Below are 56,695 nucleotides of genomic sequence, written 5' to 3' on the forward strand. Positions count from 1 at the left end.
CACCGGACTGACGCGGGTGCGAAAGGCGCTGCCCATCGCTATCGAAGTGCAGCGGCGGCTGTTCGGTGAAGAAGGGATGCCCGAAGGCGATCTGCTCAAGACCTTCTCGACGCTGCTTCATCGCATCGAACAAGAGACGGATGAACCGTAGCCGTGCGCGCTAATGCCACCCGCCGCCCAGCGCCCGATACGTCGCCACCGCCGCGCGCAGTCGCGCGAGATGCAATTGCACACGCTCATCCTCGGCGCTGTACAGCGTGCGTTGCGCATCGAGCACGGTGAGCGCCGTTTCAGCGCCCGCGCGATAGCGGCTCTGCGCCAGTTCCAGCGTATGCCGCGCCTCGTTCAACTCGTCGTCCTGGGCGCGCGTCTGGGCATCGGCGCCGGCGCTGGCGTTCAGCGCGCGCTCGACATCCGCGAACCCGCTCACGATGGCCTTACGGTAAGCCGCAAGCAATTCCTCCTGCTGCGCCTGCGCGAGATCGCGTCCGGCGGCGAGCGCGCCGGCATCGAAGATCGGCGCGGTCAGGCCCGCCGCGACGCTATAGAGCGGATTGTCGAAGATGCGCTGCGCGCGGTCGCTGCCGGTGCCAAGGTAAGCGCTCAGCGTGATGCTCGGGAACATCGCGGCGCGCGCGGCGGCCACGTCGGCGTGAGCGGCGGCGAGTTGCGCTTCCGCATACGCGATATCAGGACGGCGCGTCAGCAAGGACGCGGGCACGCCCGCATCGACACCCGGTGCACTCACCGCGTTCAGCGTGCGCGTCGTCACGGTGAAACCGCTGGCCGGCACGCCGAGCAGCGTGGCGAGCAGCGCTTCGCTGTCGTTGCCCTGCTGATGCAGCGCTGCCGCCGCACGCTGCTGCGACGCCACCAGCGTGCGCTGTTGCGCGGCATCGAGGGCGGTCACATAACCCGCGCGATATTGCGATTCGACGTTGCGCAGGATCGCGCGCGCCGTCTCAAGATTGCGCTGCGCGATCTGCTCCCGTTCGCGCAGCGCGACGGTTTGCAGCCAGCTGTCGGCGACGTCGGCGGTCAGCGTCATCTGCACGGTCGCCTGGTCGAAAGCGGAGGCGCGTACGCGCTCCACGGCGGCGTCGCGCGTGGCCTGGTTCTTTCCCCAGAAATCGAGCTCGTAAGTCGCCGACACACCCAGGTCGAACGCACTGCCGCTCGGTAACTGGTTGTTCACCATGAGGCCGCCCTGGCGGCTGGCATCGGCGAAACCGCTTATCGCGGGCAGCAGCGCAGCGCCCGCGATGGTCGCGTTGGCGCGCGCCTGTTTCACCCGCGCGACGGCGGCGGCCAGATCGTCGTTCTGCGCCGTCGCCTGCGTGACGAGGCGGTCGAGTTCGTTGCTGTCGAAGCGGCGCCACCAGTCGGCGGTGACCGCGTCTTCCGGTCCGCCTGCGATGGCATAGCGGTAGGTCGCGGGCGTCGCGACATCGGCGGACGGGATGGGCGGCCGGCTCAGGCAACCGGCCAGCAGCATGCAGACAATGACGGATGTGAAGAAGAGGATGCGTCTCATAGCGTCCTCATTCGCTGGCCAGCGCCACGACCGGATCGAGCCGCGCGGCCTTGCGCGCGGGCATGAAGCCGAACACGAGGCCAGTGAGCAGCGCACACGCGAACGCACCGATGATCGCGCGCACCGAAAAGATGGCCGGCACGCTCGCCGCAATCAGTCCCGCGCCGATCAGCACGCCCGCCAGCACGCCGAGCGCGCCGCCGATGCCCGAGACGAGCGTCGCTTCGGTGAGAAACTGCCGCAGGATGTCGCGTTGCCGTGCGCCCGTCGCAATGCGAATGCCGATCTCGCGCGTGCGTTCCTTCACGGTCATCAGCATGATGTTCATCACGCCGATGCCGCCCACCAGCAGCGAAATGCCCGCGATCAGCCCGAGCATCAGCGTCAGCGTGTCCTGTGTCTCCGACTGCGCCTTCACCGAAGCGGCGCGGTTATAAACGTGGAAGTCGCGCAGATGATGCGCCCCTTCGAGCACCCGCCCGATGTCGGTGGCGGTCTGCTCCGACTGCGCGATGTGATCCACCAGCACGGAGATCCACGACAGATGCGTGGTGCCGAGCACGCGGCGGCTGCCAGTCGAGAAGGGGATGAGCAGGACGTCGTCGTCATCGGCGTCGCCCGAGGTCGCGCCTTTCTCTTCCAGTTCGCCGATCACGAGAAACGGCGTGTTGTTCACCAGCACGTACTTGCCGACCGGATCGGCCGGGCCGAACAGCTTTTCGCGCAGGCGCTTGCCGAGCAGCGCGACCGTCGCGAGCCGGCGCTCGTCTTCCGCATTGAAGAAGACGCCGCGCGCGGGCTTCCAGTTCAGCACGCGCGAGCCTTCGGGGCCGACCGCCCACAGCGACGTGCGCGTGTCCGCGTTGCCGTAGCGCAGCGTGACGCCGCCGGTGAGGAAGGGCATCGCGTATTCGACGTTCGGCACGTGCGAAACGAGATCGACGTCCGCCACGGACAGCGTGCCGCCCGGCGCGTGCGCGGACGGGCCGTCGGGCGTCACGTACATGCGGTTGGTGCCGAAGCTCGCCATCTTCGCGATCACTTCGCGCTCCGTGCCGGTGCCGATCGCCAGCATCACGATCACCGACGCCACGCCGATGATGATGCCGAGCAAGGTCAGCAGCGTGCGGAAGCGGTTGATCCACACGACGCGCCAGGCGGCGCGCATGGCCTCGTGCGCGTCGGTGAGGAACGACGCGGTGTGCGCGGAACCGCTCGACATCGAGCGCAGCAGCGACGCGCCATCCAGCGCAGCCGGGTTCGGCGCGGGCTTGTCGTCATTGGCTTCGAGCGAATCGGCGACGATGCGCCCGTCGCGAATCTCGATCGACCGATGCGCCCGCGCAGCCACTTGCCGGTCGTGCGTGATGAGGATGATCGTGTGACCCGCCGCCGAAAGCTCCGCGAGCAACGCCATCACTTCCGTGCCGCTTTTTGAATCGAGCGCGCCGGTGGGTTCGTCGGCGAGCAGGATGTGGCCGCCGTTCATCAGCGCGCGGCCAATCGACACGCGTTGCTGCTGTCCGCCGGACAACTGGTTCGGCCGATGATCGAGCCGCTGTTCGAGCCCGAGGCGCTCGAGCAGTTCGGTGGCGCGCACACGACGTTGTTCCGGCCGCACGCCCGAATACACGGCGGGCACTTCCACGTTCTCGCGCGCGGATTCGGTCGCGATCAGGTGATAGCCCTGGAACACGAAGCCGAACGCCTCGCGACGCAGCCACGCGAGTTCGTCGGCGGACAGCGTCGTGACATCGCGCCCGGCGAAGCGGTAGCTGCCCGACGAAGGCCGGTCCAGGCAGCCGAGGATATGCATCAGCGTGGACTTGCCCGAACCGGACGCGCCGACGATCGCGACGAACTCGCCCGCCGCAATCGACAGCGACACGCCGCGCAGCACCTGCACCGGCGGCTCGGTGCCGTCGCCGCCATAGGACTTGCAGACGTCGCGCAGTTCGATCAGCGGCGTGCCGTCCTGCGGCAGCGAGGATGCCGGCGTCACCATTCGAACTTCCCGTCGGCGCCGCGCACCCGGCGTATGCCGGTGACGAGGCGTTCGCCCGGCGCAAGGCCCGAACGGATCTCCGCATTGAGCCGGTCATGTACGCCGACGCGCACGTCGCGCGTGACGACCCGGCCGTCCGCCAGCACCCGCGCCCGGTAGCGCTCGCTCGAACCGGCCACCGGCACGAGCGCCGACAAGGGCGCGAGCGGCACGTCATGCGCTTCCCTCGCGACGAAGAACACTTGCGCGCTCATCTGCGGCAGCAACTGGTTGTTCTGGTTCTTCACGTCGAACAAGACCGTGTAGGACACGACCTTGCCGGTGTTGATCGCGTTGGCGTTCGGCGCGGCCTGCTGGTCGCCGCCGCTCGGCGGGGCCGTGTTCGGCGGTGCGGGCAGCACCTGCCGCACCGTGCCGTTCCAGCGCGTATCGGCGCCGAGCGTCGTGAACCAGACCGGCATGCCGGGCTTCACCTTCAGCACATCGGCTTCGGAGACTTGCGTCCAGACCGTCATCGTCGAAAGATCGGCGATGCGCAGGATGATCGGCGTCTGGTACGTGGCGTTGAGCGTCTGGCCTTCGCGCGCATCCAGCGTGACGATGGTGCCGGACATCGGCGCGTAGATCTTCGTGTAGCCGAGCTGGGCTTCGTCGCCCTGCAAGGTGGCGCGCGCGCCGTCGATTTCCGCCGTCAGGTCGCCCACCGTCGAACGCGCGCTCTGCCACGCCGACAACGCGCTTTGCAGGTCTTCATCGCGCGTCGAGCCTTCCGACATCATGCGGCGCTGGCGTTCGTACTGATGTTGCGCGTACACGAGTTTCGCCTGTTCGCCTTCGAGGCGCGCGCGCAGGCTCTTGAGCGCGGAGGCATCGACGTCATAGCGGGCCTGCTGCACGCTCGGATCGATCTCGACCAGCAATTGGCCTTTCTTCACGGTATCGCCCGGCTGCACCGTGATGCGGCGGATTTCGCCGGAAGCCTGCGCGCCGATATCGACGTAACTGTGCGGCTGCAAGGTCCCGAGCGCAGTGACGCTCAATTGAATGTCGCCGCGCGCGATGGCGACGGTATCGACGTGCTCGACCGTCCTGAACAGCAGCGCCCACAACGTGAGCAGCACGAGCAGCGCGACGGCGAGCAGAGCGAGGACCCGTGGGGAGGCTTTGATGGCGTGTCTCATCGATACAGTTTCGAGCCGGCGGCGTGCGTTCTGCTGGCAGAACGCCGCCCGACACTGATTCTCTTAGGAAGCTGCCGCTGCAGGGTTGCCGCGTATCAGGACGCGGCAGCGGGCACGGTCAGTTCGCGCACGAACTCCGCGCGCTCGGGGCGCGCCGCTGGCCGTTCGGACAAGCGCTTCGGCGTGCCGACGAACAGGAAGCCCAGCAAGCGCTCCGACGCGCCGAAGCCGAGCGCCGCGTGCATCGCGGGTTCGTAGGTATCGTCGCCGGTGGCCCAGAAGCCGCCGTAGCCGAGCGCATGGATGGCGTTCAACAGGTTCATCGTCGCCGCGCCGACCGACATCAGCTGCTCGATTTCCGGCACGTGCGAAGTTTCGTCGATGGCCGCGCCCAGCGCGATCACCACCGGCGCCGCGAATGCCTTCTGCCGCCGGTGCGCATGCGCCGAGCGCGGCGCTTCCGGCATGCGGGCGCAGGCGAGGTCCACCAGCACGTCGCCGAGCGCGCCGCGCGCCTCGCCACGCACCAGCACGAAGCGCCACGGACGCAGTTGCGCATGGTCCGGCGCGCGCAACGCGGCATCGAAGATCTGCGCCAGTTCGGCATCGTCCGGACCCGGTTCGGCGAGCGGCCAATGCGACTGGCGCGACAGCAGCGAAGCAAGCACGGCCTGCGCGCGATCGGGTTGTCCTGCGGTAAGTGCAGCGTTCGGAATAGGCGAGTTCATCGCGAGTACGGGCTGGTTTCGACCGCCGTCATCATGGCCGAACTCGTCATCAAACGCAAACGATTCGCATTTGGTGAAGGTCCGGAATTGCGCCGGAATACCGATGTTTTACGGACCGCTTACAAGGCTTTCGCGTGTTTTGGCGAACGGCGCGTCAACTTGACAAAGACCGGCGCAACGCTCAGAGTAGCGCTTCTAAACAGCAATGATTCTCATTTATGACGATGCGGGCCGAGGTGCGCCGAGCGTCGCGAATGCTGGCTGTCCAGTGTCGCCGTCCCCGTCATCGCTGCATCGTCTTGCGATTCGTTGATCGCGAAAATGGGTTTCGTTGTGTCTTTCACGCATGGCAGCCGCTCGGCTGCGGATCCATTGGAGCGATCAATGAGCTGGGGCGACGAAGACACGCATTTCCACGTGGTCATCAACGACGAAGAGCAGTATTCCATCTGGCCGGATTACAAGGCGATTCCCGCGGGCTGGCGGCAGGCCGGCAAGTCGGGCAAGAAGGCCGAGTGCCTGGCCTACATCGATGAAGTCTGGACCGACATGCGCCCCTTGAGCCTGCGCCGCGCGATGGAGGCGGATGCCGCTCGCGCGTCAACGGCACAAGCCGATCCGGCCGCCTGACGCATGACATTCGCCGTCGCACCCGGTGTGACATCCGGCGTCGTGCCGCGCGTGCAGTTGTTCTGTCTCGCGCATGCAGGCGGGACGGCTGCGGTGTATCGGCGCTGGTCGCAGCGGCTATCGGCGGACGTGCAGGTCGTGCCGCTGGAGTTGCCGGGACACGGCGCGCGCCGCGATCAAACCGTGCACGTTCACTGGCCCGCGTTGATCGACGGCCTGTGCGCGGACTGGCGCGCGGCGCGCAATCCCGCGTTGCCGTTCGCCGTGTTCGGACACAGCATGGGCGCGCTCGTCGGACTGGAGCTGTTGCATGCGCTGCGCGGGCGCGGCTGGGGCGAGGCGGTGTGGCTGGGCGCGTCGGCGTCGGTGGGTCCGGCCTGCCGGTGAACGAGGCGGACCGCGAGCGTTATCGACAGCATTTTTCGGTGGTGTTCAATGGCTTCTTCCTGTTCGACGAACTGCATGGCTTCGCCATCGACGGGCTCGACGCACAGGCGCAAGAGCTGCTCGAACTGCTGCATCTGGAGCGCAAGGTGACGATCCGCGACGGCCGGTTCTCGACCACGGATCTTTCGCAGGGGCAGCGCAAGCGTCTTGCGTTGCTGGTGGCCTATCTGGAAGACCGTCCGTTCTACGTGTTCGACGAATGGGCCGCGGATCAGGACCCGGCCTTCAAGGACGTGTTTTACCGGCGGCTGTTGCCCGACCTGAAGGCGCGCGGCAAGACCGTGCTGGTCATCACGCACGACGACCGCTATTTCTCGCTGGCGGATCGCTATATCAAGCTGGATTACGGGCAGATCGCGGCGACGGGCGACGGACACGAGCTCGCGCAGCATTCTCTCGACGCGGCCGCCTGAGCGGCCTTCTTCTCCACAGTGCTTCAAGAACAACCTGACACGAACATGTCTGTCTTGAGTATTTCGAAGACCGCCCGCAAGCTGGCGGCGCTGTGTGGCGGCGCCGTGCTGCTGGCGATGCTGTCGGGGTGTCAAATGCCTGCTGGACAAGCGAACGGCACGGCCTATGACGTGACGATCAAGCGGACCCCGGACGGCGTCCCGCATATCGATGCCGCCGACTGGGGCAGCCTCGGCTATGGCGTCGGTTACGCGCAGGCGCAGGATGCGCTGTGCACGCTGTCGGATGCGTTTGTCACCTGGCGCGGCGAGCGTTCGGCGAACTTCGGTGCGGAAGCGCATCCGCCGGGGCCATCGACGTTCGGCCAGCCCGCCAATCTCGATGCCGATTTTTTCTTTCGCTCGGTGATCGATCATGACGCCGTGACGCGCTTCCGCGATGCCCAGCCAACGCAAGAACGCGCGCTCGTCGCGGGCTATGCGGACGGCTATAACCGCTACATCGACGAGCTTCGCGCGGGACGCTTTCCCGGCGCGCATGCAAGCTGCGCCAGCGCAGGCTGGGTGCGTCACATCGATGCCGACGATCTGTATCGACGCTTCATCGCCGCGAATCTGGCGGGCGGCACGATGCCGTTCCTGCACGGCGTCGCGCGGGCGCAGCCGCCGGGTGTGCCGGCCGCAGCGGCGTCGGCGGGCGGCGAGGCCGCGACGCTCGCCAGCGCCAACGGACTGGCAACAGGCGGGCAGGCTGGCATCGGCAGCAATGCGCTGGCGTTCGGCGCGGCCAGCACGCAAGACGGCCGGAGTCTGCTGTTCGGCAACCCGCACTGGTTCTGGCAAGGTCCGGACCGGCTCTATCAGATGCAACTGCGTATTCCGCAGCAGGTGGACGTGGCGGGCGCGTCGTTTCTCGGCGTGCCGATGGTGATGATCGGCTTCAACGAGAATATTGCATGGACGCATACGGTGTCGAGCGCGCGGCGCTTCGGCATCTTTCAGCTGTCGCTCGTGCCGGGCGCGCCGACGCACTATCGCTACGAAGGCCGCGATGAAGCGATGCGCGCCGTGCCCGTCACCGTGCAGGTGCGCGACATGAAGACCGGTGCGCTCGCGCCCGTCACGCGCACGCTGTACCGGACGCGCTTCGGGCCGGTGGCGGATCTGTCGTCGCTGTCGCCGGCGCTGACGTGGAACGGCGAGCATGCGTTCGCGCTCGCCGACGTCAACGCCGACAACCCCGGCACCTTCACCAACTTCCTGCAATGGAACCAGGCGACCTCGCTCGACGATTTCATCGCGATCCAGAAGCGCGATGCATCGATGCCGTGGGTGAATACGTTCGCCATCGGGCGCGGTGACGCCGATGTCTGGTTCGCGGACATCGGCGCCGTGCCGGGCGTGCCGGATGCACTCGCGAGCGCTTGCACGACGCCTGCGGGCCGTGCCGTGGATGCGCGCCTGCCTGGCGTGCCGTTCCTCGACGGTTCGCGCGCGGCGTGCGACTGGACCGCGCAGAAGCTGCCCGGCGCGGTGCGCACGGGTCGCATGCCGGTGGCGTCGATGCCTGAACTGCGGCGCACGGACTATGTCGGCAACTTCAACGGCAGCTACTGGCTGACGAATCCGCAGGCGCCGCTGACGGGCTACGCGCAGGTGCTGGGACAAACGGGCACGGTGCAATCCTTGCGCACGCGCCTGGGTCACCGTATCGGCGCGCAGGCGATGGCCGCGCCCGGCGGAGTCGACCGCGCGGCGCTGGAGCGGACGGTGCTGGCGAGTACGTCGATGTCCGCGCAGTTGTTCCTGAAGCCCGTGACCGATGCGGTCTGCAAGACGGCGATCGTGCGCGTGACGGCGGACCCGGCGAAGCCGGATCAGACGCAAGAGGTGGACATCCGGTCGGCCTGCGCGGCGCTGCGGCAATGGGATGGCACCGCGAACGTGAATGCGCGCGGCGCGAACCTGTGGGATGGGTTCTGGCAGCGCGCGTCGGCGATGCCTGCGCTCCAGCACTACACGACGCCCTTCGATGCCGCGCATCCGCTCACCACGCCCGATGGCCTGGACACGTCGAATCCGGCGACGGTGCAGGCGCTCGGCGACGCGCTCGGTGGAGCGGTGCTGGCCTTGCGCGCCAACGGCTTTGCCGTCGATGCGACGCGCGGCGAGATGCATTACATCACCGACGGGACCCGACGCATTCCGCTCTACGGCGGCTGCGATCTGGAGGGCTATTTCACGGTGGTGTGCGCGATGCAGCCGCTCGACAAGAGCGGCGAGTCGCTGGACCGCGATGCCCATGGCAACAGCTATATGCAGGTCGTGAGCTTCGGCGCGGAGGGTCCGCAGGCGGACACCATGCTGACAACGGGTGTGTCCGAGGATCCGGCGTCGCCGTGGTATCGCGCCAGCACGCGCACTTATGCGCACAAGACCTGGACGCGCTTTGCATTCAGCCAGCAAGCGCTGGACGCGATTCCCGATGTGACGAAGACGGTGCTGACGGGGACGCGGTCGGTGGTTCGTTGACGCATTGGGGCCTGCACGTGCCCCATCGACGCGAGCCGTTGAAGTCGTTGGCCGATGCTGCCCGAGTGGAACGCGACGCCGGGATCAACGGCGTCCACTTTCAGGGCATGCGAGGCATCGCGAACGTCGGCGAGCAGAACGTGCCGATGCGACCGTCGGTTCGGGGTCATTCGCGGCAGGGATGGAGCGCGGATGCGCGAGGCGTCACCACGCGACCGTCTTGCCGTTGCGATCCAGATAGCGCAGCCCCGGCTTGCCCTGCGCGTCGATGACCACGCCGACGACCTTCGGAATGGTTTCAGCCATCGTGAACGGTGCATCCGGGCCGCCCAGGTCCGTGCGAATCCAGCCTGGCGCCATGAGAAGCAGTGACCGTTCGCTGTTCGCGTGCCGGGCGGCATAGCTGCGCATGAACATGTTCAGTGCGGCCTTCGAACCCCGGTAAAGCTCGCGTCCGCCTTTTTCATTGCCCGCCACGCTGCCCTGTCCCGACGACATGACGCCGATCACACCGCGTTCCTCGACGAGCGGCGCGAGGGTTTCAACGGCGCGCATGGGACTGAGCGCGTTCGTGACCATGACCCTGATGAACTCTTCCGTCGAGATCTCGGCAATCGTGTCTTCGTGCCGGTCGTTCGCGGTGCCCGCATTCACGAAGAGCACGTCGAAACGTCGCGGGGCCAGCCGGTCGCGCAGCGCGTTCAATTGGTCCGGGTCCGTGATGTCCACGGATTCGATGGTCACCGTGTCCGGGTGATCATCCGCGAGTGCGTGCAGAGCGGTTCTGGCATTGCCGCGCACCGTGCCGACCACGTTCCAGCCGCGGTTCGCGAAGTCCTCGGCCATGGCATGGCCCAGGCCGCGCGAGGCGCCGATCAGCAGGATCGAAGGCCGTGAAGATCTTGCATCGTTCATGAGTGTTTCCGGTGATGAGAGTGCGTCCAGTATGTGCGCCGCATGCGTCGTGATCCAGACGCGTGGCGTGCACAATGGTGTTGCATGCCGCGCTACGTCGGTCGTGCAACCCACTGAACGCAGTCATGACCTATATCGATCTGAACCTTCTTCCGGCGCTCGATGCCTTGCTCGACGAATGCAGCGTGACGGGCGCGGCCCGGCGACTCGGCCTGAGTGCTTCCGCCATGAGCCGCACGCTGGCCCGCCTCCGGTCGATGACAGGGGATCCCTTGCTGGTGCGCGCAGGCAGCGGCCTGGTGCCGACGCCACGCGCCATGGCGATGCGCGACCGGGTGCGCGACGTCGCCCGCGACGCCCGGACACTGCTCGGCCCGCAGGCAAGCGAAGTCGATCCCGCCACGCTTGCGCGGACCTTTGTCGTGCGGGCGAACGAAGGCTTCATCGCATTGCTCGCAGCGGCGCTGGTCACGGCGGTCGCGCGGGAAGCGCCGTGCGTCCGGCTCCGCTTCGTTCCTCGTGTGGTGAAGGACGCGGTGTCGCTGCGCGAAGGGCAGGTCGATCTCGAGATCGGCGTCCTGGGACAATCCGCACCCGAAGTCCGGACGCGGTCGATCTTTCGGGATCGCTTTGTCGGCGTGGCGCGCAAGGGGCATCCGTTGCTCGACAATCCTGTGACGCCTGCGACTTACGCTGCGTGTCAGCATGTCGTTGCTTCGCGCAAGACCGACTTCGAAGGCCCCATCGACCGGGCACTGGCGGAACTCGGGCTCGGGCGGACCATCGTGGCGGTCGTGCCCGGCTTTCCCGATGCATTGCGTATCGCCCGTGATTCCGATGTGCTCGCGCAAGTGCCACGGAGCCTGATGCGCGGACGCGTGCCCGGCGCGGCCGCACTTGCAGAGGGCCTCGTCGCTTTCGAACTGCCCGTGCTCGTGCCTGAAATCGTGGTCTCCGCCATGTGGCACCCCAGGATGGACCGGGAACCCGCGCACAAGTGGCTGCGCGACATCTTCGTTTCCGTGTGCCGGGACGCGCTCGAAGGGTGATCGCGAAGCCGGTTGTGAGAACAGGTTCAGCCCGTCACGCGGTTGCCGCTTCCGATATGCAGTCAATGCCATCAGTTTTGTTTATCGGAAGATGCCGGTTTGGGCATCGCGCCAGGTCTCGGCGCGATGCCGGAAATCCCCGTTCAAGCCTTTGAACAGCGCCACGCTCCTCCGCACCGGGCTGCCGATGCACGCCGTCACCATGGGTATACCCTAGCCTCCCTCCAGTCCATAAGCTCGCTAACGTGCGCCGTTTGCAAGCAAGCATGTGCGTGGCCGTCCGCCGCTCACATGCAACAGGTCAACAGATCAAGAGGGAAGCATGCGTCTGGGTTGGTACTCAAGCCTCAAGCCGGTGGAGCGGCGAACGTTCTGGGCGTGTTTCGCCGGGTTCGGTCTCGATTCGATGGATTCGAGCATTTTCTCGCTGGTCATTCCCGCGCTCATCGCCACCCTTGGGCTTACGCATCCTCAAGTGGGCTATCTGGCCACGGCGGCGCTGATCGGCACCGCGATCGGCGGCTGGGGCGCCGGCATTCTTGCCGACAAGATCGGACGCGTGCGCATCCTCCAGTTCACCATCGTGTGGGTGGCCATCACCACCATCGCTGCCGCGTTCGCCAGCACGTTTCCGGTGCTGTTCGGCATCCGCTTCCTGCAAGGCCTGGGCTATGGCGGCGAAGCGGCGGTCGGCGGCGTGCTCATCAGCGAGGTGATCCGCCCCGTGCTGCGCGGCCGGGTCGCCGCCGCCGTGCAGAGCGGCTATGCGCTGGGTTATGCGTTGTCGGTGGCGTTGCTGCCGATCATCGCGTCGCTTTTTCCCGAGCAGTTCGGCTGGCGCGTGTTCTTCGCGCTCGGCGTGGTGCCCGCCGCCCTCGTGTTCTTCATTCGCCGGCTGGTGCCCGAATCGGGCGTCTATGCGGAAGCGAAAGTGGCCCGCGCCAACGGCGTGGCAGCCAGCCCGTTCTGGGAAATTTTCGCGACCCGCCATCTGCGCCGCACGCTGGCGGCCGTCATCATGGCGACCGGGATCTTCGGCGGCGCGTATGTGATGATTACCTGGCTACCCACGTATCTGCGCACCCAGCTGCATCTGTCGGTCGGATCGAGCGCGGGGTATCTGGCGTGCAATATCCTGGGGTCGCTGGTCGGTCCGCTGCTGTATGGGCTGCTCTCGGACCGGCTGGGCCGCCGGCCCGCGTTCATGACCTTCCTCGTCTTGCAGGCCGTCAACGTGGCCATCTATCTGCTCGCGCCGATCGACGCCAGCGTGACCGTCATTCTCAGTTTCTTCCTCGGTGCGTTCCAGGGCGCGCTGGCGTCGGGCATGCTGCCTACCTTCGCCGAACTGTTCCCGACCACGATCCGCGCGAGCGGTCAGGGATTCTGTCTGGGCGGCGGGCGGGGGTTCGGATCGGTCGTGCCGGCCACGGTCGGGCTGCTGGCCGCGAACCTGCCGCTGGGTACTGCAATGGGGACTTGCGCACTGTGTGCCTACGGTGTCGCGTTCATCGCGGCCGTGTTCCTTCCGGAAACGAGTGGCAGCAACCTGCATGAGGCGTCGAGCGGGCGCGTTGCATCGGTCGAGACTCGTGCGCCCGAAGCGCGTCTGGATCGCGAGCAGGCATGAAGCCGGACGGCGCACCATCCGGCTTCGCTCTCACAGGTGGTAGAAGCCGTCGCGTCCCGAGTTCTGTAGCGAGCCGTCGACGTACACGGCCACCGGTTCGCCGTCCGGGCTGATCAGGATCGGATCCTTGGTCGGCTGTCCGGGCAGCTTCATGCGGCCGCCGTGGATGTGCTTCATTCGCTGGCTGTCCAGATCGACGGCGACGGGAATGTCGCTGATGGTCAATAGGTTCATGTTGCGCTCCTGGCAAGGTTGAGAAAGTGAACGAATGGGCGGCCGGACGCTTGCAGGAGCCGATGCATTTGTTATGCCATTGGCGTCGGGCCGTTCTCTCGGTGCATGAAGCACGCGATCAGGTGGGCCGGCACCCACCATTCGCCGCCTTACGGTCAGCCGCGTCCCAACAGTGCGGTGTTTTCAGTCGAGCGGAATGGCGAGGTGATCGAGTACCGCGTCGAGGCTCCGGATGGAACCGGCGCGTGGGCTGGCGCCACGGTCGAGATGCAGCGCCGCAAGACCGCTGCGGGTCGCGCCAAGAGTGTCGTCCGCATAGGTGTCGCCGATCATCAGCGCCTCGTCCGGACGCACGCCAAGGGTTCGGCACACGAACTCGAACAGGCGCGGGTCGGGCTTGACATGGCCAACTTCGAACGACCATGCATAGGCGTCGAGGGGGAAGGGCAGCAGCGCCTGGAGCGGTGCCGCATAAGGGAGCGCAAGATTCGACGCGACGGCCAGCGCATAGCCATGCGCGCGCAAGGCCCGCAGCACGCGCGGCACTTCGGGATAGAGACGAATGCTCGCGAGTTCCGCTTGCAGGTCGCGCTCCAGCGCATCGATATCGTCGAGCCCGACATTCAGTGCTGTCGCTGCATCACGCAGCGACAACGGGGCGCTCATCAGCTGCGCGCTTGTGCCGAGTCTGCCAGGCCTGTCTCGTCGAGCGCGCGCAAGACGGGCATAAGGCCGCCGCTTGTCGCCGATTTCGCACAGCGTGCCGAACGCATCGAAGACGACGGCCTTGATGGTCATGGCCGCGTTATTCCTGCGTCGCCTGAGCCTCGCGACGGCGGCGCTTGCGTTCACGCTTGTCCTCGTACATGGCGGTATCGGCGAGTGCGATGGCCTGATCCGCGCTGACGAAGCGCACCGCGACCACGCCGACGCTGACCCCGAAAGCGTGATCCGCATACTGCCCCGGCAAGCGCGTGCCGCTGCCCGCTTCGGTGATGCGCGCGCGAATCTCCCCGGCAATGCGATGCGCTTCGTCCGCATCGTGAGCGCCCGGACCGACGAAGGCGAACTCGTCGCCGCCAATGCGCGCGAGCATGTCGGTGTCGCGCGTGACGCCGGACACCCGACTGGCGCAGTGCTTCAGATGGCTGTCGCCGGCGGCGTGGCCGAATTCGTCGTTGATCTTCTTGAAGTCGTCGAGGTCGATCATGCCGACGAGCACATACGACCCATCGCGCGCCGCGCGCGCGAGCAGCCGCCCGAGTTCGTCCTGCATGGCGCGGCGATTGGGCAGTCCGGTGAGCGAGTCCGTCAGCGCGAAGCGGGTCAGATACTCGTTGGAGCGACGCAATTCGCCCATCAGGCGTTCGCGTTCCACGTGCTGCGCGATGATCTTCGAAAACAGGTTGAGCGCACTGCGCGCGCGCGGACCGATGGCCTTGCTGCGCCGGCTCGCGGCGCACAGCGTGCCGATGACCGCGCCATTACTGCCGCAGACCGGCGCGCTGGCGTAGGTCTCGATGCCGAGCGCCTTCGCTGCCTGGGAGTCGCCCCAGATCTCGCTCACATTGGACGTGAAGCGGCGGCCTTCGTCGATGCACCGCCGGCACAGCGTGTCCGACCACGGCACTTCGAGGCCTTCGCTGATGTCGAGATCGCCGGAGTTGCGTGCGAAGTCGACGGTCTGGATGCCGGCGGCCTCATCGATGGACGTCAGGTAGACAGACTCCAGGCCGGTGACGATCTCGAGCATTTCGAGGAGTGGCCGGGTGAGTTGTTCGAGACTTTCTGCCGAGGCCACCGTCTCCGACAGCCGCTCAAGCATCAATTCCATGGATCCTTTCCGCATGTCTTGGGGAAGCACGATTGTAAGCGGTAAAGAATGGGGCTTGCAGGGCGGGGCTGCTTTGCAGGCCCTTGAAGACCATTAATCGACCAGGCCGAGCGCGGCTGCGGCGAGTCTTCCCACGTCGAGCGTGCTGCCCGGGTGGCCGCCGTCTTCAAGTATCCAGGCCGTCGACAGACCGGTCCATGCGAGCACCCATTGCAGCAGACGTCGTCGTTCGAGATTGGCCGCATCGGCGACTTGATCGATGCGCTGCGCAAAGATGCCCGGCGTCAGCGCGCTCTCAGCGTCCGGATTGCAGAAGAGATTGGCGTAATCGAATGCGCGTTCGCCGTACAGTCCTTTCGGGTCGATCGCGAGCCAGCCGAGCGGCCCGAAGTCGAGCACGTTGCCGTGATGAATATCGCCGTGCAGGACTGTGATATTGCGTGGCGCGCGCAGTAGTTCATCGGCGGTACGCGCACAGTGCTCGAACAGGCGGCCGTGAGTGCTGGCTCCGGATAGCAAGGCATTGAACCATTGCTTCAATGGCACCAACGAAGGAAGCGGCTCTGAACGAGGGGCATGCAGGCGTGAAGCGACCGCACACAGGATGCGGGTCGCCTCATCATCGCGGCCTTCTTTGGCCATCTCGGTCAGCGAGGTTGAGCCTTGCGCACGCACCATCAGCAACGCTTCGCCGTCGTGAGCCAGCACGGGCGCTGCGCCGTCGCCGCGCCACCACGCCATGACTGCGCTCCCTGCCTGTTCTTCGGGCTCGGAAGAGATCTTGAGAATGGCAGGTGCATCACGGTGGCGTACCGGAACAAGACAGGCATTCCGGGAGGCGAAGGGTTCGCCGTCTATCGTGAGCTCCCATCGTTTGAGGTATGGCTCGAACATGCTGGAGTGTCCTTCAGGGTGTGCCAGGAGTGGATCGTTTCAGGATGCGAGTGCGAGATCTCAATTAATACCCTTCCCATTCTGCGCTTCACTCAAAAGCTGATTGAAAAGTTATGTCGGCACCTTGTAATTTACGAATCGTGAACTAACGTTTCCGATAGGATGCCGATTCAACCCGGTAGGCCGCATTCTTCCACGACCGATTCGAACGGCTCAAGCGGACGGGTCGATGTGTGCCCATCGCCCCGTCATGTCCCGTGGGACCGAGCCTGACGACGGAGGTTGAAATGCGAGCAAAACCCACTCTGCTGAGTGCGTGTGTGTTGATGGCGTTTTCAAGCGAAGTGCTGGCGGAAAGCGTCAGCATCTCCAATAACAACTCCACGCTGAAGGTCACGCGCGATGACCCCATCTATAACCTCGCGCTACCCAGCGATCCCGTGCAGTTGTTGAGAACCCTCGAATGGACCGTCGATGGCCGGCGCATCCTGGTCTACCCATCGGGGCCGTCGAGTTTTCTCGACATCGGACATATGCACTCCAATGCGCACGTCAGTGCGAATCAGATCCACGTACAAGGTTTGATGCTCGGCTATGTGACGGGTGCAAACGCAGCCACGGTGGTGGGCGGCGTGGTCTATACCGTCGAGGGCGACACGTCCGGGTCGCTCAACTCGCGCATCACCGAAAAGGTCGACATCCTGAACAAGACCGCCTCGGCCATCACGCTGTCGATGACCGGCCTCGGCTTCAAGCCGACCCAGGCGAGCCTCGAAGTGCCGAACTACAGCGGACTGGATGTTACCGGCACGACCGTCGCGGTCATCACGAACGGCCCGATCACGGAGACGCCGCCGCCGTTCGGTCAGGTGACCGTGCTGCCGGTCGTGTCGTTCACCGGCTTCAATCCGTTGTTCAACAAGGACGTCTCCGTGCCGCCCGTTTCCACCTTGTCGATGATCACGGAACTCAAGGTGTCACGCTCGTCGAGCAAGCTTCAGGAGCTGCTGCGCGAGAACCTGCCCGAGCGCTTCAGGAACTCGCCATTCCTGAATAGCCCGTTCATCCGCCTGCCTTGAAGCAGGCCGCCACCCGGACGCCCAGCAAGGCAATCGTTTGCCAATCATGCATGCGCGGCGCACTTTACAAAACGCACGAGTGTGCCGCTTCTACCCTTGAGGATAGCTTCGCGCATCGAGAAGGAACGCGGCTGTCACGGCTTCATCGCTATGTATGAAATCGCACGGATTAAATCGGCGTTCGAAACGTAAGCTATAAGGTTTCACGCTGCACGCCTGACCAAGCGGGTTCGCTCGACGGGACACATCTGCGCGCGCTTTAGCACGACGCCTGGCGCGCTTAAGCATCCGCTGCTAAATCGCTTACCGCGTCGTAGCGAAGGGCGCTTCACGCTTACGTAGCATCATATGAACAAAGAAGCACCGCATGTCCTTGCCCCGCTTGGGAAACAAGCGCTCGCCTGTTGCTAAACACCCTTGAAATGCTGTCGCAAGGCCTGGGCTTTAATGCTCTATCTGCTGTGTGACAAACGTGTTAAAAGAAATAGTTACCTGACTCGCCACGCTTGAATGAATCGATTAATCATAAATGGTGGCGGCGAAAGTATTAATCCCGAATCTCACACCCAGGCTTTAAAGGACATCATTTTATTCGGAATGGGATTTCAACCATCCGGTTTTGAATCACGCTCAAATCCAGCCCGGCCTTCCACGCCTGCTTCGCCCCGCAAGCCCCGCCACACCGGCCGCTCACGCCGCGTCCAAGGTAAGAAATTACAATGCCGCGCTGTGTCGGCGCATAAGCGAGCACACTTTCAACCGCTTATGCCCAAGCGTAAAAAAAGTTATCGGCTCACGGTTTTCCGTCTTGTAGACGTAAAAAGTCTGTGCTCTAATGCAGCCGAAATCATCAGGCAAACAAACGTTCACGAGACACACTTCCGCCTGGTTCAAGCAAGTAAATTTTCCTTCATGCAGGCCATTACCTCCGACCAGGGTAGTGCTCATGGCCCTTGAGGAAACGGGGACGAGCGCTGACTCTGCTTTTCGGCGTTCTTCATGGCGGCTTGCTGTTCGCGCAAGGCTCGCTCGACCCTTCGTGTTGGGTAGTCCGGTTCCACGAAAGCTAAAGAAACATGCCCGCGCTGACGATAGCCGTCGTCAGCGGGAAGGCGTTCGCGCGTCCTTAGCACCACAGCGTTGCGTTCTCCACCGGCTTTTGCACGTCGTACCCAAGGCTCGCGGGCAATGCGGGTAGTCAGTCATCTAAACAGAGTCAAGCGTCTCCGGAGAGATCCATGTCGAACAGTTTGCAAAAGTGGGTGGGCCGCAACCGTCCGCCGCGTGTCCAGATCACCTATGACGTCGAAGTCGGCGATGCGGTCGAGAAGCGCGAGCTTCCGCTCGTGGTGGGCCTTCTGGCCGACCTCTCGGGTCAGCCGGAAACGCCGCTGCCGAAGCTCAAGGAGCGTCGTCTGGTCGAGATCGACCGCGACAACTTCGACGAGATCATGGGCAACATCGCCCCGCGTCTCGACCTGTCCGTGCCCGACACGATGAAGGGCGAGGGCAACCTCAAGGTCGAACTCAAGTTCGAGCAGTTCTCCGATTTCCATCCCGAAAGCATCGTCAACCAGGTGCCGCGTCTCGCAAAGCTGCTCGAAGCACGCCAGCAACTGCGCGATCTGCTGGGCAAGCTCGACGGCAACGACGAACTCGACTCCATGCTCGAGCGCATCGTGCTGAGCAGCGAAGAACTGAAGGCGGTGCAGAGCCAGGCGCAAGCCAGCGCCACGCCGGGCGCCTGAGGCAGCCACAGGCCTCAGGCCCCAACCCGCATAGCAGACGCGGTCGAGACGGGAAGCGTCCGATCGTGAGCGCAACGAACTTGCAAAGGTGATTCAGATGGAAAGCACGACTGCAGCCGGCGCGGCCGGCAGCGAAGCCCAGACGCTCGACGCGGCCACCGCCGAACTGAGCCTGCTGGAGCGCATCGTCCAGGAAGGCAACATGGCCGTGGAGCCGTCGCAAAGCGGCTACGCGAAGAAGCTGATTGGCCAGCTCGCATCGCAGATCCTCGACGAAGGCATGCGCACGAGCCCGGACAAGAGCGTCGTCGCGATGATCAACGAGCGCGTCGCCGAAATCGACCAGCTGCTCACGGACCAGCTCAACGCGATCATGCACGACCCGGCATTCCAGGCGCTCGAAGCGTCGTGGACCGGCCTGCACGACATGGTCCAGGGCACGGAAACGGGTCCGCAGCTGAAGCTGCGCCTGTTGAACGTGACCAAGAAGGAGCTGCTGAAAGACCTCGAAACCGCGGTCGATCACGACATGAGCACGCTCTTCAAGAAGGTCTATGAAGACGAATACGGCACGTTCGGCGGCCTGCCGTACTCGCTGTTGATCGGCGACTACACGTTCGGCCGTCATCCGCAGGACATCGCGCTGCTCGAACGCATCTCGAAGGTGGCCGCAGCCGCGCACGCACCGTTCGTCGCAGCGGCGGCGCCGAGCCTGTTCGACCTGAAGTCGTTCACCGAACTCGGCGTGACGCGTGATCTGTCGAAGGTTTTCGAAAGCGCCGAACTCGCCGGCTGGCGCAGCTTCCGCGATTCGGAAGACTCGCGTTATGTGTCGCTCGTGCTGCCGTCGTACGCTGCCCGCCTGCCGTATGGCGCGCAGACCAACCCGGTCGATAGCTTCAGCTTCGAGGAAGACGTCGACGGCACCGAGCACGGCAAGTACCTGTGGGCCAACTCGGCCTATCAGCTCGGCCTGCGCATCACGGACGCCTTCGCCAAGTACAACTGGTCCACGGCCATTCGCGGCGTGGAAGGCGGCGGCAAGGTGGAAGGCCTGCCCGCGCACGCGTTCAAGACCGGCGAGGGCGACATCGTCCTCAAGTGCCCGACGGAAGTGACCATCACCGATCGTCGCGAGAAGGAACTGAACGACCTGGGTTTCATCGCGCTGGTGAACTCGAAGGGTTCGAACTCGGCGACCTTCTTCGGCGGCCAGACGACCAACCGTCCGAAGGTCTACAACAAGGACTCGGCCAACGCCAACGCGCAACTGTCGGCGCGCCTGCCGTACGTGCTCGCGGCCTCGCGTTTCGCGCATTACCTGAAGGTGATGATGCGCGACAAGATCGGCAGCTTCCAGACGCGCAGCGACATCGAGTCGTATCTGAACAACTGGATTGCCGACTACGTGCTGCTGAACCCGTCGGCATCGCAGGCGCAGAAGGCGCGCTTCCCGCTTGGCGAAGCACGCGTGGACGTGACGGAAGTGCCCGGCAAGCCGGGCGCGTATCGCGCCACCTGCTTCCTGAAGCCGCACTTCCAGATGGAAGAGCTGACCGCGTCGATTCGCCTGGTCGCGGAACTGCCCGCAGCCGCAGCGTGATGGCACGGCGTGCGGTTCATGCCGCACGCCGACCCGATTCCACTTCATTGATAACAATTGGTCATGGACACGATTCTCCTCAAGATTGACAAGATCAAGGGCAACAGCGCGCTCACCGGCCACGCTGACCAGATCATCCTCAGCAGCTATTCGTTCGGCATCCAGCTGCCGATGAACCCGGACCCTTCGGCGACCGAACGTACGCTCGGCCGCGCGATGTTCAGCGAAGTGCATTGCACCAAGATCACCGACCTCGCCACGCCGTCGCTGTACCGTGCATGCGCGGCCGGCGACAAGCTGGGCGACGCGACCATCAGCATCGGCCGCACGGAAAACGGCAAGTTCATGGAGCTGATGACCTACGTGCTGAGCGACGCGATGGTCTCGAACGTCAACACGTCGGGCGCGGGCCAGCCGAGCGATGCATTCGCGATCGGCTACTCGAAGATCACGGCGGTCTACACGCAGCAGAAGACCGACTCGACGCAGAAGGGCAAGACGTCGTTCGGCTGGGATGTCGCCGCCGACGCCGACGCTGCGCCTGCCGCAAGCTGATCCTGTCCCAACGCGGCGCGCCTCGCACGAGCGAAGCGCGCCGCGCAGTCGTGGTTTTCTGGAGTACGCGCGCCATGCCGGCAGTCAGCGGTTCACCGATGCCTCTGTTCGACCGCCTCGCCGGCGACGGCGAGGCGCAGCTCTCGGGCGCCGATGCGCTGCGGGAGTCGGTCGCGCGCGAACTCGGCCGCTTGTTCAATACACGCTCGCCGTTGACGCTCGATGCCTTCGCCGCAAGCGACGGCACCGTGCTCGACTACGGCCTGCCTGATTTCTCCGACCGCTCGTTGCAATCCGCACCGGACCGCGAGGCCATCGCCGCTGCGGTGAAGCAGGCCATCACGCGTTTCGAGCCGCGTCTCGTCAATGTCAGCGTGAAGTTCGACGCGCGCGCCGTGGTATCGGTCGGCGGCGAATTGCGCGCCGGCCGCAACGTCACGCACGTGGCCTTCGAACTGGCCGCCGACGGCGACGCCTTCGCCGTCCGCGAAGCGGAAGCGGTCTGACATGGCCCCCGACGACATCCTTCAGTACTACAAGCGCGAGCTGTCCTATCTGCGGATCCAGGGCGCCGACTTCGCGCGCCGCTATCCGAAGATCGCGTCGCGGCTTGCGCTGCATGGCACGGAATCGCTGGACCCGCATACCGAACGCCTGATCGAGGCCACGGCGTTTCTCGCCGCGCGCGTGCATCGCGATCTGGATCAGGAGTTTCCGCAAGTGGCGTCGGCGCTGCTCGACAACGTCTGCCCGACGCTCGTGCAGCCGGTGCCGTCGATGACGGTCGCGCACTTCGAACTCGATCCGAGCCAGGGCAAGGTGACGGCCGGTTTCGCCGTGCCGCGCCATACGGCCTTGCAGGCGCATACCGAAAGCGGCGACGTGTGCCGCTTTCGCACCGCGTGGGACACCACGCTGTGGCCGCTCGTCATCAGCCGCGCGCAATTCGGCGACGACGCCACCTTGCGCCTCACGCTCGAATGCACGGGCGGCGCTGACTTCAGCGAGCTGGAGCTGGCGCAATTGCGCGTGCATCTGCATGGCGACTGGATGGTGACGATGCCGCTCTACGAGCTGCTCGTGTCCGGCGTCGCCGATGTCTCGGTGCGGCCCGAAGGCGCGCGCGCCGCGACGCTGCTGCCCGCGCGCGCGTTCCGCGAAGTGGGCTACGGCGAACACGACGACGTGCTGCCGCGTCCGCCGAATGCGCAACCCGCCTATGCGCTGATGCAGGAATATTTCGCGTTCCCGCGCAAGTTTCATTTCTTCGACCTGCACCATCTGCAAGGGCGTCTCGGCCGTGGCCGCAGCTGCGAGATCGTCCTGCACCTGACGCGCGCGCCGCGCGGTCTCGGCATGCTGAACGCGGGCAACTTCCAGCTGGGCTGCACGCCGGTCATCAACCTGTTCTCGCAGACGAGCGAGCCGATCGTCGTCGATCAGCGTCATTACGAATACCGCCTCGTCGCCGATCAGCGCCGCGAGGCGATCACCGAGATTCATTCGGTGGTCTCGGTGGTCGCGTCCGATCCTTCGCTGGAACGCGCGGAAACCGTGCCGTGCTTCTCCGCGATCGATCACGTCGAAGCCGATGGCGAAACGGTGTTCTGGTCGGCGCGGCGCGAACACAGCCTGCGCGAGAACGTGCAGGGCACCGATACCTTCCTGAGCTTCGTCAACGCGGCCAGCGCGCTCGCCGAACCCGGCGCGCCGGTGGTCTACGCAAACGTGCTCTGTACCAACCGGCGGCTGGCAGAACACGTGCCGATCGGCGCGCGCATGTTCGTCGAGAAGGTTTCGCAGAATGCCCGCGTGCGCTGTCTGTACGAGCCGACCGCGCAGCGCAGCCCGGCGCTCGGCAGCGAAACGCTGTGGCGTCTGATCTCGCTGCTCACCCTGAACTATCACTCGCTGGTGAGCGGCGCGACGGGCCGCGCGCAGTTGCAGGAAATGCTGCGCCTGTTCGCCGCCGAAACCACGCGCGAGCAGGATCAGATTCGCGGCATCCGCAGCGTGGAGGCGCGCAGCGTGACGGCGCACGTCGGCAGCGACGCGTGGCGGGGCTACTGCCGCGGCACCGAAGTGGCGGTCGAGTTCGATCCGGACACCTTCGTCGGCGGCTCGCCGCTGCTGATGGGCGCCGTGCTCGCGCGCTTCTTCGCGATGTACACCTCGGTCAATTCATTCGTGCGGCTGGTCGTGCGCCGCGGAGACGAGACATGGAAGCAATGGGAGCCGATGACCGGCTGCCAGCAGCTGCTCTGATCGCGCGTCTCCAGGCGAATCCGCAGCGTTTCGATCTGTTCCAGGCGATCAGTCTCCTGGAACGCGCCGTGCCGTCCGCGCGTCCGCTCGGGCGCGGCAACGGTCTTGGCGAAGGCGTGCGGCTGACGGGCCATGTGTCGCTCGCGTTCGAACCGAGCGATGTGCGGCGCGTGCAGGCGCACACCGCAGCCGATGCCGCGACGCCCGACTACACGCCGCGCGCCGCCTGGACCCTGACCACGCCGGTGCTCACGCTGGCGGGCGCGAATGGTCCGCTGCCGGTGTCGTTCACCGAACTCGTGCTGGAACGCCGCGCGAAGCGCGATCACGCCACCGCCGACCTGCTCGACATCTTCAATCACCGCTTCCTGTCGTTCCTGTACCGCAGTCGCAAGAAGCACGCGCCGGGTCTGAACTGGCGTTCGCCGCATGCGTCGGCGCTCGCGGGGGCGCTGGATGCGCTGTCGAATCTCGGCTTGCGCGCGGGCGTGCGCGGCCCGGAAGGCGTGCGGTTCTGGATGCGTCACGCGGGCCTGATGAGCGCCGCGCCGCGTTCGATGAGCGGCCTCGTCGCGCTGCTGTCCGACCGGCTCGGCCTGACCGTGCGCGGCACGCAGTTCGAAGGCGGCTGGCGCGAACTGGATCGCGCGGATGCGCTGCGTCTCGCGCGTGCCGGCTCGGGTGCGCCGCGTCTCACGTCGTTCACGGTGCTCGGGCAGCGGACCTGGGATCAGGCGAGCGGCATCAGTCTGGTGTTTCCCGATCTGTCGAAGGAACACTTCGACGCGCTCCTGCCCGGCGGACGCCTTCACGCGCTCGCTGCCTGGCTGACGCGCGCGTATCTCCAGCAGGACCTCGAGGTGCATGTCGTTCTGCATCTCGCGCCGCAACGCACTGCCTGCGAGGCCGGCGGCCCGCGTGCGTCCCGCCTCGGCTGGACCTCGTGGCTCGGCGGTTCGCGCGGGTCCGATCACGCGCCGGCTCCGGTGCGCCTCGCCCTGCGCGAGACGCCCGCAGCCGCGCCGACGAACTCCTGAAGCGCATGGACATCGATATCCGCACCTTGTTGGGCCGTCTCAATCCCGAATGCAAGCTCGCCATGGAGCAGGCCGCGCAACTGTGCGTGCGCCAGACCCATTACAACGTCGATGTCGAGCATCTGCTGCTGGTGCTGCTCGAAGCCGACGCGCCCGACCTGAAGGCGATCCTCGGGCACTTCGGCATCAAGCCGGAGACGCTGACGGCGCAGCTGCAGAAAGCCGTCGATGCGTTCAAGCGCGGCAATGGCCGCACGCCCGCGCTGTCGCCGAACTTTTCGCCGCTGTTCCAGGAAGCATGGCTGCTCAGTTCGATGCTGCTCGGCGAACAGCAGATCCGCTCGGGCACGCTGGCGCTCGCGCTGCTCGAAGTGGACAGCCTGCGCGGGATGCTGCTCGAATCCGCGCCCGCGCTGCTCAACATTCCGCGCGCGAACCTGCGCGAGCGGCTCGCGGCGATTCTTGCGGGTTCGGCGGAAGATGCGGGCGGGGCGCAAACGCCTGTGGCCGCGCCCGATGCGCAAGCGGCGAAAGCCCATGCCATGCCAAGCATGGCGCCGAACGCGAACGGCCGGCAGTCGGCGCTCGATCAGTTCACCGTCGACATGACCGGCCTCGCGCGCGAAGGCAAGATCGATCCGATTCGCGGGCGTGACAGTGAAATCCGTCAGTTGATCGACGTGCTGCTGCGCCGCCGCCAGAACAACCCGATCCTCACGGGCGAAGCGGGCGTCGGCAAGACGGCGGTGGTCGAAGGCTTCGCGCAGCGCATCGTGCAGGGCGACGTGCCGCCGGCGCTCGTCAACGTGTCGGTGCGTTCGCTCGATCTCGCGCTGTTGCAGGCCGGCGCGGGCGTGAAGGGCGAATTCGAGAACCGGCTCAAGTCGGTGATCGCGGAAGTGAAGGCGTCGCCGGTGCCGGTGATTCTGTTCATCGACGAGGCGCATCAGCTGATCGGCGCGGGCGGCAGCGAAGGTCAGGGCGATGCAGCGAACCTGCTCAAGCCTGCACTCGCGCGCGGCGAGTTGCGCACGATTGCAGCCACCACGTGGGCCGAATACAAGAAGTACGTGGAACGCGATCCGGCGCTCGCGCGGCGCTTCCAGGTGGTGAAGGTAGAGGAACCGAGCGAGGCGGTCGCCATCGACATGCTGCGCGGCATGGTGCGCAAGCTGGAAGAACATCACGGCGTGGAAATCCTCGACGACGCCGTGCGCGATGCCGTCAAGCTGTCGCATCGCTATATCTCGGGACGGCAGTTGCCGGACAAGGCGATCAGCGTGCTCGACACGGCTTGCGCGCGCGTCGCGATCGGACAGAACGGCGTGCCGGAGGACATCGAGGCGCTGGGCCGTTCCATCGATACCGCCGAGAACCAGTTGCGCATCTACCGCCATGAAGCGGCGACGGGCACGGATCGCGCCGAAGCCATCGCGGCGCTGTCGAAGACGCTGGACGAGGAGCGCACCCAGCGCGCGCGCCTGACCGACAAGCTCGCCACCGAAAAGCGCGCCGTCGATGAAATCCTCGCGTGGCGCAAGAAGATCCGCGATTTCGTCGAACAGGACGCGCCCGCCGCGCACGAAGACGGCGACGACGCCGAGTCGCTGACCGCCAATCTGTCGCGTCTGGAAAAGGGCCTCGAAGCGGTGCAGAACGACGAGCCGCTGGTGCCGGTGTGCGTCGATTCGGAGACGGTCGCCAAGGTCATCTCGGGCTGGACCGGCATTCCGGTGGGCCGCATGCTCGCCGACGAACTGCATACCGTGCTGTATCTGCAGGACAAGCTGGCGGAACGCGTCGTGGGCCAGGACGAGGCGCTCGACGCCATCGCGCGCCGCGTGCGCACGTTCCGCGCCGATCTCGACGATCCGGGCAAGCCGGTCGGCGTGTTCATGCTGGTGGGGCCGAGCGGCGTCGGCAAGACGGAGACGGCTTTCGCACTCGCGGACATGCTGTATGGCGGCGAGCGCAACATGATTACCGTGAACATGTCGGAGTTCCAGGAGGCGCACAGCGTGTCCGGACTCAAGGGCGCGCCGCCGGGCTATGTCGGCTACGGGCGCGGCGGCGTGCTGACGGAAGCGGTGCGGCGCCGTCCGTACAGCGTCGTGCTGCTCGACGAAATGGAGAAGGCGCACCCCGACGTGCTGGAACTCTTCTTCCAGGTGTTCGACAAGGGCGTGATGGAAGACGGCGAAGGCGTGCCGATCGACTTCAAGAACACGCTCATCCTGCTCACCTCGAACGCGGCGCAGGACGTCATCACCGACGCCTGCCGCGGCGGCCGCCGTCCGCCGCCGGAAGAGATCATCGAGAAGCTGCGCCCGGCGCTGCTGCGCCAGTTCAGCCCGGCGTTCCTCGGGCGGCTCGTGCTGGTGCCTTACTACCATCTCGGCGACGCGCAGATCAACGCGATCGTGACGCTCAAGCTCGAACGCATCGCCAGGCGCTTCGAGCGCAATCATCACGCGCCGCTGACGTGGGACGAGAGCGTCGCCACGCTGATCGCGCAACGCTGCAAGGAAGTGGACAGCGGCGCGCGCAACGTCGATCACATTCTGACGCAAGCAGTCTTGCCGGAACTCGCGCAACAGGTGCTGGAACGCATCTCGATCTCCGAGCCGTTCGGCGGCGTGCATCTGACGCTGTCGGCGGCGGACGAGATCGTGTTCCGCTTCGCGCCGGTGGAGGCGTAAGCGCATGTCCACGCCGACCCAGACGCAGACCAACAGCTTCGCCACCGTCTCCACGCCGTTCGGCGCCGACGTGCTGCTGCTCGACGGTTTCGGCGGACACGAGGCGCTGTCCGAGCTGTTCCGCTTCGACCTGCGGATGCGTTCCACCGAGATGTCGCTGGATGCGGCGCAGATCGTCGGCAAGAGCGTCACCGTGACGCTCAAGGACGGCAGTGAGACGGCGCGCTGCTTCAACGGCATCGTGACGCGCTTCGCGCATGCGGGCGCGGATGCCGGCCACGCGTTTTATTCCGCCGAACTCGCGCCGCGCCTGTGGCTGCTCGCGCTCGGCCAGGACCGCGTGATCTGGCAGAACAAGACGCCGCTCGACATCATCAAGCAACTGCTCACGACCTACGCGGTGACCTTCGCGGATCGCACCAAGGGCGCGGGCAGCACGGCGCGCGAGTATTGCGTGCAGTACGACGAGAGCCCGTTCGCGTTCATGTCGCGGCTGATGGAAGAGGAAGGCATCTTCTTCTTCTTCGAGTTCGCCGCGGACCAGCACACCCTGGTGCTCGCCGACGACACCTCCGCGCACCTCGACGGCCCCGTGAGCACGCTGTACTACATGCCGGAAAGCCAGGTATCGCAGACGCAGCATCTGGGCCGCTTCTCGATGTCGCAGGGCGTGACGGCGGGCGAACACATCACGGGCGATTACGACTACGCGACGCCGAACGTCGCGCTGCTGACGACGAAGAAGGGCAGTTCGACCATCCAGACCGCGCCGCGCTATGTGTTCCCGGGCAAGTACACGGACACCGGGCGCGGCGGCACGCTGATCGGCACGCACTTGCAGGCGCATACGCTCGACGCGCAGACCGGCCATGGCGAGGGCGGCTGCTACAGCCTCGCGGCGGGCGCGAAGTTCACGCTGAGCGGCCATCCGAGCAGCGCGCTCAACACCAGCTACGTGGTGCGCGCGGTGCGGCATACGGCATCGAACGCGTCATATCGCAATACCTTCGACGTGTTCCCGGCCACCGTGCCGTTCCGCGCGCCGCACGCGAGCCACCGTCCGCTGGTGGCGGGCACGCATACGGCGAAGGTCGTCGGGCCGTCGGACGAGGAAATCTGGACCGACTCGCAAGGACGCGTGAAGCTCAAGTTCCACTGGGACCGCTCCGAAGGCTCGAACGAAGACAGCTCGTGCTGGGTGCGCGTGGCGCAGTCGATGGCCGGCGCGGGCTGGGGGCATCTGTTCCTGCCGCGCATCGGCCAGGAAGTGGTCGTGAGTTACGTCGATGGCGACCCGGACCGGCCCATCGTCACCGGCTGCGTCTACAACGGCCAGAACGCGCCGCCCGTCGCGCTGCCGGACAACCAGACGCAGAGCGTGATCCGCTCGCGCTCGTCGAAGAACGGCGCAGCGGGCAACGAGATCCGCATGGAAGACAAGCTCGACGCCGAAGAGTTGTTCTTTCATGCGCAAAAGGACATGAAGGTCGATATCGAGAACGCGCTGACCACGACGGTCATGGCGGGCGCGGAAACCCACACGGTCTCGAAGGGCGACCGCACCGTGGCGGTGAGCGAAGGCAACGAAACGCATTCGGTGAAGGGCAAGCGCACGCTCTCCGTGACCGGCGACGAAGCGCATACCAATGACGCGAAGTTCACGCACATGATAAGCGGCGACCACGCTCACACGGTGAATGGCAATTACACGCTCAAGGTCGGCGGCAATCTGACGATAGAGGTGACAGGCTCCGTCAGTATCAAGGCCGGAACGTCGTTCGCGACGGAAGCGGGCACGACGCACGCGAGCAAGGCAGCAACGACGCTCAGCACCGAGGGCGCAATGATTTCGCACAAGGCTTCGGCGACGCAGACCGTCGAGGCATCGGCGCAACTGGCCCTGAAGGGCGGCGTCGTGCAGTTGAACTGAGGCGCGTGATGAAGGAAGCCGCTGCGGTGGAAACCACCTTGGTCGAAACGCGAGATGCGCTCGGCAATCTCGTGGGCCACATGCACTTCGCGAACGGCGTGCCGCACGGCGAAGCCATGCAGTGCACGCCGGAAGGCACGACGCTGCTGCGCGCGATGTACGCGCACGGCGTGCTGGACGGGCCGACGCAGACCTTCGACGCGGAAGGCGCGCCGGTGCAGGCGTCGCACTATCGCGGCGGCAGGCTGGACGGCGTGATGTCGCTGTATCAGGACGGCCGGATCGCGGCACGCCAGCACTATGTGCTCGGGGTGTTGCACGGCGAGAGCGTGACGTATGCGCCGTCGGGTCTGGTGACGTCGCGCATGAAGATGGAAGCGGGCAAGCCCGACGGCGAAGCGGTGTTCATGCACGACGGCGTGGTCACGCGCCGTGTGCGCTACGCGAAGGGCCAGTTCGAAGGCGAGACGCGTGAGTACGACATGCATGGCGGGCTGGCGGCGGGCCTGCCGTATCGCGCGGGACTGCTGCACGGCACGGCGCGCCGCTACGCGCCGGACGGCGCGGTGACGCACGAGCGCAGCTACAAGCTGGGCAAGCCGCAGGGCGAATGGCGCGCGGTCGAGGCCGCGGCGCAGCCTGGCGACGGCGCGCGCGGTCCGCGTCTGGTGAACAAGCTGGAAAAGTGGGTGCGCGGCTGATGACCCGCACGTGAACAAGGAACAGGACATGGGAATCCAGGTGACAGCGGGGGCGACGTTGCAATGCAGTTTTGGCGCGGCGCCGGGCACGCTGCAAGTGCTGCCCGTGAACCGCGTGCTGTGCGGCACGCCGGCAGCGACCATCATGGACAACGTGCCGATGGTCAACGTGCTGCCGTTCGGCACGTGCACCTCGATGGCGAATCCGGTCGTGGTTGCCGCGACGGCCGCCGCGCTCGGCGCGCTGACGCCGATGCCGTGCGTGCCCGCTACTGTCGCGCCGTGGGCGCCGGGTTCGCCGACGGTGCTGATCGGCTCGCTGCCCGCGTTGCAGAACTCTTCCAAATTGATGTGCATGTGGGCGGGCGTGATCCAGGTGGTCGCGCCCGCCCAGGTCACGACGATGACCGCCTGAGGACCGACGATGCAATACGTTTTTTCGATGACCTCGCGCATGGTGACGATCGCCGCGGCGAGCGCGTTGCTGCTGTGTGTGCTGCTGTTCCTGCTGGGCGTCGAGATCGGCGCGCGCATGGGACATCCGGCGGCGGTTCTGGCGGGCCCTGCGCCTGCCATCGCCGCGTCCGTGCCCACTGATGTGTTGCCGCCGCAGGATCCGTCCGCGGCGTCGAGCGCTTCTGCTTCTTCCAATTGAGACCGTCTTTCATGCCGTTGACCTTCATTCGCCTGCTTTCGAAACACCTTCGCCGCATCGGCGCGCTGGCTGTCGCCGTGCCGATGCTGTGCGCGATGGCGAACGCGTTCGCTGCAACGCCGCCGCTCGCTGCGCCCGTCACCGCCACGCCCGCCGCACCGCAAGTGCTCACCTCGACCGGCCTCGTGCAGATGCCGGACGGACGCCTGCTCGCGCCGGAGTTCGCGCGCATCATCGGGCGCGGTGAACTGGTGGTCGCGGTGCTGAGCGTCGATCAGCCGCCGTTCTTCGAAGAGAAGAACGGCACGCTCACCGGCCTCGACATCGATCTCGCGAAGGACATCGCGCAGAAGCTGCGCGTGAAGGTCCGCTTCAACCGCGACGCGAAGACCTTCGACGAAGTCGTCGATCTGCTCGCACGCGGCCAGGCCGACATCGCCGTGAGCAAGCTCTCCCGCACGCTGACGCGCGCGACGGTGATCTCCTTCAGCACGCCCTATCTGCGCCTCGAACGCGCGCTGCTGCTGAACCGCGTGAAGTTCGCGCAACTGGCGCACGGCCGCTCGGTGCCCGAAGTGATCCGCAACTACGACAGCACCATCGGCGTGGTCGCGAATTCGTCGTATGCGGGCTATGTGATCAACAACTTCCCGCATGCGCAGGTGCGCAGCTTCGCGACCTGGGAAGACGTGCTGAAGGCGCTCAACGCCGGCGAGATCACCGCTGCATATCGCGACGAATTCGAAGTGAAGCGCGTGCTCAAGGTCGACCCGACCGCGTCGCTGCGCCTGCGCGTCGTGACCTTGCAGGACCTGGAAGATACGCTCGCCATCGGCGTCAATGTGAACGCCCCGGCGCTGCTGTCCTTCATCAATCAGTTCCTCGCGGAACGCAGCGTGAAGCTGAACGTGAGTTCGGTGCTTCAGGCGGCGGACCACTGAGCGTTGGCGGTAAGCGACGAGACCACAAGACATCCATAAGAGAAAGCCATGAATTCCAGCAGGATCTACGCATTCGTACTCAACCCGTGGGTGGTGATCGGCAGCCTCGCGCTCGGCGGCACCTTCGGCCTGTTGATGCCCGCCGCGGCGCAGAAGCTCGGCCTGCTCGGCGACATCTACGTCGATCTGCTCAAGATGACCACGCTGCCCTTCATGATCTCGGCGGTGATCTTCAGCCTGCAACGCCTGTTCCGCGACGGCGGCACCTCGCGCTTGCTGGTGCGCGTGCTGACGGTGTTCCTCGGCGCTTCCGCGACGGTCGCCGCAGTGGGCGCCATCGTGCTGCTCGTCATGCATCCGGGCGCGAACATCTCGACGGCGACGATGCAGACCTTCGGCCTGATGGTGGGCAGCGACAGCTCGTCGAGCGACACGGTGATGAACCTCTACGGCGCCGACCTGCCGCAGAAGACGCTGAGCCTGGCCGACGTGCTCTCGAGCCTCGTGCCGACCAACATCTTCGCGGCGCTCGCCAGCGGCGACGCGCTCAAGGCGCTGGTGTTCGCGCTGCTGTTCGGCCTCGCGGTGGGCCGCGTGCCGGAGCGCATCTCGGCGGGCCTGAGCCAGTCGCTCGAAACCGTCTATCACGCGTGCCAGAAGCTGATGCACTGGCTCAGCTATCCGCTGCCGCTGATCCTGTTCTGCATGAGCGCGACGCAACTCGGCAAGTCGGGCGTCGGTCCGCTGCACGCGATGCTGCAATTCGTGATCGCGTTCGTCATCGCGACGGCGCTGCTGATCGTGCTGGCCGCCGCGATCATCTGGAAGCGTTCGAATCACAGCCTCGGCAAGACGCTCGATGCACTGCGCGCCCCGTTCGCACTGGCGCTCGCCACGCGCAACAGCGCCGCCTGCATGCCGAGCATGATCGAGAGCCTCGTCGATGACCTGGGCTTCGCGCGTTCGCGCGTCGAGCTGCTCGTGCCGCTGACCATTTCGCTGCTGCGCGTCGGCCCGATGGTGTATTACGTGTGCGCCACGCTGTTCATCGCGCAGTTGTACGGGCATTCGCTGGGCGTGGTCGAGATCGTGACGGTGCTGCTCGCGTCGGTGCTGGCGGGCTTTGCGTCGGCGGGCATGACGGGTCTCGTCACGGTGTCGCTGGTCGGCATGACCTGTTCGTACCTGCAACTGCCGTTCGAAGCGGCGTTCATCCTGTTCCTCGCCGTCGATCCGATCTGCGACATGCTGCGCACGCTGGTGCTGGTGATCGGCAACGCGGCGGCGGTTTCGGTGATCTGCCCGCGTCCGCTGAAAATCTAGGAGCCACCGCTCATGGCACTGATCGGCATTCTCGGCGGCATGGGACCGCTCGCCACGGTCGACTTCATGGACAAGGTCGTGCGGCTCACGCAGGCGAGCCGCGACCAGGACCATCTGCCGATGATCGTCGCGAACCTGCCGCATATCGACGACCGGTCGAGCGCGATCATCGACCATGGCGCCGATCCGCTGCCGGCGCTGCTGGACGGCATCGACCTGTTGAACCGCAACCATGTGGGTCTGATCGCGATTCCGTGCAACTCGGCGCATCACTGGTACGAGCCGATGCGCGCGCGCAGCGCCGCGCCGGTGCTGCACATCGCGCAGACCTGCGTGGCGGCGGTGCCGCGCACGGCGCGTCGCGTGGCGCTGCTGGCGACCGGCGGCGCGCTCGTGTCGGGCTTCTATCAGCAGGCGCTGACCGAGCTCGATATCGAACCCGTCGTGCCGGACGCGGCCATGCAGCCGCTGGTGCGCGACTGTATCCGCGAAGTGAAGGCCGGCGATCTCGATGCCGCCGCCGCGCATCTCGAAGCCGCATTGGCGATGCTCGCGGAGCAGGGCATCGGCACGGCGCTGATGGCCTGCACGGAGATTCCCTTGGCCGCGCGGCGCATCGGGAAACCGCCGGTCACGCTGATCGACAGCACGCTGGAACTCGCGCGCGCCACCGTCCGTTACGCGTGCGAACGCGGCTGGAACCGCCCGCAATGAAGGCACTGCACACGCTCTCGCAAAGCACGCTCGGGCTCATCGTGTGTATCGCGGTGGGCGCGCTGTGCGGCGTCTTTGCCGAGCCGGCCGGCGCGGCGGCGTATTTCGTCGGCCAGATGGTGCTGGCGGTGGTGAACATGGCGGCGATTCCGCTGCTGGTCGTCGCCACCTTCTTCGGGCTGCGCCAGGTGATCGCGCTGCCGCGTCCGCGTACCCGCATCGGCATGATGCTGCTGGTCGCGTTCGGTCTCGTGGTGCTGGGCAGCGTGGCGGGTACGCTGATCGGCGTGATGGCCGGCCCGGGCCAGGACCTGTCCGCTGCGGCACGCGCGCAACTCGGCCGGCTCGTGCTGCAAAGCGCGAGTAGCGCCGAGGACATGCAGGTCGCGCTGTTCGATCACGGCGCGGCTGCCGCGACAGGCGCGAGCTTCGTCGGCGTGAGCGACATCTTCCCGGACAACTTCTACCGCGTGCTCGCGCAGGGTCATTCGCTCGGCATCTTCACCGCGACCATTCTGTTCGGCCTCGCGTTCGCGGCGCTGTCGCGCGAACAGACCGCCACGTTGAGCAGCGTGTTCGAAGGCGTCTATCGCGCGCTCGAAACCATCATTGCGCGCGCCAATCTGCTGCTGCCGGTGCTCGCGTTCGGCGTCGCCGCGCATCTCGTCGCGAACACCGAAGCCGCAACGCTCCACGCGATGAGCAGCTTCCTCGTGTGCTTCGGCCTGGCCGCGTGCGCGCTTGGCGGACTGGCGCTCGTCACCATCGCGGTGCGCGCCGGCCAGCCCTTCATGCAGGTGCTGAGCCAGTTGAAGGCGCCGCTGCTGGTCGGCCTCACGTCGGGTAGCGCGACCGCGCCGATCCCGCACACCATCGAAGCGCTCAGCCAGCGGCTGGGCTTCTCACGCGGCGTCGTGGAACTGGTCGTGCCGTTCGGCTCCGTGTTCGTGCGCGCCGGCGCCGCGCTGTATTACGCGCTCGCCGCCGTGTTCGTCGCGAACCTGTATAACCGGCCGCTCGGCGCGGGTGAAATCCTGATCGTCTGCGCGGCGTCGGTGATCGCTGCGCTGGTGTCGGCGGGACAGGGCGGCGTGGCGTCGGTGGGCTACATGGGCATCGTCCTGTCGATGCTGAACCTGCCCGTGGAAGCGGCGGGCGTGCTCTTCGTGACGCTCGACCTGATCTGCGAAGGGCCGCGCAACGCGCTGAGCCTGTTGTCCGCCTGCATGGTGATCGCGCTGGTGTCGGCGGGACTGCCTTCGGAGCGCCACGCGGCCGTCGACGCGACGGGCGGCGTGGCACGCCTCGATACGACACTGCGCTTCACGTTCACGCGCGGCCAGCTCGCGCTCGCGACCGGCTGCCTGATGACGGTGGCCTCGCTGATCGTGCTGCTGGGAATTGGAGTGGGAGCAAGATGAAGAAGGTGAATCTGATCGTGACGCTGCTGCTGGCGGCCGCGCTTTCGGGCTGCGGCGCGCTGGGCTTGTCGGGCGACAAGGCGAAGTGGTCGGAAGTCACGCTCGATGCCAGCGACGACGTCAACAACAACAGCCCGGTCGCCGTGGACATCGTGCTCGTCAGCGACGAAGCGATGCTCGCGCGCATCGCGGAACTGCCCGCGTCGAAGTGGTTCGCGGGCCGCGAGGATCTTGCGCGCACCTTTCCGAAGGCGCTGCGCTACAAGAGCTGGGAGATCGTGCCGGGCTTTCGCATCGAGGTGAACGGCGAGACGTTTGCGGGGCCGCGCGTCGCGGGCGTATTCGTGTTTGCGAACTATCGGGATCCGGGCGCGCATCGCGTGCGGATCGAGCGCTTCAGCGGCCGCATGGTCGTGCAGCTGAATGCCAACAACCTTATCGTGACGGATTCGAAATGATGCATGACCGCACGCCGGCGGTGACCGAGCGTATCGAGTGGTACGAGGGCATGCTGCTCTCGCCGCAGCATTTTCAGCAGATGGCTGCGCGCGTCGATACGCTCGTCGCATGGCAGACGCTCGCCGCCGCGCCGTTCAGCTGGGGCGTGCGCAAGCTCCGGTTCGATCAGGGCCTGCTGCCCGCCGGCCTGCTTCGCGTGCTCGAACTCGACGCGATCTTGCCCGACGGCACCGCCGTCACCTACGACGCGCAGCACAGCGACGGCGCGCGTCTGGAGCTCTCGCTGGAGCCGTTCGCCGAGCAGCTGTCGAACGGGCCGCTGGATTTCTATCTGACGCTGCCCGGTGCGGGCGCGATGCGCCGCGCCGCGCAGGTGCGCCGCTTCCGTTCGACTTCCGGCGAGCCGGTGGACGACCAGGTCTCCGATGCCCCGCCCGCCGATATCCCGCGCCTCGTGCCGAACCTCGCGCTCTCGGCGAGCGAAGTGCCTTCCGCGATGCACGTGTGGCTACGCCTGGGCTCGCTCTACAAGGACAATGAAGTGGTGCATCTCGGCGAGCATCAGCCGCCGCTGCTCGAGATAGCCCGGGACAATCCGCTGTGGACGAGCGTCGCATCGCTGCTGGGCCAGTTGCGCGGCAAGGCGGCCTTCGTCGCGCGCCAGACCGCGAATCCTTCGTCGAAGGTCGATGACCGTCTGACCCAACTCGAACTGAAAGACCGCCTGCGCAGCCTGATGAGCGCACTGCCGCTCGCGGAAGCCGTATTGCGCACGCCGCATCTGCATCCGCTCGGGCTATATCACGCGCTCGCGGCGCTCAACGGCTCGCTCGCGACGCTCAAGCCCGGCGGCCTGCCGCCCGCGCCGCCCGACTACGATCACGCCGACCCGCTCGGCGTCTTCACGCCGCTGCTGCGCTCGTTGCGCGAATCGATGTCGGAAGTGAACGAGGAATATCGCGAGCACAAGTTCGAATTCCGCCATGGCGCGTTCGAACTCGCGCTCGATCCGGACTGGATCGGCGAGCGGCTCGTCGTGGGCCTGCGCGGCCAGTCGGACCGCGACCTGCTCGCGTGGATGGACGGCGCGGTGATCGGCTCGCAGTCGGTGTATGCGTCGCTGCGCAGCCGTCGCGTACTGGGTGCGGCGCGACGCGGGATCGACTACGCCGAGGACCTCGGCCTGCGCTCGGGCTCGGGCTATCTGCTGTTCGAGCTGATGGCGGAGCCGGCGCTGGTGCTCGCGAGCGAACTGCTCGTGATCGGCAACCCGAATGAAGGCGCGAGCGCGCAGCGACCGCAGGAAATGCTGCTGTTCGTGAAGGGCTGATGCGCGGCGCATCCATATAGATGAAAGCAGAGACGAAAGCAGGCTAAGCATGGCACGCAACCGACCCGAACCCGAAGAAGACGACGTCGTCACGGAGCAGTTCCGTAGCTTTCTCGATGAACTCGTGAAGGCCCAGGCGCGCTTCTCCGAAATGCCCGACGCCGATCCCGATCTCGCCGCGCAAGGCATGAGCCGGCACCTGATCAACCTGCTCGAAATCCAGACGCTGCAATCGCGCCGCGACACGACGCGCTTCGAGATGGAGACGGTGTCGGACGCGCGCTATCTGAAGGCCGTCCTCGCCGACGAACTGCTGCTCAACACGCCGTGGGCCGGGCAGGAGCGCTGGACCGCGTATCTGCTCGAATCGACGCTGTTCCGCACCAATGTCGCGGGCGACCTGGTGTTTCGCCGTATCGAGCAATTGCTGTCGGACCGTGAGCCGTCGCGCCGCACGATCGCGCGGCTGTATCTGTTCACGCTGGCGATGGGCTTCCAGGGCCGTTTCCGCGGCACCGACGCCGCCGCGCGCCTGCGCAGCTATCGCGAGGAACTGTATGAGTTCGTGTATCAGCGCCGCGCGGATCTCGGCGGGCGTGACCGCGTGCTGTCCGAAGGCGCGTATGCGAACACGCTGTCGCACGTCGCGCCGCGCAAGCTGCCGACCGTGAGCCGCTGGGCCGTGATTTTCATGCTGGCGGCGGTGTCGCTGCTCGCGGTGTCGGAATTGTTGTGGCTGTGGCAGTCCTGGCCCGTGCGCGAAGCGCTGCATGCCGATCCGGTCGCGGGAGTGAGCCAATGAAGCGCCTGATTTCAACGACGGGCATGACGCGCCGCGCGCAGCAAGGAGCGCGGCCATGCTGACGAGCAATCTCTTTCTGCTGTCCATCGGCGTGCTGACGCTGGTCGTGCTGGTCGTGCTCGGCGCGGTGGTCTACTTCGCGCTGCATGGTTCGCATGCGAAGCCGCAGGCCGAACGCAAGATCGTGCGGCTGCGTTCGGATTCGCTGCGCAGCGCGTTCCGGCAGGCGGTCGAACTGATCGAGGGCAATATCGCCACGCGCGCGGAACGCTACAACATTCCGTGGGTGATGATCCTCAACGAAGGCGACGATCCGCGTCCGCTGCCGATCGCGCAGGCGGGCGTGACGAGCGTGCTCGGCGCGGATGCGTCGAGCCTCGCGGCCACCGACGGCATCTCGTGGCATTTCTTCGATCGCGGCATTGTCGTGGATATCAAGGCGGCCTATCTCGGCTCGCCCGATGACGACGAAGGCAAGCCGTGGGACGAGTTCCTGAGCCTGTGCCGGAACTATCGGCCGCAGCGTCCGTTCGATTCGGTGGTCATCACGGTGCCCGCAGCAACCCTGCTCGCCGACGACACCGATGCGCGCCTGGAACTCGTGCGCCACGCGAAGTTGGCGCACCGCCGTTTGTGGCTCGCGCAGAACCGCTTCGCGATGCGTTTCGCGGTGTATGTCGTGGTGACCGGTTGCGATGCGCTGCCGGGTTTCGCGACCTTCGCACGCGCGTTGCCGGAGCCGCTGCGCGCCAGTATGCTCGGCTGGTCGTCGCCTTACGATCTCTCGACCACGTATCAGCCCGGCTGGGTCGATACCGCGATGAACAGCGTGATGCGTTCGGTGTCGGATGCGAGCGCGGAACTGTTCGCGCTCGATCCGGCGCATCTGGACGCACGCCAGTTCCTGCAATTGCCTTCGCGCATCGACGCCATGCGCGCGCAGCTCCAGTCTTATGTGGATGAACTGCTGCGCGCGAGCGCGTACCACGAGCCGTTCTTCTTTCGCGGCATTTACCTGACCGGCGATGCAAGCGAGTTCGCGCAGTGGAGCGTCGCGCAGGACGTGGTGAGCGCCACGCCGGACACGCTGCAAGACGAAGCCCCGGAAGCCGAACACGAACTCGGCGACGGCCGTCGCGAACCGAACGCGCACATCAACGACCTGATGTTGCAGCCCGCGTTCCTGCGCGATCTGTTCGAAAAGAAGATCTTCTCCGAGTACGGCCTCACGCGTCCTTCACGTTCGCAGCATCTGACGCGGCCGGTGCTCAACCGCGCGCTGCGCTGGGGCGGCGTGGCGCTGCTGGGCGGCTGGGGCATCGGGCTGATGGTCGCGACGGCGCAACTGAGCCACCGCAACGGCGAACTCGTCGCGGCGCTCGGTTCGCTGCATCGTGATTCGGCCGAGCGTGCCGCCGCCGCGCAGCAAGGCCAGGACATGCCTGCCGACTGGTATCGGCGCAAGGCGCTCGGCCTGATCGCGCTGAACCAGAACATCAAGACGGGCACCGGCTGGACCGTGTTCATGCCGGGCTCGTGGGCCTTCATCGACGACCTCAACGCACGCGTGAAAGAGCGCTTCGAGCGTGAGTTCGGCGAGATCGCGGTGGCCGCACTCGAACGCCAGATGGTCGCACGCGTCAGCACGCTGACCGGCGTGGGACGCGACCCGAGCACCGGGCAACTGATCATCGGCGACGACTGCGCCGCGCCCGCCGGTGCGCGCAGCGATGCGCTCGCGCCCGCGAGCCTCGCCATCGACGATCTGCCGCCCATGCGCGCGCTTCAGCTGTATGTGAACAACGTCGATCAGTTCGACGCCGCCTTGCAGGCGCTGCAACGCTTGCAGCAGCCTTCGTCAGGCAACGCCGACGCATTGCGGCTCGTCGTGCGCTATGCACTCGGCGCGGAGTTGCAGGGCAGCGTGGCGGACAGCGTGCCGTACTTTCATCGTGCGCGCGCGGGCCGCGATGGCGTGGCGAGCACGGATGCGGGCGTCGATGTGACGGCGGTGCGCCAGGCGTTCCGCTGCACGCTCGACAAGGGCGCGCAGCAACTCGACAACGGCCTGTTCGCCAACAATCCGCTGCTCACGGCGGAGCGCGGCATCAGCGAGCATCTGAACGGCCTCGGCATGGCCGAGGGCGACAGCGGCGACATCACGCGCATCGCGGCGGGGTATCGCGCGGTGGTGGCGGGCGTCGATACACAGCGCGAGCTGCTGGCTTCAGGCAAGGGCGGCTGGCTGCATCAGACGCAGTTCATGCCAGGCGCGGTGTATGACCGCACGCTCTCGCGCATCGCGCAGAACCGGCTGCTGGGCGCGGATCTCGCGAACCAGATGCGCCAGCGCGATGACACCGGCTTCCAGGCCTTCCGCAGCGAACTGGCGTTGCGCTTCGGCGGCGCGGACAGCGGCGTGCTCTGGTCGGACAAGGACGCGCGCTACACGGTGTCGCCGGGCCGCGCGGCGCTGCGCGATGCGTTGTCGAACCTGCTGAACCAGCCGTTCATGATCGCGCCGCGCGACCGCGAACTGCCGACGCTCGTCGATGGCAGCGCCATCGCCTGGGATCGCACGCAGCTCGATCAGGCGCTCGCACTCGGCGACATGCGCAAGCGCTTCCTGACCGATGGCCTCGTGAACCTGCCGGCAACGGCGCGTCCGGCGGTCGAAACGGCGCTCGACCAGCAGTTCGCGCGCTTGCTGATTGCGCAGACGGCGGCGGCGGCGAACATCGCTCCTGCAGCGCCTTTGAGCGATGCCGACACGGCCGCCTTCGACGGAGCGCGGGCACGGATCGCGCGCATCGGCGCCTTGCTGACGGAACTCGGCGCGAGCGCGCAGATCGAGGAGCTGAACACGCTCGTGTCCGGCGATGCGATGCAGCACCTTCAGCGTGTCGATGAGGCCCTCACGCAATCCGAGTTGTACGCGACGCGCCAGGACATGCCGGACACCGCGCACAGCACGCGTGCGCCGATTCTCGCGGCTTTCGGCGTCAACGATGCGGCGGGTCTCGCGCCGTATCTTGATCAGCAGGCGCAGCGCGCGCTGGCGCTCGGCAAGCAGGCCGCGACCTATCTCGCCGCACTCGATACCGCCGATGCCGCGTCGCCCCTCGCGCAGCGCTGGCAGGCCATCGAACGCGATCTCGAACGCTATCGGCTCAAGAATCCGAACAGCAGCCTGCTGCGTCTGGAGCAGTTCGCGTTGTCCGTGGCAGCGGATCCGAATGGCGCGGGCTGCATGTCGAAGTTTTCGGGCCGCGTGTCGAGCGGCGGCGGCGACGATTACTTCGCGACCCTGCATGCGCGTCTCTACGACCGTCTGCTCGCGCGTTGCCGCTCGGGCTACGTGTTCGACCTGCGGCAGGAATGGGGCAACTTCGCGAGCGCGTTCAACGAGAGCGTCGCGGGCCGCTTGCCGTTCGAGAGCGCCAGCATGCAGCCGGTGGCGGCGCGCGCGAACGCGGCCACGCCGAGCGTCGCGGACTTCGGCGAACTGGGGCAGGTGCTCAAGCGCTATGACGCCGTGTCGGAGACCTTCCATGCGTCGGGGTCCACTGCGTCGCTGACCAACAACAAGGTGCGCCAGTTCATCGACAACTTCGATCAGGTGAAGGCGCTGCTTGCGCCGCTCTATCCGTCCGACGACGGCGCGCCCAACGGCTATGACCTGAACGTCGAGTTCCGCGTGAACCGCAATGCCGAAGTGGCCGGCAACCAGATGATCGACTGGACGCTCACGACCGGCTCGCAAAGCCTGTCGATGAACGACGCGCCGCGCACGCTGCACTGGGACTTCGGCACGCCGGTCGTGCTCACCGTGCACTTCGCGAAGGACTCGCCGCTGGCCGCCGCCGCCGATCCGCAGCAACGCGGCTACAGCACCGACGGTCGCACGCTGACGTGGCAGTTCAACGATCCGTGGGCGCTGATCTCGTTCGTGAATCGTCAGCGTGTCGCGGATGCGGGGCCGCGTGGCGATCGCGTGTCGCAACTGCTGCGCCTCGAATTCCCGTTGAGCACGGCCAATCCGGCCGATCTTTCGCTGTTGCCGAAGCAGGCGCACGGACGCCTCTTCATGCGCGTCACGCTGATGCCTGCGGGCAAGAAGACGCCGCTGCCGTGGCCCGGCAGCTTCCCGGTTCGTGCACCCGAATGGAGCGCGTTATGAAACAGGCCTATCCGATGGACACCGTGGCGACGGTCGTGATCGACTTCGACGCGCTGCTCGAACCCATCAGCAACGACGATGACAACGGTGGCGCAGGCGTGTCCCTGCGTTATGACCCGGTGTATCAGCAGATTCGCGATGCGCGCCGTCACGACGACGCTACGCTGCCGATGGGCGAGTGGGAACGGCCGCTCGTCAAGGCCGACTGGAAGCGCGTCGCGGCCTTGTGTGCCGAAGCGCTTGCTACCCGCAGCAAGGACTTCCAGCTGGCGGCATGGCTGTGCGAAGCGTGGACGCGGATGCATCGCGTCGAAGGACTGATTGCAGGCACGCGGCTCATGATCGCGCTCGCGGACCGCTACTGGCCGCACGCCTGGCCCGAACTCGAAGCCGGCGACGCCGACGCGCGCATTGCGCCGTTCGCGTGGCTCAACGAGACCTTGCCGCTCGTGCTTACCGTGCATCTGCCGCTGTTGATGATCGAGGATCGCGAGCCGGAGTACGTGAACCTCGACGAATGGCAGCACGTCATCACGTCGCAGGCGGGCGAGGGCGCGACGCTCACGCGCGATCTGCTCGACAAGCACGTGCGCCGCGCCGGCAACCTCGCGGCGCTGGTGACGCTGCATCAGCAAGTGGAAACCGCGCAGGCCGCGTGGCGTACCTTCAGCGCGCGGCTCGACGAGCGGCTCGGACATGAAGCGCCGCATCTGGGACGCGTCGCGGACACGCTCGGACGCGTGCTGCAAGCGGTGACGAGCCTGATCGGCGACAACGCGCGCCCGGCGCCGGCCGAGCCGATCCATGTCGGCGATGCACTTGCCCACACTCAATTTGCCTCGCAGGAGCACGCCATCGACACCGTGTTGCACGAACTCCCGACAACGCCGCTCACCGCAGCGATGCCGCTGAGCCATGCGGGCGCGGTCCCGCTCGCGCGCGTGGAAAACCGTGCGCATGCGTATCAGTTGCTCGAACTCGTGGCGGACTATCTCGCCGAACAGGAACCGCACAGCCCGACGCCGTTCCTGTTGTGGCGCGCGGTGGCCTGGGGCAAGATGCCGCTGCCCGAACTGATGCGCGAAGTCGTGCGCAGCGAAGGCGACATGGCCCGTTATCTGTCGATGCTCGGCATCGAATGACGTTGGTTCGCTCCATCACCAAGACAACAACCATTGACCAACGGGTCCCGTCATGAACATGCCTGCCAGCTTTCCGAGGATTTCGTCGCTCACGCCCACGCTCGGCACCTTGCCGAGCCCCGACGAATGGATCAAGAAGACTTCGCTGACGTTCTCGAAGCGCAGTCCGTCGACGCTCGCGATGGACGAGTGCTACAAGGCGTTCTACGCGCAGGTCAACAAGTCGCCGGATCAGGAGCGCTATGCCGCGCACATGCTCTACAACCAGATGAAGGCCTATCTGCGCGAGAAGCATGGTTTGTGGAGCAAGTGCGAGCGCAACAAGGCGAGCAAGGGCTTCATGGCGGACCTCTTCAAGGCGCTGGAAAAGAGCGTGGCGGTCGCGCCGTCGGTCGTGCATGCGACGGCGCTTTCCAGGATCGATAACCACGAAATTCCGCATGCGCGCTTCGGCGTGCTGTATCTGCTGTCCAACATCACGGTGGAGTTGAGCGCGGCGAACTACGCGAGCATGGCAATCGAAGGCCTGAGCGTGGCGGGCACGGCGATCTCGCTCGGCACGACTTTCGACATCTCGAAGAACGATCCCACCAAGCTCTCCGGCGACAGCGGCAACGCCATCTTCAGTGCGACCGGCAACAAGATGACGTCGAAGTCGGTCGGGATGGGCAAGCTGCCGAGTCAGGATGCGTCGACGTTCATCGGCTTGGGCGGCAAGGCGCTCGGTGTCGGACAGACAGTTGCATCGAGCGACGGCACGGAAATGGCCGCGCAGCAGATGATCAAGCGTCAGGCGCTGGCGGGTGCGTCGTTCCGGACGCTCGGGTCATGGCAGATCACCACCGAGTGGGAGAAGTTCAAGCAGTGGGTCTACAACAAGATCCGCGGCGTTGTGGATACCGTGCGCACCAAAATGCTGGCGGACGGCGACTGGCCCGCGTCGCTGGCGGGCAGCGCGATCAAGACGCTGATCGAGAAGGCGGTCGTGGCGATCTGCCAGGCGTCGGCGCCGTATGTCGGCTCAGGCATCGAGATCTTCACGGGGCTCGCCAAGACCTTCGCGGCCGTGGCCCAGAAATTTTCCATGGTTTCGCTGCGCAAGAAGTTCGAGTTGCGCGAAGGACATCCGGCCGAACTCGCGCGCGCCATCGAGCGTGAGATGGAGATGGATATCGGCGGGGGCGTGAAGGACGTGCTGAAGGGTGTGGGCGGCCTGTCCGCGCAGATCTTCCTGCCCGGCGCGGGCGCGCTCGTCAGCGCGGTGATGACGGCGATCGAATGGCTCGTCAAGACCATCATGCGGCTGGCCGAGGCGCATCGCATCGCCGACTTTTTGAAGCTCGCGCGGCAGATGTACGACCGCGAGCCGCGCGAGAACTATCAGGAAGGCAACTTCAGGGCGGCGACCATGAACCGCGGCGGCCTGGTGCACGACACGGCGCGCTTCACCGAGTTTTTCAAGGAAGGCTGCAAGGCCGGCGCGATCATCCCGATGCTCACGCTGAACACCGGCATCTGCGGCAGCCTGATGACGATGATCCGCATGGTGAACGATCTCGGCGATACGTCGCAACGCAGCTACGACGCGGGCACGGATTACTTCTCCGCGTTGAAGCACTACGCAGCCAAGTACATGCGCGATTCGGGCTTCTCGTTCAAGGCGCGCGAGCGCAAGGAAGTGATCCTGCATACGAGCGATGAAACCACGAAGCAGAAGGCGGCCATCAAGAGCGTGCAGGGCTTGTTGAATCACGCGCTCAATTCGCACCAGGTCATGTCGGACTGGAAGACGAAGGTGGGGGCGGCGGTGCTGGCTTGAGCGAAGCCGCGCGGCAGAGGCGTCCGCGCTAAGCGAAGCGCCTCGCCGAGAACCGTTCCAGCAGCGCGGGGCGTTCCCCCGCGATCAGTTGCGCCACGAGTTGACCTGTCGCGCCGCCCAGCGTCATGCCGAGATGCTGATGGCCGAACGCATAGATCACGCGCGGGTCCGCCGATGACGGCCCGATTACCGGCAGGTAGTCCGGCAGGGTCGGCCGCACCCCGACCCAACTGCTGCGCACCGGCGCTTGCAGTTGAATGTTGCGCCGGATGTTGCGTTCGATGAAGTCGGTGCGCTTCGTGTTCAGCGGCATCGACAACCCGCTGAGTTCGATGGTGCCCGCCGCGCGCAGGCGTCCGTCGCGCAACGGCGTCATGTAGAAGCTCGATTCGGCAATGCAGGTCGGCCGGGTGAACAGCGGCTTCTCAAGCTGAAACTCGACGTGATAGCCGCGCTCCGCCCCGAGCCGGATGCGGTCGCCCATCTGCGCCGCCAGTTGCGCGGACCACGGCCCGCCCGCGAGCACCACGCGATCCGCGAGGATGCCCCGCCCATCCGCCGTGCCGATCTCGATGCCGCGCGCGCTTGCGTTGAGCGTGGCAATCTCCATGCGGGCGCAACGTCTTTCTTCGATCAACGGCCGCGCCAGTGCCTGCACGAAGCCTTGCGGATCGAGCAGATGACGCGCGGACGGAAACAGGATCGCGCCCAGCGCGCGGCCGTGCAGCGCCGGTTCGAGGCGCGTCAGTTCGTCGGGGCCGAGCACCTCTTGCTGCACGCCGAGGCCGCGGCGCAAGGCGATATCGGCGGTGGCGCGACGCATGCCCTGTTCGGTCCGGTAAGCGTAGAGGCAGCCTTCGTGACGAATGAACGCGCGCGCCTCGGGGCTGGCGTCGAGCAGCGGCGCATAGCCTTCGGACGTGCGCTGGAGGATCGCGGCGAGCGCCTCCGTATTGGCGACATACGCACGCCGGTTGCACTGCGCGAGGAAGCCCGCGAGCCATCCGGCGAACTGCCCGATGCGCGACCAGCGAATCGACAGCGGCGACTCCACGCCGAACAGCAGGCCCGGCATGTCGCGCCAGATGCGCGGCTGCGGCACGGGTGTGCACGCATAGTCCGCGATGGTTGCCGCATTGCCGAACGAGGCGGCCCCCGCAATCTCCCCGCGATCGACCAGCATCACGTCGTGTCCCTGACGGCGCAGCCACAACGCGCACGACACGCCCACCACGCCCGCGCCGATCACCACGACCTCACGCCTTTCCATGCTTGACCCTTTGGCAACTTACCAGAAGCTACGTGTGAGACTGAAGGGCGAACCGCGCCCGTCCGTTTGACCCGTGACCATCGATGTGACAAGTTCCGCCGAACCGCACGCAAGCGTCCAGCCCAGCGCGCCATGGCCGGTATTGACGAACAACTGCGGCACACGCGTGGCGGAGACGAGCGGCAGGCCATCGGCGGCCATGGGCCGGAGGCCGCACCACGGCCGCACGTTGTCGGGCAGCGTCATGCGAGGAAACAGCCGGCTCAGCGCACGCCTGAGATTGTCGACCCGCGCCGGGCGCAGCGTTTTGTCGAAGCCGTCGAATTCGACCGTGCCCGCGACGCGCAGCGTGTCCCCGAGCGGCGTCACGCCGATGTGCTCGAAGTCATCGACAATGGGCCGTGCCGGCATGAAGTCGAGATCGCTGGCGGCGAGCGTCAGCGAATAGCCCTTGACGGGCGCCATCGGCAAGCGCACGCCGAGCGGCGCGACCACGGCAGGCGAGAGCGCGCCCGCGCACACCACGACGCTGTCCGCGCTGAGATAGTCGTCATGCAGACGCACGCCACGCACCGCGCCGGCCCTCACGTCAATGCCCAGCACGTCCGCGTTCCAGCGGAAGGTCACGCCCTGGCGCTGCGCCGCCGCCGCCGCCGCGACGCTGAATGCACGCGCGTCGCCCCAGGCGTCGCTTTCGAGCAGCAAGCCGGTGCCGATGCTGTTGGCGATGGGCGCCAGCGTGGGTTCGAGCGCGGCGGTCTGTGCGCCGTCGAGCCGCGTGACCTTCGCGCCCATGCGTTCGAGCATGCGTGCGAAGTCTTCCGCGTGACGTTCGGCGTCCTTGCCGCGAATGAGTTCGAGCAGGCCGCCGTGCCGGATCTTCGCCTCGATGCGCTGCTCGCCGAGCAGACGCTCCATGATGGCGAGGCTGTGCTGCCCGAAGGCGGTCAGCGCGGCGGCGGTCCGCTGATACTTGCTGGCGCGGCAGTTCGCGAGAAAGCGCAGGCCCCACATGCCGAGTCCCGGAATGGCGCGCGGGCGCAGCAGCAGCGGCGCATCTTCGCGGCCGAGCCATTTGAGCAGTTGCAGCGGCGTGCCGGGCGAGGACCACGGCAACGCGCTGTTGGCGGCGAGCAGGCCGCCATTGGCGAAACTGGTTTCGAGGCCGGCCTCGGAACGGCTGTCGATGACCGTGACGCGGCAGCCCGCGCCCGCGAGGGCGAGCGCGGTCGTCGTCCCGATGATGCCCGCACCGATGACGATGACATGCTTCATCAGGCGGCCTTGCTCACATCCGCGTGAGCGAGAATTTCGATCTTGCCGCCCGGCACCATCAGGTCGGCGATGATCGTTGCACGGTTCGGATAAGGCTTCGTGAAGTAGCGGCGATACACCTCGTTCATGCCTTCGAAATAGCTCTTGTCTGTGAGGAAGACCTGCACCTGCGTCACGTCGTCCATCGTGGCGCCCGCCGACTCGACGATCTGCTTCAGGTTGTTGAAGGTGAGTTCGGCTTGCTTGACGATGTCGCCGTCTTCGATCGAACCGTCCGCGCGCACGGGAATGCTTGCCGTGTAGAGTGTGCCGTTCGAGACGGTTGCCCATTCCACCGGTGCGGTTCCATCCGGCAAGCCGGTTGCGATGACCTTGCGCATACTGGTACTCCTGAAAGTGAGCGTGATGCTCGGGTTGGAAAGCGTGGCTGTCAGCCGTGCGACGGATGACGTCGCTCGATGTGCCGCATCAGCTGCGAGAGCGGATAGCACAGCACGAAGTAGAACGCCCCCACGGTGACGTAGATTTCGAACGGCATGAAGTATTGCGAGCTGAGATCCTGGGCGCGCAGCATGAGATCGGGCGCGGCGATCAGCGAGGCCACGGAGGTGTCCTTGAGCAGCGAGATCGCGACGTTGCCCGAGGGCGCCAGCACGAGGCGAAGGGCTTGCGGCAGCACGACCCAGCGCATCGCCGCGCCGCCGGTCATACCGATGCTGTAGGCCGCCTCGCTCTGGCCGCGCGGCACGGCTGCAATGCCCGCGCGAAAGATCTCCGCGAAGTAGGCGGCGGCATTCATGCCGAGTCCGATCACGGCCGCCTGATATGAATCGAAACGAATGCCTATGGCGACGAAGCCGAAGTACACGAGAAACAGCTGCACCAGCGCGGGCGTGCCGCGAAACACTTCGATGTAGATGCGTGCGATCCGTCCGGCCATGCCGCCGCTGCCAATGCGCACGACCGCCAGCACGAGGCCCAGCACGATGCCGATGACGATGGCCCCGCACGCCAGCCGCAAGGTGGCCCACGCGGCCTGGAACAGTTCGTCGTGCATCGAGGCCCACAATTCCGCGTAGCTCATGACAGCGCCGTCCTCGTTTTGCCGAAGCCGCGTTCGGTCGCCGTCGAGAGGCGCGACAGCGCGAGACTCAGCAGCAGGTAAATGATCGCGACGATGAAATAAATGAGGTTGGTCTGGTAGGTCTCGCTGACCAGCATCTTCGCGCGGAACACCAGCTCGGGCACCGCGACGGCGGAGGCGAGCGACGTATCCTTCAGCAAGCCGATGGCGAAGTTGGCTAGCGCCGGCAACGCGAGTCGCATCGCTTGCGGCAGCACGACCGTGGCGAGCGCCATCGGCCAGGTCATGCCGATGGCCATAGCGGCTTCGCGCTGGCCGCGATCCACGCCGTTGATGGACGAGCGGAACACCTCGGACAGCAGGGCCGCGCCGTTCAGTCCGAAGCCGAGGGTCGCCGCGACGAACGCGGGCAGCGACACGCCGATGCGCTCCAGCCCGAAGTACAGCACGAACAGTTGCGTCAGCAGCGGCACGTTACGGAACAGTTCGAGATAGACGTTCGCGATGCCCTTCAGCCACGCACTGCGCGACAGGCGCATCAAGGCCAGCACGAAGCCCAGCAGGAACGCCACGCAGAATGCACTGGCCGCGAGCGCCACTGTGGTGACGGCGGAGACGCACAGCACGCGCACGAAATACGGCAGGAAGTGCAGGCTGTCCGCCCATGCGGTGAGCAGCGTCATGTCAGTGCTCCAGCACGGCGCGCAGGAACGCGCGCGTGCGCTCGGCCTGCGCGTCGTGAAAGATCTGGCGCGGCGGCCCTTCTTCGACGATCTTGCCGTCCGCCATGAACACCACCTTGTCCGAGACGCTTTCCGCAAAGCGCATCTCATGCGTGACGATGATCATCGTCATGCCTTCTTCTGCAAGCTTGCGCATCACGCCGAGCACCTCGCCGACGAGTTCCGGATCCAGCGCGGAAGTAGCTTCGTCGAACAGCATGAGGCGCGGCTTCATGGCGAGCGCGCGTGCGATGGCGACGCGCTGCTGCTGGCCGCCCGAGAGCTGGTCCGGAAACGCGTCGCGCTTCTCGTCCATGCCGACCTTCGTCAGCATCGCGCGCGCTTCGTCGATCAAGTCGCGGCCGTTGCGCTTCTGCACCTTGCGTGGACCGAGCAGCACGTTGTCGAGCACGCTGAGATGCGGGAACAGGTTGAAGCGCTGGAACACCATGCCGATGTTGGCGCGCATCGCCGCGAGATCGCGCCCGGACATCGGCAGCCAGCGCTTGCCTTGCTGTCGCTCGCCGATGGCCTCGCCGTCGATCAGCACATGACCCGCGCTCGGCGTTTCCAGGAAGTTCACGCAGCGCAGCAGCGTGGTCTTGCCCGAGCCGCTCGGGCCGATCAGGGACACCTTCTGCCCGGGCATCACGTCGAGGTCGATCCCCTTCAGCACGTGATGCGCGCCGAAGGACTTGTGCAAGCCGTCGATGCGTACCAGTGGCCGGGTGTCGACGGACGAAGGGTCGATGAGCGTGGCTGCCATGTCGCGGTGTCCCATGAGCGCGCCTTACGCGAAGGCCTGGCTGAAATCGCGCGGTTCGTGCGCGAACGGTCCGATGAGCGCGCCCTTCGCGTCGCGGTCCACGCCGATGCGCGGATCGGTGGGCATCGGCTGGAGATAGTCCGGATTGTCGATGCCGTACTTCGCGAGGATCGGCTTGATCTGGTTGGTGCGCCACAGCCAGCGCACGCCTTCGTTGATGCCGTCGAACAGGTCCTTCTTGTCCGGACTCACGCCCCAGATCGACGCGAACTTGCCGGTGAGACTCGGATAGGCCGTGTCGAATGCAATGGGAATCTGCTTGAGGCCCCACGACGGATTCTGCTGGATCATGTAGTCGACGGTCGGGGCGTCGAGCACGGCGAAGTCCAGGCGGCCGGCGGTCACGTCGCGCAGGCACGAATCGATACCGTCATACAGCTTGACCTCGACCACGCCCGGCACCTTCTTCATGTCCGGCACCACCGAATAGCCCGTGGCCGTGCCGATGGTATGACCGCTCAGGTCCGCCACCGTGAGCGACGTCTTGGGCGTCTGGTTCTTGCGCATGATCACGTAGGCGCCGGTATAGAAGACGGGATCGGTCAGCAGCAACAGCTTCGCGCGGATCGGCGTCCAGGCGAAGTTGCCGCCGAACCAGTCCACGCGCCCCGACTTCACCGCCTCGATCACGGCGGAGAAACTCATGTTCTGCACGTCGATCTTCAGTTGCAGGCGCTCGGCGATCAGCGCCAGCATGTCGAAGTCGGTACCGACCAGCTTGCCGTCGCGGACCGATGCGATCGGCATGTCGCCGAGACACGCGGCCGTCAGGTAGCCGGGACGCACCGTCTTGATCGCGCTGCCGACGGGCGCCGCCGCGAAGGCGTTGGTGCCCAGCGTGCTTGCGCCGAGGCCCGCCATGACGCCATAGCCCGCCGTCTTGAGAAAGCCTCGCCGTGAAGACTTGACGGTTTCGATGGCGCGCTGGATTGGATCGTCGATCATGGTGGTCAGCCCTTCCTTGTGTGAGTGAACGGGTAGCGGCGGCTTCTTTTTTGCATTTATGCAAAACCGTGAAAACGATCGTAGAAAGCTAAAATCGCGCGGTCAAGCAAAAATTTTGCAAATACGCAAATTAGCGCAAAGCAGGCGCGCTTGTGTCACCATGTCGGGATGGCGTTCCCCCGTCATGCATCGAACAGATCAGAAGAGACACCATGAAGACAGAGAACCGGGCACGCAAAACGCCCGTGCGCAAGACCGCGGCGAAGGCGGTTGCGAGCCGCAGGCAGGAGACGCCCGCGCCGGCCGAGGAAACCAGTCCGGGCGAGACCATTGCGCAGCATCGTCACGCGCGCGGCATGACGCTCGCGAAGTTGTCCGAGTTGTCGTCAGTGGCCATATCCACCATCTCGCGCGTCGAGAACGGCCGCATTTCTCCTACGTATGCCGTGCTGTCGCGGCTGGCGAAGGCGCTCGACATTCGCTGGCCGGACATGGTCGGGGGCAACGACAAGTCTTTTGCGCAAGGCTGCCGCGCGGTCAGCCGCGCAGGGCACGGCATCAAGCATCCGACCTCCACCGGCGTGTTCGAGTGGCTCGGCACGGAGCTGGTGACCAAGTCGATGGAGCCGACGCTGATCGAAGCCACCGCCGACACGGGCAAGCACACGTTGTCCGCTCACGACGGGCAGGAGTTCATCTATGTCACCGAGGGCACGCTGCTGTTCCTGATGCGCGATTACGCGCCGCTCACGCTGGAGAAGGGCGACAGCATCTACTTCGACGCCGGCACGCCGCACGCATGCTATGGCGTGAAGTTGCCGACGCGTTATCTGTCGATCGTCGCAAGACCCTGAGCACGCGTGTCCGAAGGCCTGACGCCGAACAGCCTGCGATAGTCGAGTGCGAACTGGCTCAGGTGCCAGAAGCCCCATGAGGCAGCGATATCCTGCACGCTTTGCTCACGCTGCACGGCATGGCGCAGATCGCGCCGCGCGCCGTTGAGGCGCAGGGTGCGCAGATAGACGTTCGGCGCCATGCCGAACGCTTCCTGGAAACAGTACTGAAGCGTGCGCCGGCTGACATGCAGATGCGCGCACAGTTCGGGCACGTTCACCGCGCGGTCGCGATGCGCGAGCACATGACGGCGTGCCGCTGCCGCGATCTCGCCGCGCCGCGAAGGCGCAGGCAAGGGCGCATCCGCGCCGCAGCCGAGCGCGCCGCTTTCGAAGATCCACGCGAGCGCCACGGAGGGCATTGAAGCGCCGCCGCGCAGCATCGATAGCAGCGAAGCCCCAAGTTGCGCGCGCTTCGCGGGAGTGACGAAAGTGACATCGCCGCGCGGCAAGGCGTCTTCGAGGGCGACGTGTTCCACCGTATGCGCATAGCGCCCAAGTGCGGCGCGCTTCATGACCACGCCGAGAATCTCGTAGCCGGGCGGCGTCGCCAGTTCGAACTCGACGCCGCCCGGCCGGAAGGCAAGGGCATCGTCGGCGAGCGCGCGGGCGTGGATGCGTCCCGTTGCGCCGCGCGTGAGCGGAATGCCGAACCAGCATGAATCGGCGGGCACTTCGCAGGTCTGTCGCAGCCCCTGACTCGTGGTTTCGCGAAATAGATGCATGCCTTCGACGTGCGTTTCCTCGAGCATGCCGACGAAGCGGCCCGCGCTCAGTTGATCGTAGAGTTGCCGCCAGCCGTGCAGGTTGCCGGCCTGTTCGTCTGCGTCGTGCGAGACGACGTGGCGCACGGCGGCAGGGCGCGATGACGTCGATGCGGTCGTTGCGCTGTTCATGCATCGACTATAGGTCGCCAAAATGCCGTGTCGATTTCATTCGATCGACAGGGGATAGCCGTTCAGCGTGACCAAGGCATCGCTGTCGTCCTTCAGGCCGACGCCGGTCATCTCCAGGCGGCGTGCATGTGTCAGCAGATAGTGCAGTTTGTAGGCGGCGGCCTCGTAGCCCAGACCTTCGGGACGGACGTTGGAGATGCAGTTGCGCTCGGCGTCGCTGCGTCCGACCTTCGGTTCGAAGGTCAGATAGATACCGAGGCTGTCGGGCGAACTCAAGCCCGGCCGCTCGCCGATCAGCATCACGACGATGCGCGCCCGCAAGCGTTCGCCGATCTCGTCGCCCAGGGCGACGCGGCCTTGCCGTGCGATGACCACGGGACCGATGCGCCAGCCCGCGAGGCGTGTGTGGACCGCCTGAAGCAAGGGCACGGCCTGTCTCGAAGCGGCAAAGGCGGACAGGCCGTCGGCGATGACGAACAGCACGTCGTGGTCTTTCGGCGCGTCAGCGAGGGTGCTGTGGCTCGCGTCGGCCAGACGCCGGCCGCGATCAGGGCGGCGCAGATAATGCGCGCGATCGGGTGCGTCGCTGTGTACGTCGATCACCTCCGTGAAGCCCGCATCGTGGAGACGCGCGCGCAGCGCGGCGACATCGAGCGGATGATGCACCGCGTCGCGCGCCTGCGCGTGCGAGAGCTGGAACGCGAGCAGCGGCGCAGTCGGCAGCCCGCTGCCCACCCGCCCGAGCGCGATGCGCGCCTGCGTGAAAGCGCGCAGCGCCGCCCAGGAATTGCCGATGACGTCGTCGCTCATTCGTGCGCCATCCATTCGAGCAGCGGCACGCGCGATGCGGTTTCCAGCAGCGCGCCGCGCGCATCGGTGATGCGCATGGCTTCGAGCCACGCCTCGAACTCCGGCGCGCGCTTCAGGCCGAGCACGTCGCGCGCGTAGAGGGCGTCATGAAACGACGTGCTCTGATAGTTGAGCATCACGTCGTCCGCGCCCGGCACGCCGATGATGAAGTTGATGCCCGCCACGCCCAGCAGCGTGAGCAGCACATCCATGTCGTCCTGATCCGCTTCGGCGTGATTGGTGTAGCAGATATCGCAGCCCATCGGCACGCCGAGCAGCTTGCCGCAGAAATGATCCTCCAGCCCGGCGCGCATGATCTGCTTGCCGTCGTAGAGATACTCCGGGCCGATGAAGCCCACCACCGTATTGACGAGCAGCGGTTCGAAGCGGCGCGCCACCGCATAGGCGCGCACTTCGCAGGTCTGCTGGTCGACGCCATGATGCGCATCCGCCGAGAGCGCGCTGCCCTGGCCGGTTTCGAAATACATCACGTTGTTACCTACGCTGCCGCGTTGCAGCGAGCGCGCGGCATCGAAGGCTTCGTGCAGCAGCGCGAGCGTTATGCCAAAGCTTGCATTGGCTTTCTCGGTGCCGGCAATCGACTGGAACACGAGGTCCACCGGCGCGCCTTTCTCTATCGCGCTGATGGTGTTGGTCACGTGCGTGAGCACGCAGGATTGCGTGGGCACCTGGAAGCGTTCGCGGAACTCGTCGATCATGACGAGCAGCGTCGTGATGGCGGCGAGACTGTCGGTGGCGGGATTGATGCCGATGACGGCGTCGCCGCAGCCGTACATGAGGCCGTCGAGCATGGAGGCGGCGATGCCCTTGACATCGTCGGTCGGATGATTGGGCTGCAGGCGCACCGACATGTGCCCCGGCAGTCCAATGGTATTGCGAAAGCGCGTGACGACCGGACGCTTGCGCGCCACCGCGATGAGGTCCTGGTTGCGCATCAGCTTGGAGACGGCGGCGACCATCTCGGGCGTGAGGCCATCGGTGATGCGCGTGAGCGCCGCCGTGTCGGCCGATGCGCTCAGCAGCCAGTCGCGAAAGTCGCCGACCGTCAGATGAGCGATCTCGGCAAAGGCGGCGGGCGAATGCCCGTCGAGAATCAGGCGCGTGACTTCGTCCTGTTCGTACGGAATCAGCGGCTCGTTCAGGAACGCGCGCAGGGGCACGCGGGCCAGCGCGTGCTTCGCGGCGACGCGCTCTTCCTCGCTCGCCGCGGCGATGCCCGCGAGCTGGTCGCCCGAACGCAAGGGACTGGCCTTTGCCAGCAGGGTTTTCAGATCGGCGAAGCGCCAGGTTCGATGGCCGATGGTTTCTGCATGACTCAACGGGTGCTCCTGGACTGGTCGCGTTCAGTCCATGTTAAGCAGGGCAGCCCGTCGAGCGTTATCGAAAATCGGCAAACTTGCGGGCGTGCGTCGGCTTTCGTGACGTGCTCAGCCCGACCGCCCGACCGCACCCGCCGGATCGTCGCTGTCCAGCCCATGCCGCTCGGGCGCATTGTCGATCGTGCGGTCCGGGTGAATCCTGAGCGTCATCAACGCGCCCAGCAGCAGGAACAGCAGCGAGCCCACGAACGGCAGGCTCCAGTTGCCGGTGGCGTCGATCACCACGCCGAACACGACCGGCGAGATGATCGTCGCGAGCGCCGCGCCCGTGTTGAGCATGCCGCTCGCGGTGCCGGCGTGGAGCGGGGCGATGTCCATCGGCACGGCCCAGATCGGGCCCACCGTGAGTTCGAGCATGAAGAACGCGCCGGACAGGCAGGTGGTGGCCACCGTCAGATCGCGGCTCAGCATCACCGGAATCATGAAGCCGAGCGCGCCCAGCAGGCTGAAAGCAATGACACCCTGACGCGCCTTCCTGAGACTGCCGGTGCGCTTGAGCACGCGGTCGCTGAGGAAGCCGCCCGTCACGTCGCCGACCACGCCCGCGAGGAACACGCCCGACGCGAAGATGGCCGACTCCTTCAGGTTGAGTCCATAGCCATGCAGGAAGAACAGCGGCACCCAGCTGAAGAACAGCGTATTGCTCCAGACCTGGCAGAAGTACACGAAGATGGTCGGCGTCATGCGGCCGAAGATGCGTCGCCAGGGTGTCGCGGCGCGCACCTGCGAAGGATCGGCGGCGGGCGGCAGCAGCGCGAGTTCGGCTTCGTTGATGCGCCGGTGCGCGCGCGGATCGTCGCGGTAGTACCAGACCCACACGACGATCCAGATGGCCGTCAGCACGCCGACGATCACGAACGACAGGCGCCATGAATAGAGCGTGGCGAGCAGCGCGATGAGCGTCGGCGCAACGGCATTGCCGAGCCGCGACGACGAGTGCGTGATGCCCTGCACGAAGCCGCGGTCCTTCATCTGAAACCAGTTGGCGATGGCGCGGGCCTGCGCGGGCAGCGCGGCGCCTTCGCCGATGCCGAGCAACAGCCGCGCCGCGCACAGCGAGGCCAGTCCGCCGACCATGCCGGTGGCGATGGTCGCGACCACCCAGATCGCACCGCAGACGAACAGCGTGCGGCGCGCGCCCATGCGATCGGCGAGCCAGCCGCCAACAATCTGAAAGATCGCATACGTATAGCCGAACGCCGAGAACGCGACACCGAGCGTGGTGTTGGACAGCCCCAGCTCGGCCTTGATCGGCCCGGCGGCCGCGGCGAGATTCACGCGGTCGAGATAGAGGATGAACGACATCGCGCAGAGTAGCGCGAGCACGACCTTTTGAACCTGCGTGCGCGGTGTGCGCAGCGATTGCGAATCCATGTCTCCTCCAGATGCGATGACCGTGTCGGCGCGTGCGTGCGCCGCCGGTCTTTTTTCACACTTGCTTTGGTCAGGCGGTGGCTGCTTGCGTCGAGCGCGCCATGCGGCAGGCGAGATCGAACGCGCGCGCCATGGCGGTGCCGCTCGCGCGTCCCTGTCCGACGATGTCGTACGCGGTGCCGTGGGCAGGCGTCGTCACTGGAATCGGCAGGCCGCCTTCCACGGTCACGCCCACTTCGAAGCCGAGCAGCTTGGTCGCGATCTGCCCCTGGTCGTGATACATCGTGACGATGCCGTCCAGTTCGCCGGCGCGGGCGCGCAGGAAGATGGTGTCGGCGGGATAGGGGCCGGTGGACGCACAGCCGCGTTGAGCGGCGAGACGCATGCCCGGCTCGATGATGTCGGTCTCCTCGCTGCCGTAGTTGCCGTGATCGCCGTTATGCGGATTGAGTCCGCACACGCCGATGCGCGGCTCCGCGACGCCCGCCGCGCGCAGCGCCGTCGTGAGCATGCCGATGGCGTCCGCCACCGCTTCCGGCGAAAGCCGCTCGGACACTTCGCGCAGCGGAATGTGCGAGGTCACGCGCGCGGTCCACAGCGGATCGAGCACGTTGAGTTCGCCGCACACGCCGCGATGGTCCAGCAGCTTCGCGAACCAGCGCATCTCGTCTTCTTCCTGCATGCCGCCCGCGCGCAACGCGCTCTTGTTGAGCGGGCCGAAGCACACGGCAT

52 protein-coding genes and 1 pseudogene (2 of these 53 cut by a window edge) are annotated in these 56,695 nt (G+C 66.0%); 32 read left to right on the forward strand and 21 right to left on the reverse strand.

Annotated features, from left to right (window positions below; genetic code table 11):
- Positions 1-151, forward strand: the final stretch of a protein-coding gene (locus tag QCE88_RS17025) for a MarR family winged helix-turn-helix transcriptional regulator (protein ID WP_309904212.1). The gene continues 347 nt to the left of window position 1, outside the view; the window shows 151 of its 498 coding nt (coding positions 348-498); the start codon falls outside the window, past its left edge; it ends in the stop codon at positions 149-151.
- A gap of 9 nt (positions 152-160) precedes the next feature.
- Here QCE88_RS17025 and QCE88_RS17030 read toward each other — a convergent pair whose 3' ends face one another.
- From QCE88_RS17030 to QCE88_RS17045, 4 genes are all read right to left on the reverse strand, one after another.
- Positions 161-1,534: an efflux transporter outer membrane subunit gene (locus tag QCE88_RS17030; protein WP_309904214.1), complete on the reverse strand. Its 1,374-nt coding sequence runs from the start codon at positions 1,532-1,534 to the stop codon at positions 161-163.
- A gap of 7 nt (positions 1,535-1,541) precedes the next feature.
- Positions 1,542-3,539 carry a MacB family efflux pump subunit gene (locus tag QCE88_RS17035; RefSeq protein WP_309904217.1) on the reverse strand — a complete coding sequence of 666 codons (1,998 nt, stop codon included), beginning with the start codon at positions 3,537-3,539 and terminating at the stop codon, positions 1,542-1,544.
- The gene (locus QCE88_RS17040) at positions 3,533-4,720 is read right to left on the reverse strand and encodes an efflux RND transporter periplasmic adaptor subunit (protein ID WP_309904219.1); all 1,188 of its coding nucleotides are present in this window, start codon (positions 4,718-4,720) and stop codon (positions 3,533-3,535) included. The genes QCE88_RS17035 and QCE88_RS17040 overlap by 7 nt, the downstream gene beginning before the upstream one ends.
- A 95-nt stretch (positions 4,721-4,815) precedes the next feature.
- The gene (locus tag QCE88_RS17045; protein WP_309904221.1) at positions 4,816-5,448 is read right to left on the reverse strand and encodes a nitroreductase; all 633 of its coding nucleotides are present in this window, start codon (positions 5,446-5,448) and stop codon (positions 4,816-4,818) included.
- A 33-nt stretch (positions 5,449-5,481) separates the two neighbouring features.
- Between QCE88_RS17045 and QCE88_RS17050 the strand changes: the two genes are divergently transcribed.
- From QCE88_RS17050 to QCE88_RS17070, 5 genes and pseudogenes are all read left to right on the forward strand, one after another.
- A complete protein-coding gene (locus QCE88_RS17050) occupies positions 5,482-5,670 on the forward strand; it encodes a hypothetical protein (RefSeq protein WP_309904223.1) in 189 nt (62 codons plus the stop codon).
- 162 nt (positions 5,671-5,832) lie between these two features.
- Positions 5,833-6,078, forward strand: coding sequence for an MbtH family NRPS accessory protein (locus tag QCE88_RS17055; protein WP_309904225.1), 246 nt, complete (start codon positions 5,833-5,835; stop codon positions 6,076-6,078).
- A 3-nt stretch (positions 6,079-6,081) separates the two neighbouring features.
- Positions 6,082-6,465, forward strand: coding sequence for an alpha/beta fold hydrolase (locus QCE88_RS17060; protein WP_309904227.1), 384 nt, complete (start codon positions 6,082-6,084; stop codon positions 6,463-6,465).
- Positions 6,426-6,938, forward strand: a pseudogene (locus QCE88_RS17065) (ATP-binding cassette domain-containing protein); the annotation flags it as partial. The gene QCE88_RS17060 and the pseudogene QCE88_RS17065, both read left to right, overlap by 40 nt.
- 54 nt (positions 6,939-6,992) lie before the next feature.
- Complete coding sequence (locus QCE88_RS17070) at positions 6,993-9,470, forward strand: penicillin acylase family protein (protein ID WP_309904229.1); 2,478 nt, start codon at positions 6,993-6,995, stop codon at positions 9,468-9,470.
- Between the two features lie 204 nt (positions 9,471-9,674).
- Here the strand turns inward: QCE88_RS17070 and QCE88_RS17075 are convergent, their stop codons facing one another.
- Positions 9,675-10,385 (reverse strand): SDR family oxidoreductase, encoded by a 711-nt coding sequence (locus QCE88_RS17075; RefSeq protein ID WP_309904231.1) that lies wholly within the window; start codon positions 10,383-10,385, stop codon positions 9,675-9,677.
- Between the two features lie 125 nt (positions 10,386-10,510).
- On the opposite strand from QCE88_RS17075, the gene QCE88_RS17080 reads away from it, so the two are divergent.
- Both QCE88_RS17080 and QCE88_RS17085 read left to right on the forward strand, forming a co-directional pair.
- The gene (locus tag QCE88_RS17080; protein ID WP_309904233.1) at positions 10,511-11,434 is read left to right on the forward strand and encodes a LysR family transcriptional regulator; all 924 of its coding nucleotides are present in this window, start codon (positions 10,511-10,513) and stop codon (positions 11,432-11,434) included.
- A 322-nt stretch (positions 11,435-11,756) separates the two neighbouring features.
- Positions 11,757-13,064, forward strand: a complete 1,308-nt coding sequence (locus QCE88_RS17085) for an MFS transporter (protein WP_309904235.1) — start codon at positions 11,757-11,759, stop codon at positions 13,062-13,064.
- A 30-nt stretch (positions 13,065-13,094) separates the two neighbouring features.
- Here QCE88_RS17085 and QCE88_RS17090 read toward each other — a convergent pair whose 3' ends face one another.
- The 4 genes from QCE88_RS17090 to QCE88_RS17105 form a co-directional block, all read right to left on the reverse strand.
- Positions 13,095-13,298 (reverse strand): hypothetical protein, encoded by a 204-nt coding sequence (locus QCE88_RS17090; RefSeq protein ID WP_309904237.1) that lies wholly within the window; start codon positions 13,296-13,298, stop codon positions 13,095-13,097.
- Positions 13,299-13,481: 183 nt separating this feature from the next.
- Entirely contained in the window at positions 13,482-14,096 is a 615-nt protein-coding gene (locus QCE88_RS17095) for an HAD family hydrolase (RefSeq protein ID WP_309904239.1), read from the reverse strand.
- A gap of 7 nt (positions 14,097-14,103) precedes the next feature.
- Entirely contained in the window at positions 14,104-15,132 is a 1,029-nt protein-coding gene (locus QCE88_RS17100; RefSeq protein ID WP_309904241.1) for a sensor domain-containing diguanylate cyclase, read from the reverse strand.
- Positions 15,133-15,225: 93 nt separating this feature from the next.
- Positions 15,226-16,026, reverse strand: coding sequence for an aminoglycoside phosphotransferase family protein (locus tag QCE88_RS17105; protein WP_309904244.1), 801 nt, complete (start codon positions 16,024-16,026; stop codon positions 15,226-15,228).
- Between the two features lie 287 nt (positions 16,027-16,313).
- Between QCE88_RS17105 and QCE88_RS17110 the strand changes: the two genes are divergently transcribed.
- From QCE88_RS17110 to QCE88_RS17220, 23 genes are all read left to right on the forward strand, one after another.
- Complete coding sequence (locus QCE88_RS17110) at positions 16,314-17,105, forward strand: hypothetical protein (protein WP_309904247.1); 792 nt, start codon at positions 16,314-16,316, stop codon at positions 17,103-17,105.
- 510 nt (positions 17,106-17,615) lie between these two features.
- Positions 17,616-18,062: a hypothetical protein gene (locus QCE88_RS17115; RefSeq protein WP_309904249.1), complete on the forward strand. Its 447-nt coding sequence runs from the start codon at positions 17,616-17,618 to the stop codon at positions 18,060-18,062.
- 281 nt (positions 18,063-18,343) lie between these two features.
- Positions 18,344-18,853: a type VI secretion system contractile sheath small subunit gene (gene tssB, locus QCE88_RS17120; protein ID WP_309904251.1), complete on the forward strand. Its 510-nt coding sequence runs from the start codon at positions 18,344-18,346 to the stop codon at positions 18,851-18,853.
- A 97-nt stretch (positions 18,854-18,950) separates the two neighbouring features.
- Positions 18,951-20,456, forward strand: coding sequence for a type VI secretion system contractile sheath large subunit (tssC, locus tag QCE88_RS17125; protein WP_309904253.1), 1,506 nt, complete (start codon positions 18,951-18,953; stop codon positions 20,454-20,456).
- A gap of 63 nt (positions 20,457-20,519) precedes the next feature.
- Positions 20,520-21,011 (forward strand): type VI secretion system tube protein Hcp, encoded by a 492-nt coding sequence (locus tag QCE88_RS17130; RefSeq protein ID WP_309834247.1) that lies wholly within the window; start codon positions 20,520-20,522, stop codon positions 21,009-21,011.
- Between the two features lie 74 nt (positions 21,012-21,085).
- Positions 21,086-21,517: a type VI secretion system baseplate subunit TssE gene (tssE, locus tag QCE88_RS17135; RefSeq protein WP_309904255.1), complete on the forward strand. Its 432-nt coding sequence runs from the start codon at positions 21,086-21,088 to the stop codon at positions 21,515-21,517.
- Position 21,518: 1 nt separating this feature from the next.
- The gene (gene tssF / locus QCE88_RS17140; protein ID WP_309904257.1) at positions 21,519-23,276 is read left to right on the forward strand and encodes a type VI secretion system baseplate subunit TssF; all 1,758 of its coding nucleotides are present in this window, start codon (positions 21,519-21,521) and stop codon (positions 23,274-23,276) included.
- Positions 23,231-24,313, forward strand: coding sequence for a type VI secretion system baseplate subunit TssG (gene tssG / locus QCE88_RS17145; protein ID WP_309904259.1), 1,083 nt, complete (start codon positions 23,231-23,233; stop codon positions 24,311-24,313). Before tssF ends, tssG begins: the two co-directional genes overlap by 46 nt.
- 5 nt (positions 24,314-24,318) lie before the next feature.
- Entirely contained in the window at positions 24,319-27,012 is a 2,694-nt protein-coding gene (gene tssH, locus QCE88_RS17150) for a type VI secretion system ATPase TssH (RefSeq protein ID WP_309904261.1), read from the forward strand.
- Positions 27,013-27,016: 4 nt separating this feature from the next.
- On the forward strand, positions 27,017-28,942 hold the full coding sequence (gene tssI, locus QCE88_RS17155; protein WP_309904263.1) for a type VI secretion system tip protein TssI/VgrG: 1,926 nt from the start codon (positions 27,017-27,019) through the stop codon (positions 28,940-28,942).
- An 8-nt stretch (positions 28,943-28,950) separates the two neighbouring features.
- Positions 28,951-29,643 (forward strand): toxin-antitoxin system YwqK family antitoxin, encoded by a 693-nt coding sequence (locus tag QCE88_RS17160; protein WP_309904265.1) that lies wholly within the window; start codon positions 28,951-28,953, stop codon positions 29,641-29,643.
- A gap of 28 nt (positions 29,644-29,671) precedes the next feature.
- Positions 29,672-30,058 carry a DUF4280 domain-containing protein gene (locus tag QCE88_RS17165; RefSeq protein ID WP_309906475.1) on the forward strand — a complete coding sequence of 129 codons (387 nt, stop codon included), beginning with the start codon at positions 29,672-29,674 and terminating at the stop codon, positions 30,056-30,058.
- A gap of 9 nt (positions 30,059-30,067) precedes the next feature.
- Positions 30,068-30,298 (forward strand): hypothetical protein, encoded by a 231-nt coding sequence (locus tag QCE88_RS17170; protein ID WP_309904267.1) that lies wholly within the window; start codon positions 30,068-30,070, stop codon positions 30,296-30,298.
- An 11-nt stretch (positions 30,299-30,309) separates the two neighbouring features.
- Positions 30,310-31,239 carry a substrate-binding periplasmic protein gene (locus QCE88_RS17175; RefSeq protein ID WP_409018155.1) on the forward strand — a complete coding sequence of 310 codons (930 nt, stop codon included), beginning with the start codon at positions 30,310-30,312 and terminating at the stop codon, positions 31,237-31,239.
- Positions 31,240-31,287: 48 nt separating this feature from the next.
- On the forward strand, positions 31,288-32,562 hold the full coding sequence (locus QCE88_RS17180) for a cation:dicarboxylate symporter family transporter (RefSeq protein ID WP_309904269.1): 1,275 nt from the start codon (positions 31,288-31,290) through the stop codon (positions 32,560-32,562).
- Positions 32,563-32,574: 12 nt separating this feature from the next.
- Positions 32,575-33,276 (forward strand): amino acid racemase, encoded by a 702-nt coding sequence (locus tag QCE88_RS17185; RefSeq protein WP_309904272.1) that lies wholly within the window; start codon positions 32,575-32,577, stop codon positions 33,274-33,276.
- On the forward strand, positions 33,273-34,697 hold the full coding sequence (locus QCE88_RS17190) for a cation:dicarboxylate symporter family transporter (protein ID WP_309904274.1): 1,425 nt from the start codon (positions 33,273-33,275) through the stop codon (positions 34,695-34,697). Before QCE88_RS17185 ends, QCE88_RS17190 begins: the two co-directional genes overlap by 4 nt.
- On the forward strand, positions 34,694-35,155 hold the full coding sequence (locus tag QCE88_RS17195) for a hypothetical protein (RefSeq protein WP_309904276.1): 462 nt from the start codon (positions 34,694-34,696) through the stop codon (positions 35,153-35,155). Before QCE88_RS17190 ends, QCE88_RS17195 begins: the two co-directional genes overlap by 4 nt.
- On the forward strand, positions 35,152-36,486 hold the full coding sequence (gene tssK, locus QCE88_RS17200) for a type VI secretion system baseplate subunit TssK (RefSeq protein ID WP_309904277.1): 1,335 nt from the start codon (positions 35,152-35,154) through the stop codon (positions 36,484-36,486). The genes QCE88_RS17195 and tssK overlap by 4 nt, the downstream gene beginning before the upstream one ends.
- 49 nt (positions 36,487-36,535) lie before the next feature.
- Positions 36,536-37,288 (forward strand): DotU family type IV/VI secretion system protein, encoded by a 753-nt coding sequence (locus QCE88_RS17205; protein WP_309904279.1) that lies wholly within the window; start codon positions 36,536-36,538, stop codon positions 37,286-37,288.
- A 55-nt stretch (positions 37,289-37,343) separates the two neighbouring features.
- Complete coding sequence (locus tag QCE88_RS17210; RefSeq protein WP_309904281.1) at positions 37,344-41,468, forward strand: type VI secretion protein IcmF/TssM N-terminal domain-containing protein; 4,125 nt, start codon at positions 37,344-37,346, stop codon at positions 41,466-41,468.
- On the forward strand, positions 41,465-42,610 hold the full coding sequence (tssA, locus tag QCE88_RS17215) for a type VI secretion system protein TssA (RefSeq protein WP_309904283.1): 1,146 nt from the start codon (positions 41,465-41,467) through the stop codon (positions 42,608-42,610). The genes QCE88_RS17210 and tssA overlap by 4 nt, the downstream gene beginning before the upstream one ends.
- 52 nt (positions 42,611-42,662) lie before the next feature.
- On the forward strand, positions 42,663-44,429 hold the full coding sequence (locus QCE88_RS17220) for a hypothetical protein (protein ID WP_309904285.1): 1,767 nt from the start codon (positions 42,663-42,665) through the stop codon (positions 44,427-44,429).
- Between the two features lie 28 nt (positions 44,430-44,457).
- Here QCE88_RS17220 and QCE88_RS17225 read toward each other — a convergent pair whose 3' ends face one another.
- From QCE88_RS17225 to QCE88_RS17255, 7 genes are read right to left on the reverse strand one after another with little or no spacing between them, the layout of a single operon-like run.
- Positions 44,458-45,699, reverse strand: coding sequence for an FAD-binding oxidoreductase (locus tag QCE88_RS17225; protein WP_309904287.1), 1,242 nt, complete (start codon positions 45,697-45,699; stop codon positions 44,458-44,460).
- Between the two features lie 18 nt (positions 45,700-45,717).
- On the reverse strand, positions 45,718-46,974 hold the full coding sequence (locus QCE88_RS17230; protein ID WP_309904289.1) for an FAD-dependent oxidoreductase: 1,257 nt from the start codon (positions 46,972-46,974) through the stop codon (positions 45,718-45,720).
- Positions 46,974-47,354, reverse strand: coding sequence for a RidA family protein (locus tag QCE88_RS17235; protein WP_309904291.1), 381 nt, complete (start codon positions 47,352-47,354; stop codon positions 46,974-46,976). Before QCE88_RS17235 ends, QCE88_RS17230 begins: the two co-directional genes overlap by 1 nt.
- A gap of 50 nt (positions 47,355-47,404) precedes the next feature.
- Positions 47,405-48,058: an amino acid ABC transporter permease gene (locus tag QCE88_RS17240; RefSeq protein ID WP_309904293.1), complete on the reverse strand. Its 654-nt coding sequence runs from the start codon at positions 48,056-48,058 to the stop codon at positions 47,405-47,407.
- Positions 48,055-48,741, reverse strand: a complete 687-nt coding sequence (locus tag QCE88_RS17245; RefSeq protein WP_309904295.1) for an amino acid ABC transporter permease — start codon at positions 48,739-48,741, stop codon at positions 48,055-48,057. Before QCE88_RS17245 ends, QCE88_RS17240 begins: the two co-directional genes overlap by 4 nt.
- A gap of 1 nt (position 48,742) precedes the next feature.
- Positions 48,743-49,546, reverse strand: coding sequence for an amino acid ABC transporter ATP-binding protein (locus QCE88_RS17250; protein WP_309904297.1), 804 nt, complete (start codon positions 49,544-49,546; stop codon positions 48,743-48,745).
- A 24-nt stretch (positions 49,547-49,570) separates the two neighbouring features.
- The gene (locus QCE88_RS17255) at positions 49,571-50,551 is read right to left on the reverse strand and encodes a transporter substrate-binding domain-containing protein (protein WP_309904298.1); all 981 of its coding nucleotides are present in this window, start codon (positions 50,549-50,551) and stop codon (positions 49,571-49,573) included.
- Positions 50,552-50,763: 212 nt separating this feature from the next.
- On the opposite strand from QCE88_RS17255, the gene QCE88_RS17260 reads away from it, so the two are divergent.
- Positions 50,764-51,405: an XRE family transcriptional regulator gene (locus QCE88_RS17260; RefSeq protein ID WP_309904299.1), complete on the forward strand. Its 642-nt coding sequence runs from the start codon at positions 50,764-50,766 to the stop codon at positions 51,403-51,405.
- Here QCE88_RS17260 and QCE88_RS17265 read toward each other — a convergent pair.
- The 5 genes from QCE88_RS17265 to QCE88_RS17285 all read right to left on the reverse strand — a co-directional run.
- Complete coding sequence (locus tag QCE88_RS17265; RefSeq protein WP_309904300.1) at positions 51,378-52,340, reverse strand: helix-turn-helix domain-containing protein; 963 nt, start codon at positions 52,338-52,340, stop codon at positions 51,378-51,380. The two genes, QCE88_RS17260 and QCE88_RS17265, sit on opposite strands and share 28 nt — an antisense overlap.
- Positions 52,341-52,376: 36 nt before the next feature.
- Positions 52,377-53,150, reverse strand: coding sequence for an ethanolamine ammonia-lyase subunit EutC (eutC, locus tag QCE88_RS17270; protein ID WP_309904301.1), 774 nt, complete (start codon positions 53,148-53,150; stop codon positions 52,377-52,379).
- Positions 53,147-54,529 (reverse strand): ethanolamine ammonia-lyase subunit EutB, encoded by a 1,383-nt coding sequence (locus tag QCE88_RS17275; protein ID WP_309904302.1) that lies wholly within the window; start codon positions 54,527-54,529, stop codon positions 53,147-53,149. The genes eutC and QCE88_RS17275 overlap by 4 nt, the downstream gene beginning before the upstream one ends.
- A 108-nt stretch (positions 54,530-54,637) precedes the next feature.
- Entirely contained in the window at positions 54,638-56,152 is a 1,515-nt protein-coding gene (locus QCE88_RS17280) for an MFS transporter (RefSeq protein ID WP_309906479.1), read from the reverse strand.
- A protein-coding gene (locus QCE88_RS17285; protein ID WP_309904303.1) for a 4-hydroxythreonine-4-phosphate dehydrogenase PdxA crosses the window boundary here: on the reverse strand, positions 56,034-56,695 show its 3' portion. It continues 319 nt past the right edge of the window; 662 of the gene's 981 nt are visible here — the last part of the coding sequence; its start codon lies beyond the right edge, outside the window; it ends in the stop codon at positions 56,034-56,036. Before QCE88_RS17285 ends, QCE88_RS17280 begins: the two co-directional genes overlap by 119 nt.

Origin of the sequence: Caballeronia sp. LZ035, from assembly GCF_031451175.1 — a bacterium.
Classification (GTDB): domain Bacteria; phylum Pseudomonadota; class Gammaproteobacteria; order Burkholderiales; family Burkholderiaceae; genus Caballeronia.

Excerpts from the sequence above, each read along its gene's own strand:
- QCE88_RS17175 (WP_409018155.1), top strand. The coding sequence starts at position 30,310 with ATGCCGTTGACCTTCATTCGCCTGCTTTCGAAACACCTTCGCCGCATC.
- QCE88_RS17110 (WP_309904247.1), top strand. The coding sequence starts at position 16,314 with ATGCGAGCAAAACCCACTCTGCTGAGTGCGTGTGTGTTGATGGCGTTT.
- tssG (WP_309904259.1), top strand. The coding sequence starts at position 23,231 with ATGGAAGCAATGGGAGCCGATGACCGGCTGCCAGCAGCTGCTCTGATC.
- QCE88_RS17190 (WP_309904274.1), top strand. The coding sequence starts at position 33,273 with ATGAAGGCACTGCACACGCTCTCGCAAAGCACGCTCGGGCTCATCGTG.
- eutC (WP_309904301.1), bottom strand. The coding sequence starts at position 53,150 with ATGAGCGACGACGTCATCGGCAATTCCTGGGCGGCGCTGCGCGCTTTC.
- QCE88_RS17085 (WP_309904235.1), top strand. The coding sequence starts at position 11,757 with ATGCGTCTGGGTTGGTACTCAAGCCTCAAGCCGGTGGAGCGGCGAACG.
- QCE88_RS17255 (WP_309904298.1), bottom strand. The coding sequence starts at position 50,551 with ATGATCGACGATCCAATCCAGCGCGCCATCGAAACCGTCAAGTCTTCA.
- tssH (WP_309904261.1), top strand. The coding sequence starts at position 24,319 with ATGGACATCGATATCCGCACCTTGTTGGGCCGTCTCAATCCCGAATGC.
- tssF (WP_309904257.1), top strand. The coding sequence starts at position 21,519 with ATGGCCCCCGACGACATCCTTCAGTACTACAAGCGCGAGCTGTCCTAT.
- QCE88_RS17165 (WP_309906475.1), top strand. The coding sequence starts at position 29,672 with ATGGGAATCCAGGTGACAGCGGGGGCGACGTTGCAATGCAGTTTTGGC.
- QCE88_RS17045 (WP_309904221.1), bottom strand. The coding sequence starts at position 5,448 with ATGAACTCGCCTATTCCGAACGCTGCACTTACCGCAGGACAACCCGAT.
- QCE88_RS17050 (WP_309904223.1), top strand. The coding sequence starts at position 5,482 with ATGGCCGAACTCGTCATCAAACGCAAACGATTCGCATTTGGTGAAGGT.
- QCE88_RS17040 (WP_309904219.1), bottom strand. The coding sequence starts at position 4,720 with ATGAGACACGCCATCAAAGCCTCCCCACGGGTCCTCGCTCTGCTCGCC.
- QCE88_RS17030 (WP_309904214.1), bottom strand. The coding sequence starts at position 1,534 with ATGAGACGCATCCTCTTCTTCACATCCGTCATTGTCTGCATGCTGCTG.
- tssI (WP_309904263.1), top strand. The coding sequence starts at position 27,017 with ATGTCCACGCCGACCCAGACGCAGACCAACAGCTTCGCCACCGTCTCC.
- QCE88_RS17055 (WP_309904225.1), top strand. The coding sequence starts at position 5,833 with ATGAGCTGGGGCGACGAAGACACGCATTTCCACGTGGTCATCAACGAC.
- QCE88_RS17095 (WP_309904239.1), bottom strand. The coding sequence starts at position 14,096 with ATGACCATCAAGGCCGTCGTCTTCGATGCGTTCGGCACGCTGTGCGAA.
- QCE88_RS17265 (WP_309904300.1), bottom strand. The coding sequence starts at position 52,340 with ATGAACAGCGCAACGACCGCATCGACGTCATCGCGCCCTGCCGCCGTG.
- QCE88_RS17235 (WP_309904291.1), bottom strand. The coding sequence starts at position 47,354 with ATGCGCAAGGTCATCGCAACCGGCTTGCCGGATGGAACCGCACCGGTG.
- tssK (WP_309904277.1), top strand. The coding sequence starts at position 35,152 with ATGATGCATGACCGCACGCCGGCGGTGACCGAGCGTATCGAGTGGTAC.
- tssB (WP_309904251.1), top strand. The coding sequence starts at position 18,344 with ATGTCGAACAGTTTGCAAAAGTGGGTGGGCCGCAACCGTCCGCCGCGT.
- QCE88_RS17250 (WP_309904297.1), bottom strand. The coding sequence starts at position 49,546 with ATGGCAGCCACGCTCATCGACCCTTCGTCCGTCGACACCCGGCCACTG.
- QCE88_RS17090 (WP_309904237.1), bottom strand. The coding sequence starts at position 13,298 with ATGAACCTATTGACCATCAGCGACATTCCCGTCGCCGTCGATCTGGAC.
- QCE88_RS17035 (WP_309904217.1), bottom strand. The coding sequence starts at position 3,539 with ATGGTGACGCCGGCATCCTCGCTGCCGCAGGACGGCACGCCGCTGATC.
- QCE88_RS17230 (WP_309904289.1), bottom strand. The coding sequence starts at position 46,974 with ATGAAGCATGTCATCGTCATCGGTGCGGGCATCATCGGGACGACGACC.
- QCE88_RS17080 (WP_309904233.1), top strand. The coding sequence starts at position 10,511 with ATGACCTATATCGATCTGAACCTTCTTCCGGCGCTCGATGCCTTGCTC.
- QCE88_RS17180 (WP_309904269.1), top strand. The coding sequence starts at position 31,288 with ATGAATTCCAGCAGGATCTACGCATTCGTACTCAACCCGTGGGTGGTG.
- tssA (WP_309904283.1), top strand. The coding sequence starts at position 41,465 with ATGAAACAGGCCTATCCGATGGACACCGTGGCGACGGTCGTGATCGAC.
- QCE88_RS17195 (WP_309904276.1), top strand. The coding sequence starts at position 34,694 with ATGAAGAAGGTGAATCTGATCGTGACGCTGCTGCTGGCGGCCGCGCTT.
- tssE (WP_309904255.1), top strand. The coding sequence starts at position 21,086 with ATGCCGGCAGTCAGCGGTTCACCGATGCCTCTGTTCGACCGCCTCGCC.
- tssC (WP_309904253.1), top strand. The coding sequence starts at position 18,951 with ATGGAAAGCACGACTGCAGCCGGCGCGGCCGGCAGCGAAGCCCAGACG.
- QCE88_RS17240 (WP_309904293.1), bottom strand. The coding sequence starts at position 48,058 with ATGAGCTACGCGGAATTGTGGGCCTCGATGCACGACGAACTGTTCCAG.
- QCE88_RS17075 (WP_309904231.1), bottom strand. The coding sequence starts at position 10,385 with ATGAACGATGCAAGATCTTCACGGCCTTCGATCCTGCTGATCGGCGCC.
- QCE88_RS17210 (WP_309904281.1), top strand. The coding sequence starts at position 37,344 with ATGCTGACGAGCAATCTCTTTCTGCTGTCCATCGGCGTGCTGACGCTG.
- QCE88_RS17100 (WP_309904241.1), bottom strand. The coding sequence starts at position 15,132 with ATGGAATTGATGCTTGAGCGGCTGTCGGAGACGGTGGCCTCGGCAGAA.
- QCE88_RS17225 (WP_309904287.1), bottom strand. The coding sequence starts at position 45,699 with ATGGAAAGGCGTGAGGTCGTGGTGATCGGCGCGGGCGTGGTGGGCGTG.
- QCE88_RS17130 (WP_309834247.1), top strand. The coding sequence starts at position 20,520 with ATGGACACGATTCTCCTCAAGATTGACAAGATCAAGGGCAACAGCGCG.
- QCE88_RS17105 (WP_309904244.1), bottom strand. The coding sequence starts at position 16,026 with ATGTTCGAGCCATACCTCAAACGATGGGAGCTCACGATAGACGGCGAA.
- QCE88_RS17115 (WP_309904249.1), top strand. The coding sequence starts at position 17,616 with ATGAATCGATTAATCATAAATGGTGGCGGCGAAAGTATTAATCCCGAA.
- QCE88_RS17185 (WP_309904272.1), top strand. The coding sequence starts at position 32,575 with ATGGCACTGATCGGCATTCTCGGCGGCATGGGACCGCTCGCCACGGTC.
- QCE88_RS17220 (WP_309904285.1), top strand. The coding sequence starts at position 42,663 with ATGAACATGCCTGCCAGCTTTCCGAGGATTTCGTCGCTCACGCCCACG.
- QCE88_RS17160 (WP_309904265.1), top strand. The coding sequence starts at position 28,951 with ATGAAGGAAGCCGCTGCGGTGGAAACCACCTTGGTCGAAACGCGAGAT.
- QCE88_RS17170 (WP_309904267.1), top strand. The coding sequence starts at position 30,068 with ATGCAATACGTTTTTTCGATGACCTCGCGCATGGTGACGATCGCCGCG.
- QCE88_RS17205 (WP_309904279.1), top strand. The coding sequence starts at position 36,536 with ATGGCACGCAACCGACCCGAACCCGAAGAAGACGACGTCGTCACGGAG.
- QCE88_RS17060 (WP_309904227.1), top strand. The coding sequence starts at position 6,082 with ATGACATTCGCCGTCGCACCCGGTGTGACATCCGGCGTCGTGCCGCGC.
- QCE88_RS17245 (WP_309904295.1), bottom strand. The coding sequence starts at position 48,741 with ATGACGCTGCTCACCGCATGGGCGGACAGCCTGCACTTCCTGCCGTAT.
- QCE88_RS17260 (WP_309904299.1), top strand. The coding sequence starts at position 50,764 with ATGAAGACAGAGAACCGGGCACGCAAAACGCCCGTGCGCAAGACCGCG.